Raw genomic sequence first — 57,303 nt, 5'->3', positions numbered from 1 at the left:
AGGTCCAGAACATGCGCTTCTCGGTCGATGTCCTCGATGCGTTGCGAGCGAAGTTGGCGTTCAAGCAATGGCCTGACTATCTGGCGCTGATCGCGCGGCTCGAGGTGTTGGATCTGTACGAGAAGGAACGGGAGCTGCGCACCTGCAAGGAGCAATGGATTGGCTCTTCGCTTGCCGTAGTCGACGAGCTGAAGGCCTGCGCACCGGTCATCGCACGGGTGAATGCAGGCGAGTACATTTCCTTCGATTACCTGTCGGACTCACACGTCCGCGCCCTTGAGGACATCTGCGGTCTGGCGCGCCGTGACGTACTTATGCTCCTCATCCGCGAGTTCACCCGTCCCAAGATGACGGTACCGGCCTCAGTGTGGCTCAACTTCGCTGCGGAGTTCAACGAAAAGGCTTCGCCCGGCGTGGGCGAGGCGGCGCTGACGCGCCTGCTGCAGAGCGGGCCGGCGAAGCTCGCGTCCAACACGGAGGACGGGGCGTGGCAGGACGCGATGACCTTTGCCGGAGATGCGGTCGAGGCCATCTCCGCAATCACCTGGTTCCAGCTCGGTTCGCCTGTGACCCGGCAGCGGTGGTTCGCTGCCCATAGCCTGCGCACGGCAGTCCGGCTCGGACGTGCCGAGGTGCTGGATGGCGTCGTTGCAAAGTATCAGCGCCGCGACGCCGTCCCTTTCCAGGCGCCGGAGTTGCCGTTCTTCTACCAGCACGCCCAGCTCTGGTTGCTCATCGCATTGGCACGCATCGCATTAGAGTCGCCCGCGGTCGTTGCTCGGCATGCCGATTTCCTCGAAGCGATCGCATCGGACGCTGTCGAACGCCACGTGCTTCGGCGGCATTTCGCGTCTCAGGCACTGCTGGCCTGTGTGACCGCAGGTGAGTTGTGCATGCCAAAGACACGGGTTCAGAAGCTTCAGCGCGTAAATCGATCAAGCTTCGCGGCCCGGAAGAAGAAGGACTTTTACGGGAGCGATTTCTACGCCCCGCGTCCGAAGGACATGGCCACGCCCCAGCCTGAACTGCATCTGGACTACGACTTCAGCAAGGACGAGGTTGCCCGGCTGTCGAGCCTATTCCGACGGTCGCACTGGGAAACGGTGGATGCTCTCGTCGCCAAGGTGCGTGAACATGACGCCTTTATCGAGTTTATGAGCGATCGCAAAGGGCGGACGCGACCTGGTCGCGACCACCACACGCGCGGCATAGACGCCGAGTACCAAAGCCACGGCGAGCAGCTGGCCTGGCACGCCTTATTCTCGGTGGCAGGCAATCTACTAGCCGCGTACCCGGTGGTTTGGTGCGGCTACGATGAGGTAGACCCGTGGGAAGACTGGCTTTCGCGCGAGGTCGTGACGCATCCGGCGGGCCTGTGGCTCGCGGACGGGATGGACCGTCAACCCCTGGACAGCTGGGTCTCCTTGATGGTCATGGGCGAAACCGCGATGGACCTCACTGCGGATCCGGCCGCATTGAAGTCGTTGCTTGGGATCGGCGACTCGGTGGGAGACTGGCTCACCGTCGATGGCAGTTGGCACTCCAACGAGAACGTCGAGATCCGGGTGATGTCGGCGCTGGCGCCGCGGGATCAGAGCGCCTCACTTGCCGAGGAGCTGGCCGCACAGGGGCCCTTCCAAGCCTACTTGCCGCAGCTAGAGATGTACGAAGACGACGGGATGGCCTCGAATCGTGATGCGCCCTACTTACCGTGGATCGTGCGCAAGGAAGCCTATGCGCATCTGGACGAGACCGACTCCCTGGGCGCCGCTGGCGCGGTGCAGCGCTCGCGTTTGAGCCCGGACGTCACCGCGTTCGCCAAGCTGCGATCTGTCTACCCGTTCGACAAGACCTGGGAAAACGCCGCCGGCGAGACCGTGGTGCGGGCCGACGCGTGGATTGAATCCGGTCGACATGAGGGAGTTGCGGGCGACGGCTCACGCCTGCGGTGCCGCATTGACGTCGTGCGTGCCTACCTGGAGGCCCGCGACGCCGACCTGATGTGGCTATTGCGCCTGCGCCGCCACGACGGAGGCCGCGGCAGAGAGCGCAGTCGTTACTGGCATACCACCGCTGTCATCCGGATGAATGCCTCTCTTGAGGTGAGTTACACGACGGGCCGGTCAAATGAAATGGAAGAATTGAAGTTCTAGCCTGTTTCCGGCGCGGTAGCGCGCGTCAGCGGATGGGACGGCCGCGTTCGTGCCACAGCTGCCAGACGCTGGCCCCCGCGAGGGAGCGCGAGCAAGGTCAGCTCTTCGAGTCGGACGGCCGCTGGGTGCTGCTCAGTGTGAGTAGGACCGTGACGACCACCAGGTCGAAAGCGCTGCTTTGCGGACTCCAGACCTCAGTTTGAACTTCGGCTTTGCGCACATTGCTGCCGCTTAGTAAGCGTCCGGCCAAGTCACCTTGAACGGCGAGCCCGTGCCGGCCAGGATGGTGTCCACCAAACGAGCTAGGTGGACACCATGTCAGACGCCAAGCCGGCCAGTCGCCGGCGACACGATGCAGACCTGAACTTCAGCGCCTCAATTGACCGGCTGGAGGCCTGGCCGATGCCGGTTGTGACCTAGCACCCGGCTCGGTGGCCCTATTTCGGGGCCGTGCACACATCCTTGCCGGCCGCTGCCGAATACTGGCACTCCCCCTTCGGCGGCCCTTTCTTTGGCGGTGGCTTGGGGCAGGCGCTGCAATGAAGGTCTCCGCCGCAGTTCTCAATGATGGCGCGCGACTGGCACTGCTTCAGGTCCAGCTCGCGCCGTTCACGTTTGGGCGGGCAAGCGCTACAGACGATGACGTCGCCATCGGTGATAGCGCAGTCCTTGCAGCTTTTCAAGTACGCGCCACCCGGGGGATCCTTTATCTCGGCAAAGCTGATGCGCAGCGGTGCGTTCTGGCAAAGCCCGACCGTAGTGTTCGACCTGCCGCTCAGGCACGCGGCACGGGCTTTCTGCAGTGCGATGTCCTGGGAGGTGCCCTTACCCTCGTATTCCCTGGAGTTGACGCCCTCATCAACCCACCAGCTCGCCTTGACCACCCACCAGGCGTGCGCTGGTCCGCATAGGGCGCACAGGGCGACAAACAGTCCAATCACTCGCTTCATAGCTTCTCCCGTGTCCGGAGCTTTACTGTGGCAGCCGTCCGTCGCTGTTCGGAACGCCGTCGCGCCTTCCTGGCGGTCCTGACGATGGATGTGTCCCCAGGATTGATGACGGCCGTGTGTTGTGGCTGGATTCCAGACGGCAGTCGCGGCTGCAAGCCCTGACCCCAGCGGCGTGCGCCGTGACCCCCTGAAGTGGGGTCCAGGCGGACGGGTGGTGCCAATGGGCATCCGCACTCAACAAGACGACCGCCATGCGTACCAACAAGATACTCTTGACCCGGTGCGCTGCTGCTGGCTTCAAGGGCGAGAGCAACCCGCACATCTATTCCTCGGAGTGCTGGTATGCCCATGTCTCGCAGCCGCCAGCCCATCCCCGACGTCGCCGCGTTCACGTGGTTCCTCAATGGCCTGACCCGTCCCGCGCGCATCCGCGGCATGGAGGGCGAGGCGGTGCCCGACCCCGTCGCCCAGGACCTGTTGGCCACTGCTGACCTGGCCGGCCTGTTGTCGCAGCTGCATGCGCTCGACGTGCGCAACCTTCGGCCCATCGGCTACGGCGCGTCATCGGTTGCGTTCGACGCTCGCCATGGCCTGGCGCTGCGCCTGGGCATCGGCGAACCGGTCGAAGTGCCGCGCATCGCAGGCGTCATCCATCCCTTGGCGCGCGGGCGTGCCGGGCGCGGCCCGCTTCGAGCTCATGCCCCTGGCGGACACGGCCGGCATCATCGAGGCCGACGTCCAGGCCCTGGCCGAGCTGCTTTCCGTATGCGTCCAGGCAAGTCATCTTGACTGGCTGATCTAGCTTCAGGCTATGTCGGCTGCGCCCAGCGATGCGGCAGTAACGCCGCGATACGGCTGGCGGGCTGTGTCGGCAGCCTGGTCAGCACGTCCTTCAGGTAAGCCCATGGCTCCAGCCCATTGAGCTTGGTCGACTGGATCAAGCTCATGACGGCCGCGGCTCGCTTGCCCGCGCGCAGGCTTCCAGCGAAGAGCCAGTTCGAGCGACCCAGCGCGACTGGCCGAATGCGGTTTTCGACCCAGTTGTTGTCGATGGGCAGCATGGGGTCATCGAGGTAGCGCGTGAGCGCCGCCCAACGTTTGAGGCTGTAGTCGATGGTTTTGGCTGTGGCGGAGCCGTCGGGCACCTTCTGTCGATGCAGCGTGAACCAGAGATGCAAGGCATCGGCCACAGGCCTGGCCTGGCTCTGCCGGGCCTGCAGACGCTGATCTGGTGCCGATGTCTGCACCTCGCGCTCGACCTCGTACAGCGTGCCGAAGTGGCTCAGTGCCTGCTCTGCAATCTGGCTGCGATGGTTGGCCCAGAGCTCGTAGAACTTTCGCCTGGCGTGCGCCATGCAGCCGACCTCCAGCAAGCCTTTGGCCAGAAGCGCCTTGTAGCCAGAGTAATCGTCGCAGACCAGCGCGCCGCGCCAGTCGCCCAAGAACTCCATGGCGTGCTTCCCGGCGCGGCTCTCCGCAAAGTCGTATACAACGATGCGACTGTCCTCGAACTGGCCGGTGCAGTAGCTCCACAGATAGGCCCGATGCGTCTTGCCGGCGCCGGGGTCAAGCATCGCCACCGGCGTCTCATCAGCGTGCAGCACGCGGTGGCTGAACATCTCGGCCTTGAGGGCATCCACCAGCGGCTGCAACTGCACGCCACACGCGCCGACCCAGGCGGCGAGTGTCGAGCGCGGCAAGGCCACGCCCGAGCGGGCGTAAATGCTTTCTTGCCTGTACAGCGGTTGATGGTCGGCGTACTTGGCGACCATCACCTGCGCGAGCAGGCCAGCGGTCGGGATGCCCTTGTCGATGACGTGAGCCTCTACCGGCGCTTGCACGAGGCGTTCGCACTTGGCACAGGCCCACATGCCTCTGATGTGGCGCTCGACCGTGAACACGCCGGGCTCGTAGTCCAGCTTCTCGGCCACGTCCTCGCCGATGCGCTTCATCTGGCAGCCGCAGGCGCACAGGGTGTTGTCGGGCTCGTGGCGGAACTCGCGGCGCGGCAGCTCGGCCGGCAAGGCTTGGCGCTTGGGTATCTGGCACTCAGGAGCAGCGGGCTTGGTGGCGAGTTGCTGCAACTCGCTTTGCACCGCCTCCAGGTCTTCATCGACCGAGTCTTCGAGCAGGCTGCGCTGATCGCCTTGGAAGACTTCGCTGGTGGCGGCGAACTTCATCCGCTTGAGCACCGCGTTTTCGTGCGTGAGCTTGTCGATGGTCGCCTGCTTGTGGCGCACCTCGGTGAGCAGTCGCTCGGTCAACTCGCGCAACTGCGCGGGTGTCAGGTTGTCGAGTTGGGCTTCGTGGATCACGAGAATGCATCTTGCCCGCTTCGATGCCAGCAGGCATCGGCACTTCCGGCAATTGCACTACAGCACGCGAATGATCCCGGCCTCGCCCATCATCTGCCAGGGCAGGCCCAGGACGAGCGCGTCGAGTTGCACGCGGCTCAAACTCACGGTGCCTGCGACGTGATGGGGCCAGATGAATTTGCCGCGATGCAGCCGCCGGGCGGCCAGCCAGACGCCGACGCCGTCGTGCACCAAGACCTTCATGCGGTTGGCCCGGCGATTGGCGAAGAGGTAGGCGGTATGCGGATGAGCAGCGCCGAAGACCTTAACCACGCGGGCCAGAGCCGATTCGGTGCCCGCGCGCATGTCCAGCGGCTCGACTGCCATCCACACCGAGTCGATGCGGATCAACGCAGCAACTCGCGGGTCCAGGCGGCAAACTCGGCCGCTGCCGATGTCGGCCAGTTGATCGTCATGGCGATGGCGCCACGTCGCAGGTCGACCTGGATGTCGGCGCCTGAGACAGGATCAGGCGCAGGTGTCGATGCAAGCGACACCGGGACGAAGCCGCTTGAGATCGCGGGCACTGATGGCTTGCCTTCGCGCGCCAGTTGCCGCCAGCGGTGCACAACGTTGGCATTGATGCCGTGGCCCAGGGCTACCTTCGCCACCGAGGTGCCTGGCGCTGCGCATTCGGCCAGCACCTGTACCTTCAACGCCTCACTGTACGTCTGTCGCCTCGTGGGTTTGTCGCTTGCCATCGTGTCCACCTGTGATTACGTGGACACGATCCTTGCAGTCGCGATGCCTCAATTCAAGACGGGATGCCCGGACGCATACTCCGCTTAGTCTTGGGGGGCTTTGTGACCGAATCTGACCTAAAGTGGTCGCCCAGTTGATCTGAGTGAATGGCAACAACGTTGTGGTGCCGACCTCCACCAATAGCCTCATATGCCTGTTGTGGGCGCCGAGCCTTCGATTCGATGCGAGGGGGGATTGCAGTGCGCGCGAGCAATCGTCAGGGAGTATTCGACGAGCAATCCGCATGGCGCTAGACTTGGCACATCGGCCAACAGCCGGTCGCGGGCTTTAAGCACTACTTGGCGCCGCGTCAACAACGCCTAAAGGTCGCCTACCGAGCTGCTCCCCGCCTCGCTGCCGACTTCATATCGGCACGCGGGGGTGGAGAAAATGAGATGCAGGCCATCATCCAAGCAACATCTGCTTTTGAACTGAGGGCGGAACTCACCAAGACGCCATTCGGGCATAGCCTTCGATTGATCAGCTATGTGCCGACAGCGCGGCGTCCTGAGCAGCAGGTGAAGTTTCAGGGCCTGTTTACAGGCGCGCAGTTGCGCGACTTGCGGGACCTGATCGACAAGGAGCTTGCCACATGAGCTGTGAACAAGATCTGATGTCGACAACGTGCATCCCTCCGGACCTGATCCTCGCCTACCGGCAGACCGACTTTCACGTCTATGGTGATCAACCGACCGTACTTAGGGTCGACATGGTCAACGACGTTTTGGTCGCTGTCCATCGTTCAAATGGGGTGAGCGGCAGTGCCTTCATCACCGCCTGCAACCCTCATAGCCGGGCGCTGAGCGAGCAAGAGAATGTGCAACGCCAGTCCGCACTGGCGCAGGAACTGCAAGAGAGGGGCGTTCATTTCGTCGAGGGCTGCGGGCAGCATGCGTCGAACAAATGGCCTGGCGAACCCAGCTACCTTGTCATGGGGCTTTCTCTGGCGGATGCCAAGGCGCTCGGCCACCGCCTGGAGCAGAACGCGATCCTCTGGAGCGGTGCCGATGCAGTGCCGAAACTGGTCCTCTTGCGTTGATTGCCGCATGAACGCCAAGACTTTTCGTTGCGGGCCAGTTCATTCGCTGGGTGATCAGATTTTGGATTTCTATGTAGGCCAGGATCCGGGCGCCTTGCTGGCCTGCGCCGACGCGCTAGCTTCGCAGTTCGTCGCGCCCGGTGGCGGGCCAGCGGCGACAGGCATCTGCGGCCAAGTGCTTGAGATTCTCAGTGACCACCCGTGGGTAGGTCAGCTTTCTGAATTGTGTGAGCTGCCCTCGGGCCGTAGCATCACGCATCGTTTTCCCCAGGCCACCGGCTGGGGTTGCCAGGCTCAGTTGCAGCACTATCGTTCCCGGTTTGGTGAGCCTCCGATCTGGGTTGCATGGCTGCACCCCACACACCGTAGGGCGCTGTGTCACCTAGCGTTGCAAACTGGCTTCAAACTGCGCGCGCGGGTCTCTGAGAGTCGCAGAAGTTGATGCGCCGTCATGTGAAATCAATTGAGCTATTCGATCTCCAGCACCTGCCTTTTCGCATGCCTCGGAGGGCAGATTGATTGAACATGCTTGCCGCTGAAGGGCATGAGGTCCTCCTCAAGCCGCTAGTCGCGCTGGACCTTGCGATGTTCATGACGGTGAGCGCAAGTTCGGCCGAACTGGCTGATGGTTTGGCATTCGTTCCTTACTGTTTGATTCCCCGAATCAGGGTGGCTCGTCGATGTACGCGGTGCCAGGGTGTTGTCGGCTGCGGTTCTAGCCTGCAAGTAGTTCAGCAATAAAACTCAACTGAGCCCGGAAATTTCGGGCGAACTTTGATTCGAACATGGCGATCCCAAAGAGCACTACCTCACCGCGTCCGGCTGAGGCTTCGACTATTTCACAGAGTCCGAAGCCCGCCACCCAGCCCGCTGCAAACCGCCTGAGTCCGTCCGAGATCGAATCGCTGAGGCAGCACTTCAAGGAAGTGGATCGCCAGGTTCAGGAGATCCTGGCGTCTCGGAAGAAGTAGCCGGCATTGACACTAGCCTTGCCATGCACCCACGCACTTGGACAGCGCCCTGAGCCTTTACCGAGGCTCTGGCCAGCTGTTCCCAGCCAAGCACGTCACTGCTGGCGGGCGATGTCGGCCAGCCCTGAAGCGACGGACAAAACTTCCTGCCGTGCCATAACTGGCAGCACATGCACCGCACAGAGAATTTCTGCGACCAAATCGTCCGATGTGTAAAAGTAGGCCGCCGGCATGTTGAGTGTGGAGGCCACGCGCTCGATGAGTTCGAGCGCGGGCACCCTCGCGCCAGTCTCGTATCGATTCATCCGAGCGCTGGCTGACTCCGCTTCGAGGCCGATTTCAAGGCCGAGCCTTTCCTGAGACAGCCCGGCGCGTAGCCGCGCAGCCTTCAGCCGCCTCCCAATGACCGACATGCAAATACCTCGCCCAAAGGCGAGGATCGTTCCTATAAGACTGTCTCGGTGTACTACCGTTTTGGTAGCATGACTTCATATCTGCACACACGACACATCACGTCGAGACATCCGAGCATATGAGCAACATCAATCTGGGCCGCGTTACGGCCTACATGCCGCCGCAGCAAGCAGCCATCGTCCATGCCTTGGTACGCATTTGCAGGCGGTCCGTCGGAGACATTGCTCGCACGCTGCTCCAGCGTGAAGCCGGCGCTGGTCAGGAGGCGTCACTGAACGAAATCAAGGCGGCCATGGCCAAGCTCGACGATTGCGTGGTCAATGAGATCACTGGGACGCTTCCTTTGACTGGGGGCCGCGCACGCATTTCGACCCGCATTTCACCGGAGGATTTCGAGTGGTTGGAGGCAGCTGCGGCGGCCGACAGGAGGTCGCTGTCCGAGATGGCGGGGACCTTGATAGTTGAACGACTGGAATTCCTGCGTCGCGCCGCGTTCAATGGAACCGCCAACACTGCGCAAAAGAGCGCCAAGGGTGCGCCCAAGTCTCGGATCCGCACAGCTCCGCGCGTCGCGGGGAAGATGGGGCAAGAGTCAGGATTGAGCAGCGAGGCCCAGCGCATCGGCGCAGCCATCGACTCGGTCGCCAACGACAAGTACCGAGCCGCGATGATCATTGCCATTGATCACATGGTCGTCTGCGGCAGGCTGGTGGGCGAATAACCGCTAGGGAGCTGGTTGCAGGATGCCTTGCCGGGTGCACCTTTTTGCAACCTTGCCTGCAACCGAGCGCGCCGGCTGTAGCGAGGACTTCTTGGGGGATCTGGCCGGAGGCCGATAGCGGCGCGGCTGGTCTTGGCTTCTGTCATCGCCCTTCTTCTTTGCGGCGGGTACGGAAGCGCCGGAGTGCGCGATCTTCGGCGGCGGCTGGCCAGCCACTTCGTCCATGTCGATGTCGTGCGCGAAGGGGGCAGGGTCCCTGTGGATCGCATCGCGGATCGAGGGCCAGGTCTCGTCGCGCAAAAGTGGACTGTGCCGTTCGTGCAGCCGCCGGATGACGGCAGCCGCGAGGTGTTCCTTCTCCTTGGTGGACAAGCGACCTGCCAGCATGGTCAGGCCGTACTTGGCGGCCACCTCGTCTCCGAACTGCTGGTGCAGGCGGAACAGGTCTGCCAGGCCACCGAGGGCCTTACTTCCGCTCAACTTGCCATTGATGAGCGGCATGACGAGGACATGCAGGTGTCGCTTCGCCTCGTCGTAGTGGATGTCGGCGCTCAGTATGTTGCCCTCGCCTCCATAGCGACGGCCAAGCCATGCGGTAGCGTCAGCGAAGAACTGGCGCAGCTCGGTGTGGTGTCGAGTGGGCAGGCTGATGACGAACTCGATGCACAGAATCGCGTTCTTCCGGGGCACGATGCCGGCGGCCTCAAGCCGAGCCCGCGAGTATGCCGATACTTCGCTAGCAGCGGCCGTGCCCGTCAGGTGCGCGTTCAGATGCGCAAGGTCCGGATCGATACGACGTCGCCGGCCATCCTTCTCCGGGATCTGGCGGCGGTTGTGCTTGATCGCGTACAGCAGCCTTGCGGTGCCGCTGATGGTCTTGGCTTTGAGGAAAACGCTACTCACGTGCAGGTCACTCCGGCGATCAGGCTGCGGATCAAGTCGACGGACCAGACCAGGCGGCCGTTGATCCTGGATGGCCGGAGTGGGCCGTTGTCCTTGCATGCCCAAAGGCGTAGCGTCTGCGGCGACCTGTTGAGGTGGTACGCGGCCTCGTCCGTCGGCAGCGCGGAGCGGGCTTCTTGGTCGAGCGGGGTGATGAGCGGTCTTGTCTTTTGCGCCATTGATTTGTTTGACACGGGGCATTGGGCCCGTGTTGAACAGTAATGTGCCGGGTTCCATTTTTTGTGGGGACTCCTGCGAATCGCATCAAAGCGAGATGCCGGCCGCAAGAGTCCCGGCAATTGCAGAATCAGCGATGTGCTTCTGTGCGCGGGAAGTTCAGCTGCAATGCCTCGTTGGGCGGCGCATCGTTCAGTGCGCCGCTGGGCCTGCTTCGCAACCTCGATACAGAGCATAGGGAATTGCGCGGAAAGCCATCGATGGTCGCGCCGGAAAGCGGCGCGTCGAGCGCTGGCAGCGTCAATCCAACCGAGCTACGCGCAAAGTGCGCGTTGGCGAAAATGCGCGCGTTGCTTCGTTCTTGGCGGCCTGACCGTGGTTGCCGAAGCCCTGGCTCGGGATTCGCCAAATGGTCTTACATCCGCCCTTACATCGTGCGACGAAGCCAGAAAGCAAAAAGCCACCGCTAGGGTGGCTTTTTCGTCTAAGTACTTGATGTACATAGACTTTATTTGGTGGCGCTTCAGGGATTCGAACCCCGGACCTGCGGATTATGATTCCGTCGCTCTAACCGGCTGAGCTAAAGCGCCTCAAGCCCTCTACTATAGCACCGGTTTTTTGAGCTGCGCAAGAGTTCTTTGAAAAAATCTCAGGAAATTTGAATTCGCCAGGGCGATGGGTCCGTGGACTCGGGTCGCCGCGCGAGGCTGCGACAGGTCCGGCGCCCCTGTTACGGTTGGGCTCACGGGTTGGGCTGCAGCGCGACCCGCACCGCCGCCAGGTCCCAGGCCGCGTGGCCGACGGTCTTGAAGAGCAGGGGCGCGCGAATCAGGTCGGGATGACGCAGCGCTTCGGCCAGGCTGTGCACGCGGGTCCAGTCGATGCCGGCTTGCAGCAGGTCGCCGGCTTCGTGGCGGGCGCCGTCGAGGTCGTCGACCCAGACCTGGCGGCGGCGCACCTCGCTGGCCGGCAGCTCCGCCATCTGCGGTGTGAAGCTGCCGATGCCGACGATCAAGGTGCTGTCAGCTACGTGATCGGGCAGCACGGCGCTGAGGCTGGTGGTGGCCGCCACGGTGACCTCGCTGTCTTCCAGCGCTTGTTCCAGGGGCAGGGCGCGCAGGCCAGGCAGGCCTTCCTTGCTCAGCTGCGCGGCGAAGGCCTCGCCTTGGCCGCGATTGCGGCCCACACATCGCAGCTGCACCCCGGGCCAGCGCTGGCTCATGGCCCAGGCGTGGCTGCGTGCCTGTTCGCCGGTGCCGACCAGGGTCAGCACTTGAGGCGGGCGCTGCAGCAGGGTTTCGATACCCAGCAGAGTGACGGCGGCCGTGCGGCGTGCGGTGACCACCGAGCCGTCCATCACCAGCAGCGGTTCGCCATGGCTGGCGCTGCTGACCAGCAGGCGACCTTGGATGGTGGGCTGGCCCAGGGCGCGGTTGGCGGGGGTGACGGCGACCAGCTTGGTGATGGCGTACTGCGCATCGGTGCAGGGCATGGCCAGATAGCTGCCGCCTTCGGGCAGGGGCAGGACGGAGCGGGTGGCCGCATGGATGGTGCCGGCGCGCAAATCTCGCATGGCCTGGGCCACGGCTGGAATCAGGCGGTCGAAGGGCAGCAGGGCGGCCGTGGCCTGGGCGTCAAGAATGTCCATCGTTGCGTGGGCCGGACGGGATCGCCGACGGCCGGAAGCGAAGCGAGCTTTGAGTATCCACCGCAGAGGCGGCCCTGGGTGTCGCCGGGCTGCACAGGGGGCGCCGTTTATGATTCGGGTGCGAACGCAGGCGTGGGTGTCGAGCTGAACCCGGCGCCGCGATCCGGAACCCCGATGACAAGGTTGAGCGACGCGCCGGCACCGCCGGCCCGCTTGCCCGCCGACGCTGCCCCGGCTTCGCGATGACGAAGTTGCCGCAGTGCCGCAGCCAAGAGTGCCCATGTTCAGCTTCTTCAAGAAAAAGTTCTCCAGCAGCCCGGCGCCCGAGCCCGTACCGGCGCCCGCGGTGGCCAGCGTCGATCTGCCCCAGGCGCCGCCTGAGGCTGTTGTTGTCGCAGCCCCGGTGGCTCCGGCTTCTGTGGCCGCGCCTACGCCGGCCGTGGTGCTGAGCGTCGAGCCTGTGCCGCTCATCGCGCCAGCGCCCGCCATGCCTGTGGCACCGATCGCGCCGGTGCCTGCCCCGGCACCCGAGCCGCGCCGCAGCTGGATCGACAAGTTGCGCCAAGGCCTGCGCAAGACCGGCTCCAGCATCGCCCAGGTCTTCACCGGCACCCAGATTGACGACGCTCTGTACGAAGAGCTGGAAGAGGCGCTGTTGATGGCTGACACCGGCGTCAAGGCGACCGAGTATTTGTTGACGGACCTGAAGCGCCGCGTCAAGGAAGCCAAGGCGACCGACCCTCAGGCGGTGCGTGGCCTGCTGGTCGAAGCTTTGGCCGAACTGCTCAAGCCCCTGGAGAAGAGCCTGGCCGTGGGCCAGCACAGCCCGACGGTGATGATGGTGGTGGGCGTCAATGGCGCTGGCAAGACCACCAGCATCGGCAAGCTGACCCGCCATCTGGCCGAGGCCGACCAGAAGGTGCTGCTGGCTGCGGCCGACACTTTCCGCGCGGCGGCGCGCGAGCAGCTGTCCGTTTGGGCCGACCGCACCCAGGTGCAGATCATCAGCCAGGAGGGCGGTGACCCGGCCTCGGTCACATTTGATGCGGTCAGCGCCGGCCGCGCGCGCGGCTGCGACGTGGTGCTGGCCGACACGGCCGGCCGCCTGCCGACGCAGTTGCATCTGATGGAAGAGCTGAAGAAGATCAAGCGCGTGATCACCAAGGCGCAGGCCGACGCGCCGCACGAGGTGCTGTTGGTGGTGGACGGCAACACCGGCCAGAACGCGCTCAGCCAGGTCAAGTCCTTCGATGATGCGCTGGGCCTGACCGGTTTGATCGTCACCAAGCTCGACGGCACGGCCAAGGGCGGTGTGCTGGCGGCCATCGCCCGCGAGCGGGCCATACCGGTCTACTTCATCGGCGTGGGCGAGAAGCTGGAAGACTTGCAGACTTTCAATGCGAGGGAGTTTGCGCAGGCTTTGTTGGAGTGAATCGTGAATCGGTGAATCGTGAATCGGTGAATCGGTGAACGGGTGAACGGGTGAACGGCTCGGCCTGGGCGCTATGAAAAAAAGCCACCGGATTGCGGTGGCTTTTTTGTGGGCGAGCGGGGAGCGCTCGGGTGTGCGGCTTCAGCCGCCCAGGCCACCCATGCCGCCGCCGCCCATCATGCCCTTCATGGCTTTCATGCCGCCCATCTTCTTCATCATCTTCATCAGGCCGCCGCCGCTCATCTTTTTCATCATGCCCTGCATCTGGTCGAACTGGGTCAGCAGGCGGTTGACTTCCTGGATCTGCACGCCAGCGCCGGCGGCAATGCGGCGCTTGCGGCTGGCCTTGCTCTTGCCGTCCATCAGCAAGGCGGGCTGACGGCGTTCCTTGGCCGTCATGGCGTTGAGGATGCCTTCCATGCGCTTCATGTCGCGCTCGGCGCGGTCCATGTCGGCGGCGCCGGCCTTGGCCGTCATCTGGGTGGGCAGCTTGTCCATCAGGCCGGCCAGGCCGCCCATCTTCTTCATCTGCGAGATCTGGGCCAGGAAGTCGTTGAGGTCAAAGCCGCTGCCGGTCTTGAGCTTGTCGGCCAGCTTCTGCGCGGCGGCCACGTCCACGCCCTTGGTCACTTCCTCGACCAGGGCCACGATGTCACCCATGCCCAGCACGCGGCCGGCATGACGCTCGGCGTCGAAGACTTCCAGGCCGTCGAGCTTCTCGGAGGTACCCGCGAACTTGATCGGCGCGCCGGTGATCTGGCGCACCGACAGGGCGGCACCACCACGCGAGTCGCCGTCCAGCTTGGTCAAGATCACGCCGGTCAGGGGCAGGGCTTCCTTGAAGGCCTTGGCCGTGTTGATCGCGTCCTGGCCCTGCATGGCGTCGACCACGAACAGGGTTTCGACCGGGTTCAGCACCGCATGCAGATCGCGAATCTCGGCCATCAGCGCTTCGTCGATGGCCAGGCGGCCGGCGGTGTCGACCAGCAGCACATCGAAGTAATGCTTCTTGGCGTAGTCAATAGCCGCCAGGGCGATGTCGTGCGGCTTTTGATCGGGGCTGGAGGCGAACCATTCAGCGCCGGCCTGGCCGGTGACCGTTTTGAGCTGCTCGATGGCGGCCGGGCGGTAGACGTCGGCGGAGACGGTCAACACCTTCTTCTTGCGCCTCTCGATCAGGTGCTTGGCCAGCTTGCCGGTGGTGGTGGTCTTGCCGGCGCCTTGCAAGCCGGCCATCAGGATGACGGCGGGCGGCTGGGCGGCCAGATTGATGTCGGAAATGCCCTCGCCCATGGTGGCGGCGAGTTCCTTGTGGACGATGGACACCAGCACCTGGCCGGGGTTGAGCGAGCCCACCACCTCGGCGCCCAGGGCTTTTTCCTTGACCCGGGCAATGAAGTCGCGCACGACGGGCAGGGCCACGTCGGCTTCCAGCAGGGCCATGCGCACTTCGCGCAGCATCTCCTGAACATTGCTTTCGGTGATGCGGGCTTGGCCACGCATCGTTTTCACGAGCTGGCTCAGGCGGTCGGTCAGATTGGAGGCCATCGGGGGTGGCGCCGGACCGGAGGGGCGGCGCGCAAAAGTACACTGTGGCGATGATTTTATCGTTCGTCTCTGCCGAGGCCGCCCAAGCCCTGCTGACCGGCTTCAGCGTACTGGCCGTGGCCGCCTATGCCTGGGCCGCCTGGCGCAGCGAAACTCGCCCCGCTGAGGGAGGTGGCCCGGCTGCAGAGCGGCCCGCCTGGCCCGTGCATCTGGGCCTCTTGTTGCCCTTCGCGGCCCACTTCTTGGCCTTGTTGGTGGACATCTCGGGCCTGGGCCTGGCGCAGGCCGGCGCGCGTTTCGGCTTTGCGCCGGCGCTGTCGATGACGGCCTGGCTGGTGCTGGCGGTCTACCTGGTGGAAAGCCGCCTGCTGCCGCTGCCGGGCGCGCGCCGGGTGCTGGCGCTGATGGCCCTGGTGACCGTGCTGCTGGCACTCGTGTTTCCGGGCGAGAGCCGGCCGCAAGCCGCCTCGCCTTGGGCGCCCTTGCATTGGGTGCTGGGCCTGGCTTCTTATGGCTTGTTCGGTGTGGCGGTGCTGCACGCGGTCCTCTTGAACCGGGCCGAGCGCCAGATGCGCCAGGTCGGTTCGGGCACGGTCGGCCGTGCGCGGTCAGCCAGCCCCGGTCTGCCGCTGCTGCGCCTGGAGCGGCTCACCTTTCAGTTTGTTGGCGCGGGTGTGACCATGCTGTCCCTCGCTTTGCTGCTGGGCTGGTGGTTCACGCCGCAGTGGCGCTGGGATCACAAGAATCTTTTCGCCGTGCTGGGTTGGGTGGTTTTGACCGGCTTGCTGACTGGGCGCCGCATTTTTGGCTGGCGCGGCCGCCGCGCCACCCGCTGGCTCTACTTCGGCGCGCTGCTCTTGTTGCTGTCCTATGCGGGTTCGCGCTTTGTGCTGGAAGTTGTTTTGCAGCGTCCGCCGCTGTGATGGGATGCTGAAGCTGCCATGAAATACCTGATCTTGATCGGCCTGCTGGCCTTGTTGTTCTTTGTGCTGGGTTTCAAGCGCGCGCGGCCGCCGCAGCCGCCTGCCGCCAGCAAAGCGCGTGATTCAGCGCCCCAGGACATGCTCAGCTGTGCGCATTGCGGCCTGCATCTGCCACGTGATGAGGCGCTGCCGGGCCAGGGCGGGGTGTTCTGCAGCGCCGCGCATCGCGCCAGCTATGAGGCGGAGCATGGCGGCGGGCGATGAACAAGGCTGAGCCGGCCCAGTCCTGGTTCGGGCCGGGCAGTGAGGCCACGGCCGCTGCAGCCGAAGGCGATGCCGACACGGAGTCGCGCTTCGGTGGCCTGGGCAGCGCCAGCGGCTTCAGCGCTTCAGGCTTCGACGAACTGCAGGCCGAGGCTGCGAGCGCGCCAGCCGGTGATTCGCCGGACTTCTTTTTTCAGCAGGGGCGCCGTCTGGCACAGGCCGGTGGCAATGCCTTCGGGCGTCTGTACCGGGCCTTTCTCGCCGCTCGCGCGGCCCTGGGCCTGGTCCTGGTGGCCACGCAGGTGATCGCCGGTTTCCTGGGCTCGCCGCCGCCGCGCTGGACCTTGGGCCTGTGCTTGCTCTATGCCGCCGAGGCGCTGGCGCTCTGGCTCTTGCCGCGCCTGCAGCGCGGGGCCACGGCGCGCAGCCTCGCGCGCGTGTCCAGCCCGCAGTGGTGGGCCAGCATCGGCCTCGACCTCGGCTTGTTCGGCTTGCTGCATGCCTTCGACCGCCTGGCCGGCGTCAATTACGGGGCGCTCTTTGTGCTGCCGGTGCTGATGGCCGGTGTCTTGACGCCGCGCCTGCTCGCTCTGGCCACGGCCGCGGTGGCGGCCTTGCTGATGCTGGCCGTGTCGGGTTGGGCGGTGCTGGAGGGCGCCGATGTCGGCCTGCGCATGACGCAGGCGGGCCTGGTTGGCAGCGGCTTTTTTGTCGTCAGCCTGCTGGCCAGCGAGTTGGCCAGCCGCTTGGCGCGCGAAGAACGGGCAGCGCGCGGCAGCATGGAGTTGGCGCGCCAGCAGGCGCAGCTGAACCGCCTGGTGATCGACGAAATGCAAGAGGGTGTGCTGGTGGTGGACCGGCGCGGCCGGGTGCGCGCGGCCAATCCGGCGGCCCGCATTCTCTTGGCCGATGCGGCGCCGCTGGCGTCGCAGGGGGTGCCAGGCGCGCCGGCCATGGTGCGCAAGGCGCCTTTCCAGCTGCGCGGCGTGCCAGCCTGGCAGCCGCTTGAGGCTGCCGTGGAGCAGGCCTTCACGGCCGGCAATTGGCCCGAGCTCGGGCGCGATATCAGCCTGAGCTTTGCCAGTGGCTGGCAACGCAGCCTGCGCCTGCGCATGCGTTTCACGCGCCGGCGCGAACCCAACACCACAGAAGATTTGTGCGTGCTGCTGATTGAGGACAACCGCCAGGTCCAGGCGCGCAGCCAACAGGAAAAACTGGCCGCCATGGGCCGGGTCTCGGCCGGCATTGCGCATGAGATTCGCAACCCGCTGGCCGCCATCGACCAGGCCAATGCCTTGCTGGCCGAGGACCTGGCCGAGCCGCGCGCCCAGCAGCTCACGCGCATGGTGGCGTCCAATGTGCAGCGCCTCAAGCGCATCGTCGAGGACGTGCTCGAAGTGGCGCCGGGCGCGGTGCCCACGCCGGTGCCGGTGGATGCCAGCACCCTGGTCAACGAAACCTGTCTCGATTGGGCGCGTACCAATCAGCTCGCGCCTGGGCCGCTGGATCCGCTCAGCTGCATCGTGCCCTTGCAGCCGCTGATCGTCAGTTTCGACCCCGAGCATCTGCGCCGCGTGCTGGTCAATCTGCTGGACAACGCCTTGCGTCATGCCGACCCGGGGCCCGCCTCGGTCCAGGTGCATCTGGACAGCGAAGCGTCCGCGGCCGGCCCGGGCTGGGCACGGTTGGTCATCTTCAATGCCGGTCGCCCGATCGCGCCCGAGGTCGAACGCCACTTGTTCGAACCCTTCTTTTCGACCCGCAGCCGGGGCTCTGGCCTGGGCTTGTACATTTGCCGGGAGCTGTGCGAGCGCTACGGTGCCCGCATCGATTACCAGCGCCGCCATGACGAAGCGCTGCCCGGCAACGAGTTCGTGCTGCGCCTGCGCTTGATGCCAGCCAGCAGCCCCGCCAACCTGATCTGAGACACCCATGAGCAGCAGCAGTCAACCTGCCGCCATCGGCCCCACGCACCGGCTGCTGGTGGTCGATGACGAACCCGATTTGCGCACGCTCTATGAGCTGACGCTTTTGCGCGAAGGCTATGAGCTGGAGACCGCCGGCACCGTGGCCGATGCACTGGCGCGCCTGCAAGCCCAGAGCTACAGCGCCGTCATCACCGACATGCGCCTGCCCGATGGCAGCGGCCTGGACCTGCTGCATTGGCTGGAGCAGCAGAGGCGGAGCGAAAAGACGCTGGTGATCACGGCCTATGGCTCGGCCGAGAACGCCGTCGAGGCGCTCAAGGCCGGGGCTTATGACTACCTGACCAAACCGGTGGACCTGCGCCAGTTCCGCCTGGTGGTGGCTTCCGCTCTGGGGCGTGTGGCCGCGGTGAGCGCGGTCCAGGCTGCGCCAGCGGCAGCGGCGCCGTCTCCCGTGCTGCCATCGGCGCCGGTCGCCGTCGCGTCGGCTGCACCCGCACTGTTGCCGACCAAGGCTGCCGCCGCACCGCGCCGCGCGGCCCCGGCCGGCTCGGCTCTGGACCGACTGGCCGGCCAGTCAGCGGCCATGCAAGAGGTGCGGGCCTTGATCGACAAGGTCTCCCGCAGCATGGCGCCGGTGCTCTTGCAGGGCGAGTCCGGCACCGGCAAGGAGCTGGTGGCCCGCGCCATCCATGACAGCGGCGTACGCGCGCGCCAGCGCTTTGTGGCGGTCAACTGCGGCGCCATTCCCGAGCAGCTGCTGGAGGCCGAGTTCTTCGGTTACCGCAAGGGCGCCTTCACCGGCGCGCATGAAGACCGCGAGGGCTTTTTCCAAGCGGCCGATGGCGGCACCCTGTTTCTTGACGAAATCGGCGACCTGCCCCTGGCCATGCAGAGCAAGCTTTTGCGCTCCATCCAGGAGCGCTCGGTGCGTCCTGTGGGGGCCGTGGTGGAGGCGCCGGTCAATGTGCGCATCCTCAGTGCCACTCACAAGGATTTGGGTGCCGAGGTGGCGGCCGGGCGTTTCCGCCAGGACTTGTTCTACCGCCTCAATGTGATCCAGCTGCGCGTGCCGCCACTGCGCGAACGCATCGAGGACGTGGCCCAGATCGGCGAGCAGGTGTTGGCGCGCATTGCCCACGATGCCGGCGTCTCGCCGGTGCCGCGCCTGACTGCGGATGCACTGGAGCTGCTCGCGCGCTATGCCTTTCCAGGCAATGTGCGCGAACTCGAGAACCTCCTGCACCGGGCGCTGGCTCTGTCGGGTGGGGAGTGGATCTCGGCCAGCGATCTGGGTTTGCCCGATGCGGTGCTCGATGATTCCCAGTTGGCAGCTTTTGATGCCCTGGATGACAGCTTGGGCGCAGAGCCGGCTGCACTCGGTGCGGTCGAGTCCGCCCCAGACTTGGCGGCTGCGGAACTGCCCGCCGACCTGGCCCTCTACCTCGACGACGTGGAGCGCGACATCCTCTTGCGCGCGCTGGCCCGCCACCGCTTCAACCGCACAGCGGCAGGCGCCTCCCTGGGCTTGAGCCTGCGCCAGATCCGCTATCGCATGGCGCGCCTGGGCATCACGGCGGGCGAGTGATCCGGAGAGTCAGGGTCTGAGGCCGGACGGCCGCAGCCAAGCAAGGTAAAAAAACGTAAGCGTGGCAGCCTGCTTGGCGTGGCGCTGAGGGCTGCGGACCCAAGCGCTACGTCGAGCTGAGCACCAGCCAGCGCCCTTGCGCGCGAATTGATTGCTGAAACTGCCTCTGGCACCGCCAGGATTGGCGCGGCCTGGCGCTCGATTCGGGCTGCCAAGCCAAGCGCCATGCGGGTCTGCGCGCCCATGGCCCCTGGGCATCGGGGTCGGCGCGCGACAGGGCCTCGCGGGGGGCGAGTACGGCCCTTGATTGCACGCCGGCAAAGACACCATCGCATAGCCACTTCGTACCGGCCCGTCAACGGGATAGATACGCTATTGGTAGTGCTTGAGGGGCTTCTCGCCCCCAGATATAGTGTCCGTCATGGTATCCTTCACGCTTGGCTGCGGTGCTCTGAATCGCCTGCTTGCTGCCCTCGGGCAGCTCGGGTGGGCGCAGAAACCCCGGTTCGCCGTCGAGGCTTCGGTGGCTGCTCAAGGTCTGGTTCAGGCCTTGCGGCAGCCAAGCAGGAGCAGGCGCCACCCGCTATGGATCGCGGGCTTCGGCGTCATCCTCGTAGCGTTCGGCCGACGGGCATCCTTGCTTTGCAAGGCAGCTGCCTCGGCCCTCAGCCAACAACAACCATTGCCAGACCCGATGCGGTCCGGCGTGTCTGAACGGAGCTTCACGGCTCCCGCTGCACGCCGCCGCATCGCCATGTATTTTTGAATCAAACGTGACACCCCAAGGAAGATCCATGCAGACACAAGCCGCTCCCGCTGTGAACCCGGCCCCCGAAGGCGCCAGCCGCCTGGCCTCGTCGACACTGAGTCTGGCCGCCCAGTCGGCCTTCCAGGCTTACCAGATCCTGCGCCGCAACGGCGCGGTGGTGGCCTTCGAGCCGAGCAAGATCGCCGTGGCCCTGATGAAGGCCTTCCTGGCCGTGCATGGCACGACCGGCGCGGCCTCGGCCAGCGTGCGTGAGACGGTGGACGGCCTGACCGAAGCGGTGGTGCGTGCCCTGCTGCGCTCGCGTCCGAGCGGCGGCACCTTCCACATCGAAGACATCCAGGACCAGGTGGAACTGGGCCTGATGCGCGGCGGCCACCATGAAGTGGCGCGTGCCTATGTGCTGTACCGCGAGCGTCGCTTCCAGGAGCGCCAGCGCCAGGGCGTGGTCGACACACCGCCGGCCGAGAACACCTTGACCGTGATTGACAACGGCCAGCGCGTGCCGCTGGACCTGCCGCATCTGCAAAGCTTGATCGTGTCCGCCTGCGCCAATCTGGGCGCTGACGTGAAGCCCGAGCCCATCCTGGCCGAGACCAAGCGCAATCTGTACGACGGCGTGCCGATCGACGAGGTGTACAAGGCCTCCATCTTGGCTGCTCGTACCCTGATCGAAAAAGACCCGGGCTACAGCCGCGCCACCGCGCGCCTGCTGCTGCACACCATCCGCCGCGAAGTGGTGGGCGGAGAGATCAGCCAAGAACAGATGCAAGAGCGTTACGCCGAATACTTCCCCAAGTACATCAAGAAGGGCGTGGCCGCTGAGTTGCTGGACGAGCGCCTGGGTCAGTACGACCTGGCCCGCCTGGGCGCCGCGCTCAAGGCCGAGCGCGATCTGCAGTTCGACTACCTGGGCCTGCAGACCCTGTATGACCGCTACTTCCAGCACATCGAAGACAAGCGCATCGAAATGCCGCAGGCTTTCTTCATGCGCGTGGCCATGGGCCTGGCACTCAACGAGATCGACCGCGAAGCCCGCGCCATCGAGTTCTACGAAGTGCTGTCGAGCTTCGACTTCATGTCCAGCACCCCGACCCTTTTCAACTCGGGCACGCGCCGCTCGCAGCTGTCGAGCTGCTACCTGACCACGGTGGCCGACGATCTGGACGGCATCTACGAGGCGCTAAAAGAGAACGCGCTGCTGAGCAAGTTCGCCGGTGGCCTGGGCAATGACTGGACCCCGGTGCGCGCCCTGGGCTCGCACATCAAGGGCACCAACGGCAAGTCGCAAGGCGTTGTGCCTTTCCTGAAGGTCGTCAACGACACGGCCGTGGCCGTGAACCAAGGCGGCAAGCGCAAGGGCGCCGTCTGCGCCTACCTGGAAAGCTGGCACCTGGACATCGAAGAATTCCTGGAGCTGCGCAAGAACACCGGCGATGACCGCCGCCGCACCCACGACATGAACACCGCGAACTGGATCCCCGATCTGTTCATGCGCCGTGTCATGGACGGTGGTGACTGGACCCTGTTCAGCCCCTCGACCTGCCCGGACCTGCACGACCTGTTCGGCAAGGCCTTCGAGACTGCCTACGTGGCTTACGAGGCCAAGGCCGACCGTGGCGAGATCAAGCTCTTCAAGCGTCTGCCGGCCAAGGACCTGTGGCGCCGCATGTTGTCCATGCTGTTCGAGACCGGCCATCCCTGGATCACCTTCAAGGACGCCTGCAATGTGCGCTCGCCCCAGCAGCATGTCGGCGTGGTGCACTCGAGCAACCTCTGCACCGAGATCACACTGAACACCAATGACAGCGAAATCGCCGTCTGCAATCTGGGCTCGGTCAACCTGGTCCAGCACTTGAAGGATGGCGGCGTGGATCACGCCAAGCTGAAGAAGACGATCTCGACGGCCATGCGCATGCTCGACAACGTCATCGACATCAACTACTACGCGGTCAAGAAGGCGCGTGACTCCAACCTGCGCCACCGTCCGGTGGGCCTGGGCTTGATGGGCTTCCAGGACGCGCTCTATGCGCTGCGCACACCTTACGCGTCCGACGCAGCGGTGGAGTTTGCCGACCGTTCGATGGAAGCGATCTGCTACTACGCCTACCAGGCCTCGACCGAGCTGGCCGAAGAGCGCGGCCGCTACTCCTCCTACCGCGGCTCGCTGTGGGATCGTGGCATCCTGCCGATCGACTCGCTGGAGCTGCTGGCTGAAGCGCGTGGCGGCTATGTGGAAGTCGACCGCTCGACCAGCATGGACTGGGACGCGCTGCGTGCCCGCATCGCCACCCACGGCATGCGCAACAGCAACTGCGTGGCCATCGCCCCGACCGCGACCATCTCCAACATCATCGGCGTGGACGCGTCGATCGAGCCTTGCTTCGGCAACCTCTCGGTCAAGTCCAATCTGTCGGGTGAGTTCACCGTCATCAACGAAGCGCTGGTGCGTGACCTCAAGGCCCTGGGTCTGTGGGACGACGTGATGGTCATGGACCTGAAGCACTTCGACGGTTCGCTGCGTCGCATCGACCGTGTGCCTGAAGAGCTGAAGAACCTCTATGCCACCGCCTTCGAAGTGGAAACGCAGTGGTTGGTGGAAGCCGCCGCGCGCCGTCAGAAGTGGATCGACCAGGCGCAGAGCCTGAACATCTATATGGCCGGTGCCTCTGGCAAGAAGCTCGACGAGACCTACAAGCTGGCCTGGCTGCGCGGCTTGAAGACCACCTACTACCTCCGCACCATGGGCGCGACCCACGCCGAGAAGAGCACGGTGACCAAGTCCGGTCAGCTCAATGCGGTGTCCTCCGGTGCCGCCGGCGGCATGGTGTCGGCACCGGTTGCTGCCGCTCCGGTGGCCGCCGAGCCCGAGCTTCCTGCCACCGACATGAAGTTCTGCTCGATCGACAACCCCGATTGCGAAGCTTGCCAGTAAGCGAATGAAAAAGAGGCGATCGCAAATCGCCTCTTTTTGTCTGTGGCCCGCGATGTCAATGTTCATCGATATCGCCGGCCGTTTGTATGCATAGATTTGAAGTTATGTGTTGAAGCGCCCGGTGTGCATTTGTTCCAGAAATCGATGCAGGCCAGCAACGCGCAAGGCGTCTTGATGTCAAGAAGTCCTTGGTGTTTGAACACAACACTCTGATAATTCGACACGATAGGAAGTCCACCATGTTGGTTTGGGAAGAAGACCTGAAGCCTGCTGATTCAGCCACTGCAAATGCCGCATCCAGCCCCGCTGCGAATGCGCGTGTTGATGCCTCCGTCGGCGCTGCAAACAGCGCCGCCCCGGCAGCTGGCCTAACCCCCTCCTCACCGGCCAGCGCCGCGGCCGTGCTGGCTGCGTCGCCGGCCCAGGCTGCCGAGCGTCGCGTCAAGGCCGCCGACAAACGCATCATCAACGGCCAGACCGACGTCAACCAGCTGGTGCCATTCAAGTACAAGTGGGCCTGGGAGAAGTACCTGGCCACCTGCGCCAACCACTGGATGCCGCAGGAAGTGAACATGTCGCGCGACATCGCGCTGTGGAAGAGCCCGAACGGCTTGTCTGAAGACGAGCGCCGCATCATCAAGCGCAATCTCGGCTTCTTCGTCACCGCCGATTCGCTGGCTGCCAACAACATCGTGCTGGGCACCTACCGCCACATCACGGCGCCCGAGTGCCGCCAGTTCCTGCTGCGCCAGGCCTTTGAAGAGGCCATCCACACTCACGCTTATCAGTACATCGTCGAGTCGTTGGGCCTGGATGAGGCCGAGATCTTCAATGCCTACAACGAAGTCAAGTCGATCCGCGACAAGGACGAGTTCCTGATCCCCTTCATCGGCGCGATCATGGACCCCAACTTCCACACCGGCACGCTGCAAACCGACCAGACCCTGCTGAAGAGCCTGATCGTGTTCGCCTGCTTGATGGAAGGTCTGTTCTTCTACGTCGGCTTCACCCAGATCCTGGCCATGGGCCGCCAGAACAAGATGACCGGTGCGGCAGAGCAGTACCAGTACATCCTGCGCGACGAGTCCATGCACTGCAACTTCGGCATCGACCTGATCAACCAGATCAAGCTCGAGAACCCGCAGCTCTGGACCGCCGAGTTCAAGGCCGAGATCAAGGCCTTGTTCATGAAGGCCGTCGAGCTCGAGTACGCCTACGCCGAAGACACCATGCCGCGTGGCGTGCTGGGCCTGAACGCATCGATGTTCAAGGGCTATCTGCGCTATATCGCCAACCGTCGTGCCACCCAGATCGGTCTGGAGGAGCTCTTCCCGAATGAAGAGAACCCATTCCCCTGGATGAGCGAAATGATTGACCTGAAGAAGGAACGCAACTTTTTCGAAACCCGCGTCATCGAATATCAAACCGGTGGTGCGCTGAGCTGGGACTGAAGCCGCGCGGGCCCTGGCCTTCGCACTCCATAGCAGTTCATCGAGAGAGATCAGAGACATTCGTAACCGCCATTTGCAGCGCCACCGGCCCGAGGCCGGTGCGCTCAAGCGGCATCCCGATTTACCGTACCGGAGCACTCCTCCTGGGTGACATCTGGACGGTGAATAACTGCGCTGCAGCGGCCTCGCTGACTGTAGGCAGTGCTCTTTTCACTTGATCAAGGAGAACTGAAATGGCAACTGCAAAGAAGGCTACGGCCAAGAAGGCCGCCGCTCCGGCGAAGAAGGCTGCTGCTGCACCGAAGGCTGCTGCACCGGCAAAGAAGGCTGCTGCTGCGCCTAAGGCCGCCGCACCGGCGAAGAAGGCTGCAGCTCCGGCCAAGAAGGCTGCTGCACCGGCGAAGAAGGCTGCGGCTCCTGCCAAGAAGGCTGCTGCACCGGCGAAGAAGGCCGCGGCTCCTGCCAAGAAGGCTGCTGCACCGGCGAAGAAGGCTGCCGCTCCTGCCAAGAAGGCAGCTGCACCGGCGAAGAAGGCTGCTGCTCCTGCCAAGAAGGCAGCTGCACCGGCGAAGAAGGCCGCTGCACCCGCCAAGAAGGCGGCAGCTCCTGCCAAGAAGGCCGCTGCACCCGCCAAGAAGGCCGCTGCGCCGATCAAGCCGCCCGTGAAGAAGGCTGCTGCGCCGATCAAGCCGCCGGTGAAGAAGGCCGCCGCGCCGATCAAGCCGCCGGTCAAGAAGGCTGCCGCTGCCCCCAAGGCCGCCGCTCCGAAGGCTGCTGCACCGAAGGCTGCTGCCGCCAAGCCGGCTGCCAAGAAGGCTGCTGCCAAGCCCGCTGCTGCTGCTCCCGCAGCCAAGACGGCGCTGAGCCCGCAAGCCGCATGGCCCTTCCCCACAGGCAACAAGCCCTGAGGAACAGGGTGACCGCAGCCGGCTTACGCCGGCTTGTGGTTTCCCGCTTCGAACCCGGCCTCGGCCGGGTTTTTTTACGCCGCTTGTTTTTGTTGTGGCCCAGCAGGTCGCAGCCGGTCAGCACCGACCGTGCCGCTCAAGGGTAGAAGAGTTCTACGCTGTATCCGCTCACGGCACGCTCGCCGGTAGTCAGGAGGGTGTTCACCGGCAGTTCACTGCTGGCCGCCAAGGCGTCCTTGCTCAAACCGAAATCCTGGGGCGACAGGGCCCGGCGTGCGATCAATTGGCCGCTGGCGTCGGTCAGGCTCAGTTCGACCCAGGGCAGGGCCAGTTCGAACTCGCTCTTGTTGCGCAGGCTCAAGGCCAGCTTGTAATGATGGCCTGAGCCGGCTTGGCTCAGCGCGCTGCTGTCGACGCTGAAACTTTCCAGTCTTTGCCAGGGCTTGAGTTCGCAGCGAGCCAGCTCACAGAAGGCTTGAAGGTCGGGGCGCAGCTGCGGATAGCGGGCCACCAAGGCATCGCGGAACTGCCAGGTCGCTTGCGCACCCAGGGCCACCAGGGCCAGGCCGCAAAGCAGTCCCAGGCTCAGCCGTACCCAGAGTCGCCCCCAAAGCGCGTGACTGCGAGTGGGTCTGAGGAATTCGGGCAGCTCGGCTGAGCCGGTCGTTTGAGTTCCAGTGGCGGCTGCAGCTGCGGAAGCTGACGCTGAATTCGCTTGCGCGGCTGCTTCGGCTTCGGCCAGCAACTCGCCGCCGGCGCCCAACGTGGTCGCCTGAAAGCCGTGATCGTCTTCCTCGACGGTATTCGATGCTTTCGGCTCATGGGCTGCTGCAGCGCCCCGGTTCAGCTGGGCTTGGCGCTCGCTTTCCGCCAACATCGCCGATTCGATCTCGGCCGCGATCTCGGCGCGCTGCTTGGCCTGCGCTTGCTCAGCGAGCAGCCGCGCCATTTCCTCCTGAACTTCCTGCTCGATCTGCTGTTCGATCTCAGGCTCGGTCCAAGGCGGTGCTGCATCCTGCGGTGACGCGGCCGGAGGGGCGCCAGGCGCTGGCTCATCGATCCAGCGCGGCTCATGGCGCGAGTCCATGGCGGCGGCGACGATGGAGTCGTGCGCGCCGAAATCCATGCGCGGGCTGCCAGGGTCGCTCAGCTCAAGGCGCGGGTGTTCGGTTTCGGCGGCGAAGTCGACTTCGCTCGGAGCGGGCGGTGCCCGGCGGATGTTCAAGTCGGGTTCGGGAGCAGGTTTGACCACGGCCTTGGCGGGCGCTGGCGCGTGCTGGCGCTCGTCGCGCATGGCCAGGTCCATGGCCGGGGTGGCCAGGGCGGCCGGCGCGGGAACGGGTGGCCAGGGCGGCGGCGCTTCCAGGTCGATGTCGAACAACTGCTCGCGGGCGTCGAAAACTTCGGCGCAGCGGCCGCAGCGCACCCAGCCTTCCGAGACCCGGAGCTGGTCTTCCACGACGCGGAAAATGGTTCCGCAGGCGGTGCAACGGGTGGCAAGACTCATGGCGTGATCATGCCATGAGTCCGCCGAGGCTCAGGGCTAGGCAAGCCCGAACTCGATCGCGAATTCGGGCTCCGCACCATGCCCGAATCAAGCCGCAGGGCGCTGTGCCGTCATCAGAATCCAGCCCTCTTCCTCGTCGCTGACGTCCAGCTTCAGCCAGGGGGCGTAGGCTTCCTTCAGTTCTTCGGCCTGGCGGGCCAGGATGCCGGCCAGAATCAGGTGGGCACCTGGCGCCAGATGAGCGGCCAGCAGCGGTGCCAGCAGCTTCAGCGGCGTGGCCAGGATATTGGCCATGACCAGCGGGTACTCGCCTTGCGCGGCGTCCGGCAGAGCGGCGGTCAAGTTGACCTGATTGGCCTTGGCATTGTCCCGGCTGGCGGTGATGGCCGCCGGGTCGATGTCGACCGCGTCGATGTTCTGCGCGCCATGCAGAGCCGCGCCGATGGCCAGAATGCCGGAGCCGCAGCCGTAGTCCAGCACGCGGGTCCAGCCGGGGCTGAGCTCGCTGTGGGTGGCGATCCAGCGCAGGCACATGCGGGTGGTCGGGTGGGTGCCGGTGCCAAAGGCCAGGCCCGGGTCCAGGCGCATGATGCGCTGGGCCTGGGCCGGGGCCTCATGCCAGGATGGCACGATCCAGAACTCGGGCGTGATCTCGACCGGCGCGAACTGCGACTGCGTCAAGCGCACCCAGTCCTGCTCGGCCACCGCCTGGATCGCCTGCACATGGACATCGGCCGCCCAATCCTGGCTCAGGATCAGGGTGGCGCATTCGGTGGCTTCGTTCTCGTCCGGGAACAAGGCCTTGACCACCGAGCGCTGCCAGCCGCCGCGCGGCGCCGGCATGCCGGGTTCGCCGAACAGGGCTTTCTCGGCATCGGTGTCGGCATCGGCGTCTTCCACCGACACCGCCAGCGCGTCCAGCTCCATCAGCGCATCGCTGACGGTCTCGACATCATCCTCGCCGCAGATCAGCAGCAGCTCGTGCAGCGTGGCCGGGTTCGGCTCGTCGGCCGAGTCTTGTGCAGTGGTGTCGCTCATCGCTTGTGTTGGCTCATCCAGCCTTCGAGGTAATGGATGTTGGTGCCGCCTTCGACAAACTTGGCGTCCACCATCAGCTCGCGGTGCAGCGGGATGTTGGTCAGGATGCCTTCGACCACGGTCTCGCTCAGGGCGATGCGCATGCGGGCCAGGGCCTGTTCGCGGGTGTCGCCGTGAACGATGATCTTGCCGATCATCGAGTCGTAGTGCGGCGGCACGACGTAGTTGGTGTAGACATGCGAGTCGACGCGCACACCCGGGCCGCCCGGTGCGTGCCACATCGTGATGCGGCCCGGCGAGGGCGTGAACTTGAACGGGTCTTCGGCATTGATGCGGCACTCGATGGCGTGGCCGCGCATCGTGATATTGCGCTGGGTGAAGGGCAGCTTCTCGCCGGCCGCCACCTTGATCTGCATCTGCACGATGTCGATGCCGGTCACCAATTCCGTCACCGGATGCTCCACCTGCACGCGGGTGTTCATCTCGATGAAATAGAACTCGCCGTTTTCGTACAGGAACTCGAAGGTACCGGCACCGCGGTAGTTCATCTTGCGGCAGGCGGCGGCGCAGCGGTCACCGATCTTTTCGATGATGCGGCGCGGGATGCCCGGTGCCGGTGCTTCTTCCAGGATCTTCTGATGGCGGCGCTGCATGGAACAGTCGCGCTCGCCCAGCCAGACCGCGCTCTTGTGCTCGTCGGCCAGCACCTGAATCTCGATATGGCGAGGGTTCTCGAGGAACTTCTCCATATAGACCTGGGGGTTGCCGAAGGCGGCACCGGCTTCGGTGCGCGTCATCTGCACGGCATTGACCAGCGCAGCTTCGGTGTGCACGACACGCATGCCGCGGCCACCGCCGCCACCAGCGGCCTTGATGATGACCGGGTAGCCGATCGAGCGGGCGATCTTGATGATCTCCTTCGGGTCCTCGGGCAGGGCGCCTTCGGAGCCCGGCACGCAGGGCACGCCGGCGCGGATCATGGCCTGCTTGGCCGAGACCTTGTCGCCCATCATGCGGATGGATTCAGGCGTCGGGCCGATGAAGGTGAATCCGCTGCGCTCGACACGCTCGGCAAAGTCGGCGTTCTCACTCAGGAAACCGTAGCCGGGGTGGATGGCCTCGGCGTCGGTGACCTCGGCCGTGGCGATGATGGCCGGCATGCTGAGGTAGCTTTGCGCGGACGCGGCCGGGCCGATGCAGACGGCCTCGTCGGCCAGCTTCACATACTTGGCGTCGCGGTCAGCTTCCGAGTAGACGACCACCGACTTGACGCCCAGCTCGCGGCAGGCGCGCTGAATCCGCAAGGCGATCTCGCCTCGGTTGGCAATCAGAATCTTCTTGAACATCGCAGGTCCTTATTCGATGACGAACAAGGGTTGACCGAATTCGACGGGCTGGCCGTTTTCGCACAGCACCTTGGTGATGGTGCCGCTGAAATCTGCATCGATCTCGTTCATGATCTTCATCGCTTCGATGATGCAGATCGCCTCGCCTTCCTTGATCTGCTGGCCGACTTCAGCGAAGGGCTTGGCGTTCGGGCCGGAGGCGCGATAGAAGGTGCCGACCATGGGCGACTTGACGATGTGGCCGGTTTCGGCCGGAGCTGCGACAGGCGCTGCGACCACCGGTGCTGCGGCGGCCACGGGTGCGGCGGCTGCGACCGGTGCGGCGGCGGGTGCTGCCATCATCATGGGCACGGCCACCGAGCCATCCGACTTGACGATGCGGACCTTGCCGTCGGCTTCGGTGATCTCGAGTTCCGAGATGTTCGACTCGGACACCAAATCGATCAGGGTCTTGAGCTTGCGCAGATCCATAGAATTTCTCCAGCGAATTGATATTTATTGTTGGTGAAACAGGGCGGCCGGATGGGCCGCCACCCTCGACTACTGCTTGTGTTGCGCTTGTGTCTGCAACTGCGTCAGTGCGTAATTCAGTGCCAGCCGGTAACCTTGGGCGCCCAGGCCGCAGATCACGCCCACCGCGAGCTCGGAAAAATAGCTGTGCTGGCGGAAGGCTTCGCGCTTGTGGACGTTGGACAGATGGACTTCGATGAAAGGCAGGGCCACGGCGGCCAAAGCGTCCCGGATGGCCACGCTGGTGTGCGTGTAGGCCGCCGGGTTGATGATGATGAAGCGGCAGCCGTCTTGCGCGGCGGCCTGAATCCGGTCCACCAGCGCACCTTCGTGGTTGCTCTGGAAGGATTTTAGTTCAGCTCCGGCATTGGTTGCCATCTCAGCCAAATCAGCGTCAATTTGCGCCAAAGTCTGTGATCCATACACCCCTGGCTCCCGGGTTCCGAGGAGGTTGAGGTTGGGGCCATGAATGACGAGAATTTGCATCGGCAAGGTCTTGGGCGGCCGCACTCAAATTTAGAGCCCGGACACTAGAAGCGAAGAAGGCCGGACTTTACGCGTTTTAGGGGGCGATCGAGACGGCTCGCCGTAAATAAATCGCTTGACCCTTTTGCGCAAATACGCTTGCCCAAGTCCTGGCTTCCGCCCGCCAGAAGTGCGCCGCAAGCGCCGGTGGCTTCTTCAATCAGACCGTTTTTGCGGCCAGCTCGCGCAGTTCACTGAGGCTGGTGGCACCAGTTTTGCGCCAGATGATGCGGCCATCGCGGCCCAGGGCGATGCTGAAGGGCAGGCCGCCGTTGCTGTTGCCCAGTGTGCGGGCCAGCTGGGCGCCGGTCAATCCGGCCATGCCCTGGGGGAAGTCCAGGGGCAGCTTCTTGAGGAACTCGCGCACCGGCGTGGGTGCGTCGACGGCGAGGCCCAGCACCTGCCAGCCCTTGGGCTTGAACTCGTGCTGGAACTCGGCCAGCTCGGGCAGTTCCTTGACGCAGGGCGGGCACCAGGTGGCCCAGAAGTTCAGGAGCACAAGCTGGCCCCGGTAGTCGGCCAGGCGCAGATCACCGCCCTCCGGTCGCTCAAAACTGGCGGCCCAGAGCTCGGTCTCGGCCGGCGGCAGGGCGGCGGCAGGCACGGCCGCAGCGGGGGCAGGCGCCTGAGGTGCTGTGCGCACGCCGAGGTAGAGGCCGCCCAGACCGGCGGCGCCGGCCAGAGCGCGCAAGGCCCAGCGGCGCCCGCTGGAGACGGGCGGCGTGTCGTGCTCGGGCGAAGGAGTCTGGCTGCTCATGGGAGGCGGTCGCTTTCAGGTTCGGTGGGTTCGTTCAGCAGGCGCTGCAGGGCGGCCAGGTCGCCGCGCTCGCTGCGGCCCCGGCTGTCCAGCTTGAGGGCGCCACGCAAATCGTCGAAGTCCAGGATGCTCAGGTGCACCGTGACCTGCTCCTGCAGCGCCCGGCAGGGCGCGGCGAGCGAGAGCACATCGATCTGGCGGCCGCGGGCATCGTGGGTGGCGCCGACTTCGTAGTCCACGCCCAGATTGATCAGGCCGATTTCGGCAGCCTTGCTGTCGTCGCAATAGAGCTGGAGGTGGATGTTGTTCAGGCGCGTGGCCGTGCCGCGCCAGACGGCGCCGCAGAGATGCGGGCGGAACTCGGCCAGGCGCGCCATCCACTGCGCGGCCAGCTCGCGCAAGGCGCGCAGCTCGGCCGGCTGGGTGTCGGCACAGAAGATGGCCAGGTACTCGCGGACCTCGTCTTCCAACTCTTCGTTGCTGGGCAAGGCCGCACGGCCATGGCGGCTCAGGCCCAGCACCTTCAGCGCTCGCTGCTTGGCCGGCCCGTATTCCATGCCTTCCTCTACCACCAGGCGGGCGGCCGTGGCGGCGATTTCTTGGCTGAGGGTGGATTCGCTGTTCATCGCCGCTCAGGGTAGCTCAACCGCCGGCATGCGCGCTTCGATGGTCGCGGCGCGCGACAGCACATAAGGCGAAGCCGGGCGCTTCTCGAAGCGCTTGGGTGCCGGCAGCATCACGGCCAAGCGAGCGGCCTGGTTGGCACTGAGCCGGCTGGCATCGAGTCGGAAATAGTTTCGGGCAGCGGCTTGAGCGCCGAACAGGCCTTCACCCCATTCGACATTGTTCAGATAGATGTCCAGGATGCGCTGCTTGCTCAGCAGCCCCTCCAACATATAAGTGATGACGATTTCCTGGGCCTTGCGCACGAAGTTGCGCTCGCCGCTGAGAAACAGGTTCTTGGCCAGCTGCTGGGTGATGGTGGAGCCGCCGACCACCTTGGCCGGCTTCACGGTCTTGGCGGCCGGGCCGACCTGGGCCAGCTTCTTTTCCAGCTTGGCCTGGGCGCGCTGGTTGCGTTCCCAGGCTTTCTCCAGCGCTTCCCAGTCCACGCCGCCATGCTCGGCAAAGCTGGCGTCTTCGCTGGCGATCACGGCGCGACGCAGCTGAGGCGAGAGTGCCTCGCCATCCACCCATTGCTGGCTCCAGGGCAGGCGCCCTTGCTCGCTGAGGATGCGCCAGGCCTCGGCGCGCTGGAAGGTGGTGGACTGCGGCGCCAGCACATTCATCAGCGCGATGCGCCCGGCAAAGTAGAGCTGCAAGGCCAGGGCGCCCAGCAGCAGCAGGGCGGCCAGCCGGGTCAAGAAGCGCAAAGGCTTCATGGCTTTGAAGCCAGTTCCTGGCGCAGCGCTTGCAGCACCGGGCCGGTGTCCGGCCGCTTGCCGCGCCAGAGGGCAAAGGCTTCGGCCGCCTGCTCGACCAGCATGCCCAGGCCGTCGCGACCCTCGGCGCCTTGGGCGGCGGCCCAGGCCAGGAAGGGCGCGGCCGCTGGGCCATACATCATGTCCAGGGCCAAGGCGCCGGGGGCCAGCACGCCGTCCGCCACCGGCACGGCGGCGCCGGCCAGGCTGGCACTGGTGCCATTGATCAAGATCTGGAAGCCCTGGCCACAGTCTTGCAAGCTGCGGGCCTGCAGGGCCACGCCATGCTGTTCGGCCCAGTCGGCATGCTGGGCGACCAGGGCGGCGGCTTTGTCTACGCTGCGGTTGGCCACGGTGATGGCGGCCGGTCGGGCGCTGATCAGGCTGCCCAGCACGCCGGCCGAGGCGCCACCGGCGCCCAGCAGCAAGACCGTTTGTCCGGCCAGGCTGCGAGCGGCGTTGTGCTCGATGTCGCGCACCAGACCGGCGCCGTCGGTGTTGTCGCCCAACCAGGCGGGCCGGCCGTCCGCGTCGCTGTCGAATCGCAAGGTGTTGACCGCGCCGGCCAGGCGGGCGCGTTCGCTGAGCCGCGCGGCCAGGGCGTGAGCCTCGAACTTGAAGGGCACGGTGATGTTGCAGCCGCGGGCGCCGCTGGCGGCGAAGGCCTGAACGGTGGCGGCAAAGTCGTCCAAGGGGCAGAGCAGGCGCTCGTAGCTCAGGGCTTCGCCGGTCTGGGCGGCGAACTGGGCGTGGATGACCGGCGAGCGGCTGTGGGCCACCGGGTTGCCGGCCACGGCATACAGATCCATAGCAGGCGCACTCATGGTTGCGGGCTCAAGGTGGTTTCCAGCCCGTCTTCGCGGGTGAAGCGGAAGCGCGAGCTGATCACCAGCACTTCCGCACCCTTGCGCATGGCCTGGGTGAAGTTGCCGAAGGGGCTGGCCGCGCGCACGATGGCCACGGCGCGGCGGTCCAGTGTCTTGTTGCCCGAGGAGGCAACGATGTCGGTCTCGATCACGCGGCCGAGGTGGTCCACATGGATGTTCATGGTCAGCTCTCCGTACAGCTTGCGGCCTTTGGAGGTGGGGAAGTCGCGCGTGCCGCGGGCCTCGACCTTGCGGCGCAAGAGGTCGTAGTACTGGGCGTAGACGACTTCGCGCGTGGCCGGGCTGACATAGCGTTTGCGCGGCCGGGCGTTCTCTTCGTTGACCCGCCGTTCGATCTCGGCCAGCAGCTGCACCAGCTGGCGGCGGCGTTCGGCCTGCTCGCGCGCCTCGGTCGTGCCGCGGTCGCGTTCGGGGTCGGGCGGGGGCAGCATGGACAGCTCGCGGCGCACCCGGCTCAGCAGCTGCTGTTGCTGCTGCTGCAGCTCGGCGATCTGAGCATGCTGCACCTCATTGGCCTCGCCCACTTCCAGCAGTTTGGACGGTGGCAAGGGCGAAGTGGCGCGGCCGGACTCGGCCTGGCCGCCACCGGCCAGATTCGCCTGGGCCAGGGCCTGCGCCTTGGTCGGCGGCTCGGTGCTGCGGCTGTTGACCAGCACGACCTCGAGCGGCGTTTCCTCAAACAGGCGATTGAAGCGCTCCGGGTCCACCCAGCGGAACGCCAGCAGACCGGCATGCACAGCGGCCGAAACGAGCAGCGCGATCTGCAGGGTGGAGAACGGGCCGCGCCGCATCGTCAGTTCGCAGCCGCCTCGGTTGGCGTGGCGCCAGCGGCGGCGGCATCGTCGCCCTCGGCGCTCATGTCCAGCGCCAGGGTCAGGGGCCCACCGCCTTCCAGCACCTCGTCGTCTTCGCTCTCGGCGGCGTCCTCGCTGCCGGTGGCGCCAGCGTCCTCGGCCTCCAGGCGTTCGATCAGGCTGGCGTGCACATCCAGCGTCATCTCATCGGTGCCGGTGATGCGCACCCGCACATGGGCGCCGCGCGGCAGCGGCTCGCAGCCCAGGGCCTTGAAGACCAGAGGCAGCTCGTCGGCGCGCACCAGGCCGTCCTTCATGACGGTGGCGGTCAGCTCGGTGATCTCGTTCTGCACCAGATAGCGCAAGGTCCAGAAGCGTTCGATGCCGTTCTGGAAGCCGTTGTAGGCGCTGTAGGCGGCGTCGAAGCCCGAGATGATGGAGAAGAGCTGTGCGTCCTTGGGCTTGAACGGTGCCACCAGGGCGGCCGTGCGGCCGTTCTTGGCGCAGGCAATGATCTGCCACTGGTTGACCAAGTCGACGTAGCGGCGCAGCGGCGAGGTCGCCCAGGTGTACTGGGCCACACCCATGCCCGCGTGGGGCAGGGCGCGCGTGCCCATGCGCACCTTGACGCCGGGCGCCATGCTGGCCTGGCTGCGGTAGATGCCGGGCAGGCCCATGTCGTTGAGCCAGCCGCCCCAGGTCGAGTTGGCCAGGATCATGGCCTCGGCCACGATCAGGTCCAGCGGCGAGCCGCGCAAGCGGGTGCTGATGCTGACGGTCTCGCTGCCATTGGGCTCGCGCTCGCCATTCGAATCGAGGCGGAAGTTGTAGTCCGGCCGGTTGAAGTTCTCGGGCTTGCCGCGCACGACTTCCCGCTGTGCCTTCAGATGGTTGGCCAGGCGGAAGGTGAAGGCCAACTCGGGCGCGAAGGCGTAGTCGGCCGGGGCGGCGCCGGTCAAGGTGTCGGCGGTGATGATGCCGTCCAACTTGTCGTGGCGCAGATTGGCCTTGATGGGCACGCGCTCCAGCTTGGTCTCGCTGCCGGTCACGGCCAGCGTGGCCTCGTCCATGGTGACGTAAAGCGACACCGCCGGGCAGTCGCGCCCTTCGATCAAGGTGTAGGCCTGCACCACCTCGTCCGGCAGCATGGTCAGCTTCCAGCCGGGCATGTAGACGGTGGACAGGCGCTCGCGCGCCACCTTGTCCACGGCCGAGTCGGGCTGGAAGGCCAGGCCCGGCGCGGCAATGTGCACGCCGAAGACGATGGTGCCCGTGCCCAGACCCTGGACCGACAGCGCATCGTCGATTTCGGTGGTGGCCGAGTCGTCGATCGAGAAGGCCTGCACCGGCGACAGCGGCAGCTCGTCCTTGATCTCGGGCGCCTGCAGGGTCGGGAAACCCGTGCCCTTGGGGAAGGTTTCGAACAGGAAACGCTTCCAGTGGAACTGATAAGGGCTGGCGATGGCACCGGCGCTCTTGAGCAGGTCCAGCGGTGCCTTGTGCGAGCGCCGGGTCGCTTCGACCACGGCCTTGTACTCGGGGCCGTTCTTGTCGGGCTTGAAGAGGATCTTGTAAATCTGGTCGCGGATCGCGTCGGGGCAGCGGCCGGCGGCCAGCTCCTCGGCCCAGGCTTCGATCTGCAGCGCCTGCTGGCGCTTGCGCTCGATGCCCAGAAGCGCGGCCTTGACCACCTCTTCGGCCGCCTTCTTGAACTGGCCCTTGCCGGCGCGGCGGAAGTAATGCGGCGCTTCGAAGAGGCGGAAGAGGGCGGCGGCCTGGTGGGTCACGCCGGCTTTGGCGTCGAAGTAATCGCGCGCCAGGTCGGCAAAACCGAACTCGCTGTCGGGCGCGAACTCCCAGGCCAGGTCCAGGTCGATCTCCTGGGCCAGGCGCTGGCCTTCCGCGATCAACTCCGCCGGGGCGGGCTTGTCGAACTTGAGCAGCACATTGGCTGATTTCACTTTGACGCGCTTACCCGACTCCAGTTCGATTTGCATCGAACTGTCGGCTTCGGACATCACGCGGCCGGCGAGGAATTTTCCGGCGTCATCGAACAGGGCAAACATATGGGCGGCATTGTCGCTGATCAAAGCGACCGCCTCGTCGACCCGGGTGTGGCGCCTTGCCGATCATTATTAAGATGGGCCGCCGTCTTGATGCAGTTCAGGGTTCAAGCCGCCACCCTTCGCAGCGCCGGCCCATCGGCTGGCAGGTCTTTCTACTCGGGGCACCACCGCGCCGCCGATGTCATTCACCACTGGAGCATGCCGCACATGAAACTGAACCCGTCTCGCCTGGCACTGGCCTTGAGCGTTAGCCTGCTGTCCGCTCCGCTGTTCGCACAGACCGGCCCCAATTCACCCTACCCCGCCACCCCGCTCAAGCCCGTCACCGATGTCTATCACGGCACCGCCGTGGTCGACCCCTACCGCTGGATGGAGGACCAGAAGTCCGCCGAGTTCCAGACCTGGCTGCGCGCGCAGGCCGATTACGCCAAGGCCAGCCTGGCCCAGCTGCCCGGCCGCGCCGCCTTGCGCGAGCGCCTGGGCCAGCTCTCCGACGCGGGCGAAAGCACCGGCGGCTACAAGCTCGTGGCCGGCCAGCTCTTCTATATGAAGCGCGCGCCGGGCCAGAACCAGTCGCGGCTCTGGCTGCGTGCGGGCGTAGATGGTGCCGAGCGCGAGCTGCTGGACCCGAACAACATCCCCGGCGAGCCGGGCAAGCATGCGATCGACTGGTACACGCCCTCGCCGGACGGCAAGCGCCTGGCCATCGGCCTGTCCAGTGGCGGCTCGGAGAACAGCGTGCTGCGCGTGTTCGATGTGGCCAGCGGCAAGTTCTTGAGCGAGGCCATCGCCCACACCGGCCTCAACCAGTTCGGCGTGGCCTGGTTCAAGGACGGCAGCGGCTTCGCCTACAACCGCCACCCGGCGGAAGAGCGCTACAACAAGAGCGCCGTCTTCCTGCACAAGCTCGGCGCCGATCCGGCGCAAGACGCGCCCCTGTTCGGCTGGGAGGTGAATGCCCAGGAGAAGCATGCCCTGGCCGACTTGCCCTATGTGTACCTGAGCAAGGATTCGCGCTGGGCCCTGGCCGAGGTGCTGCATGGCGATGCGGTCGAGCGCTCCTACTGGGTGGCGCCGGCCGAGGATCTGCTCAAGAAGGGCGCGGCCACCGCCTGGCGCCGCATCATCCGCCCGGAAGACAAGGTCACGGAGGCCACCATCTCGGGCGACCAGATCTATGCCCTGAGCCAGAAAAAAGCCTCGCGCCGCGAGCTGCTGCAGCTGGACCTGCGCCTGCGCACCACGCTCTTCCGCCCCCTGCTGCCGGCGGGCGAGAGCGTGCTGCAGGACATCAAGCTGGCTGGCGATGCCGTCTACGTCAAGGCCCTGGATGCCGGCGTGAGCAAGCTCTGGCGGGTGGAGAAAAAGCCCAGCAAGGGTAAGCCCGCCATCTCGACCGTGGCCCTGCCGTTTGAAGGCACGCTGCGCGAGATCAGCCCCTTGCCCGGCGGTGAGCTGCTGGTGCTGCACGAGGGCTGGACCCAGCCGCCGCAAAGTCTGGTCTTGATGAAGCCTGGCGCAGCTGACGCATCGGCGCGTCGCGTGGACCTGCAAAAGCCGGTGGCCGTGGACACCTCGGGCGTGCAGGCCGAGCGCGTCATGGTCAAGAGCCATGACGGCGTGATGGTGCCGCTGTCGATTCTGTCGTCCAAGAGCGCGCCGCGCGACGGCAAGCGCCCCACCATCCTCAGCGGCTACGGCGCTTATGGCATCACCCAGGAGCCCCGCTTCGGCGCCACTCGCCTGGCCTGGCTGGAGCGCGGCGGCGTCTCGGCCATCTGCCATGTGCGCGGCGGCGGTGAGCTGGGCGAAGACTGGCACCGCGGCGGCTACATCCTGACCAAGCAGAACACGGTCTCTGACTTCATCGCCTGCGCCGAGTACCTGATCGCGCAGAAGTACGCCTCGCCCGCCACCCTGGCCGGCACCGGCGGCAGCGCCGGCGGCATCACCATCGGCGGCGCCATCACCCAGCGGCCCGAGCTGTTTGCCGCGGCGCAGAGCGCGGTCAGCCTGTCCGACATGTTGCGCATGGAAACCACGCTCAACGGCGCGCCCAATATCGCCGAGTTCGGCACGGTGACCAACCCGGCGCATTTCAAGAGCATGTATGCGCTCAGCCCCGTGCACCGCGTGCGCGACGGCGTGAACTACCCGGCCGTCATCGTCACCACCGGCGCCAACGACCCCCGCGTCGAAGCCTGGATCCCCGCCAAATTCGCCGCTCGCCTGCAAGCCGCCCAACCCGAGCGTTACGCCAGCAAGCCCGCGCTGCTGCGCGTGGACTTTGAAGGCGGCCACGGCATGGGCTCGAGCGTGTCGCAGCGCCTGGACGAAACGGCGGATGTGTGGAGCTTCTTCCTCTGGCAGTTTGGGGATGCGGGGTTTGCGCCGAAGCGGTGAGCGTCGGGCCTGACAGCCTTGGTGCTGTCAGTCTCTGCCACGCAGGCCGCCATACTTGTCTGCTCTGAAGCGCAAGGCTTGTCGCAGCAGACATGACCAGGGCGAATGAGACCTGGCTCGCGGGTGAGGGGGGCTGCGCTCCTCGCGCCTCGCCGTGATGGCGGTCGACCCCAATTGTGGGCTTGCTCTCTCTCTGCCTAGGGCCGGCTTGCCTTCTTGAATGCCCCCAGCGCCCCCAGCCTCCTCAACGGTCTGTGGAGGCTGGTCCCCTCATTTTCTTTATGCGACTTTGCCAACGATGCATCACTTCAAACGGCCGTTCATGTTCTGTTTCTCTCGACATATGGGCTCGCTGTTCTTGGCTGCTTGCTTCATGCTGTTTCATCAAGCGGCCTCTTCACAATCGCTTGCCTTGACGATTGATGATGGTCCGAACATAGAAGCCACGCCCTTGTTGAGTGCGGAGCAGCGCAATCAAGCCATGTTGGCGGCCATGGCCAAACATGGCGTCAAAGGCGCCTTGTTTGTGACGGCAAACAACGGAGCGAACACACCACAGGGTTATGCCATGGCCAAAGCCTGGGGCGATGCGGGCCATGCGATTGGCAATCACACCATGAGCCACCCGGATCTCAACAGCGAGAAGGTTAGCTTGCTGAGTTACCAGCAAGAAATCATCGACTGCGACAAGATCATCGCCACGCTGCCGGGCTACCAAAAATGGTATCGCTACACCTATTTGCGTGAAGGCAAGACCCCGGACAAGCGAGACGGCATGCGCGAGTTTTTGCAAAAGCAGCAGTACCGCAATGCTTACGTGAGCCTGGATACCAGCGACTGGCGTTTCAATGAAAAACTGCTTGAGGTCTTGAAGCGCATGAACCCGGATGGCCAACCCAATCTGGTCCATCAAGCCAATCTGGCAGACCTTGGCGAAATCAAGGCGGCCTATCTGGCTCACATCAAGCAGCGCGCCCTGGCGTATCGCGAGCTCTCTCGCAAACTGCAAGGTCGTGACATCGCGCAAGTCTTGTTGCTGCACCACAATTTGGTGAACGCGCTGTGGCTGGACGATGTCATCCAGCAATTCAAAGACATGGGCTGGAGTTTCACGACACCCGTGCAGGCCTATACAGACCCGGTGTACCAGCTCTACCCCGACCGAGTGGCAGCGGGCCAGAGTCTGCTCTTGTCGCTTGCAAAAACACTGGGCTTGGGCAAGTTCGACGGCTGGCTGCGCCTGCATGACGACGGTGATTTCGAAATGGAATCACTGAAAGCCAAAGGTTTGTGATGGGGTGAATGTGCTGGTGAGTAATGAGTCGGCACAGAGCAAGTCAATTCACGACCTGCACCGGGATTGATCTGTCGCCATGTCGAACTCGGGTGTCTGGGCAGCCTGGCGCATGGCAAGAGCATGCCGGTCCTCAGTGGTCAGCGGCGGCACAGTGCTCAAGGGCGAAGTGTGGAACTGTATGGGGGAAATCTGCAGCGCATTGCTTGCTGGCGGTCGCCAAGAGAAGGTGGGCGTCCGCTCACAGCGGATCCGCTCATTCAGACGCCCAGAGGGGCTGGCTGCAATGTGCCTGGAGCAGCCGTTCGCTGGCCAGCCTGAACGTCGTCGCGGAGTAGATGTGGCCTGGAGATTTGAGGCCTGACCCCCGCGCTGACCCCAGCGCCCGACCCTGCATGGTGCACAACATCGAGAAGCTCTCGAAAGCGGGATTGGGGCAAACCGGGGTTCAGTAGCGCAGTCCAGAGGCGGCACAATCGTGCTTATGCGCCGCGATTGCGGCTTACAGCCCGAGTTCGCCGATGAACCCAGAAACTCGCCATCGCCGAAGTTCACACGCCCTGAATGGTGCGAGTGGTTGTGGATTTCGGGGTATTGGATAACCTCTTTGGTCTTTGAAATGCATCGCGCGTTGTTGAACCTTGCTTGCCTGCTGGGGTCGATGCTCCTCACCGTTGCAGCACTCTTCTTGCTCATCGGCCCGACCATTGGACAGCTATTGCCCTTACTCGGGATTGAGATTGAATCTCCCGCCTCGGAGCTGTTTGTGCCTATAGCCCTGGGATCGGCAGTCTTTGTCGGAGCCTTCTCACTCGGCCTCATCTTGCGGGCAAGACATCCGATGGCTTGGATATTTGCCTATGGAGCCTTCTGGGCTGTGGCGTCCCTGTTCCTTGGCCTTACATTCGTCAGCGGCCATGATGAACTGATTCTGCGCTACAGCACTATGACTCTTTTGAGCCCGGCTTCGGCAATGCTTGCTGCTTTGTCTGCCGCGCGAGTGGCAGCCCGGTTCAATCGGGCTCGCACTCAGAACGCAAGTAGCTAAGGCTCAATCTCCAAGTTCGAGGCATACCCAGTCACTCAAGCGGATCTCCTAGGGCATGAGGGGCATGAGGGTCAGACCTTAAATCTCAAGGCAAGACCTGACTCCCAAGCTCTTTCGCTGAATCGTCCCGCAGCGACAGACACGCCGGTACCGGGGCCTGAAAACAGCGTTCCGCCTTCCAGTCCCCACTCGTTCTGGCACTACGATGTACTGCCGTCGAAGGCCGACTGACTCAAACTCGAAGCACCGTCGATGCGAATCCACCCAACTCATGACGAAGAAGGCCGGCTTCTCGGCTTTGAGATCAGTTCGCTTCTGGGCCGGAGATTCGCGCGTCGAATTGCAGCCTCTGTGCCCGGCGCTCGGGTTCTCGCTTCGAATCTGCGCAGCGATGTTTTCTGCGAATTTCAAGTCGCCGGCGAGACCTTCGTCATTGAAGAACCGTTCGGGGACAACAGCCGGTACTGGATCGGGCCGGCAGGCGCCGGAAGGTTGGCTGGAATTCAAACCGTTCACTCTCATTTCGAGAAGTCGCGGCTTGGATTCACAGCTGTCGCAATGGGCGCGGTGATTTGTGCGGCTCTCGTGATCTGGCCTGTGGCCTTGTATGGCTTCAGGTTCGTGGCACAGGACAAGTGCCTGGATGCAGGTGGTGCCTGGGTGAAGGGCGCGTGCCGCGGAGGGCAGAGCGGTGGCTAGGCTGTCGTGAGGGGGCTGTTGTCCACCGCGGCAATCCGATTGCGCAAAAGCTCCATCACTTGCGTGCAGCAAAACGCATCATGGGCATGTGTGTCGCGACCTGTTTTTGTGCTTTCTACCCCCGCCCCGCCCTCTGCAAATGCCTGAAGTGCTCAAACAACCAGGACCGCATGCCCATCACCAGGGTGTACTGGCGCTTCTCGGCCTCGGGCAGTTTCTGGTCCAGCAGGTGCTGGCGGGCGAAATCGTGGGCCAGGCGTTGCAGGCGCTCGACCAGCTCGCGGGCCTTGGCCTGGCTGAGGCGGCCGTGTACCAGGCTTAGCAGCTCGGCCTCGCCGTCGAAGCCGCCTGAGAAGAAATCGCCCGCCACTTCTTCGCGGAAGAAGTTCATCACCGGCCCATGCGGGCGCCAGCGGAAGGTCTTGGCCACGCGCAGCTTGTAGCGGTTCAGGGGCTTGAGCTCGATGATGTCCAGCCGGTCCAGCTCGGCCAGGTGCAGGGTCACCTCGGCCTCGCTGAGGCGGTAGTGCTGGTGCATCTGCTCGGCCGTCCACTGGCTCAGGCAGCAGATCGCCACCAGCAGCAGCTTGGGGTCGGCCACCACGGCTTTCTCTTGCGCCAGGCTCAGCTCCATGCGCAGGGGCTGGCGTTCGCTGAGTGAGCGGCTCAGCTCGCCGAAATCGGTGTTCAGCACCCGGCAGATTTCATCGACCCGCGACAGCGGCATCTCGCCGCCGGGCGCAAACATGCGCTTGACGCTGGATTCCGACAGCTCCAGCTCGCGGGCCACATCGGCATAGCTCAGGCCCTGGCTCTTCAGCTCGGCCTTGATCACTTCGATCAGGGTTTGGGTGGTGGACATGCGGGCTTCGGTGCGAAGAAGAAGTAAGAAAAAAACGGTGTGGGGCGGGCGCAGCAGTAGCGCATGGTGCCACCGTCGGGGCCAGGTCTTGCCACCGAACGGCATTTTTCGCACGCCAGCGCCGCGCCGCCGCGAGCATCGCTTTCATTCCCAGCCCGCGCCCAGCCGGGCTCAGTTCAATCAAGACGGAGTGAGACACGCGATGCACCACGATGCTGACTTTCAAACCACGCGGCGCCGCCACCTGCAATGCTGCGGCGCTGCGGCGGTGGCCGGCCTGTTCTCCAGCCTGGTGCGCCCGGCCCAGGCGGGCTATCTGCGCAAGCCCTGCCGTGGCGCCTTGCCCGAGGCCCAGCGCCAGCATCCGGCCCTGCAGCAGCTCTGGCAGGACATCGACGCCCGCCAGCTCTGGGACGTGCACTGCCATCTCCTCGGCACCGGCGATGCCGGCAGCGGCTGCCGCATCCACCCTGCCATGCACCAGTGGTGGCACCCGGGCGAGAGCTTGCGCCGGCGCGTCATCATGGACGGCGCCTGCGTGCCGGCCGATGCGCCCAGCGTGGACCGCGCCTATCTGCAGCGCCTGCGTGCGCTGACCGAAGATTTCCCCGAGGGCGCGCGCTGGATGCTCTATGCCTTTGACGAGGCCCACGACGAGCAGGGCCGGGCCCAAGCCGACTGGACCACCTTCCATGTGCCCGATGCCTACGCCCGCAGCGTGGCGCAGGCCGGCCCGCAGCGCTTTGCCTGGGTGGCCTCCATCCACCCTTACCGCGAGGATGGGCTGACCCGCCTGGATGCGGCCATCGCCGGCGGCGCCGTGGCGCTGAAATGGCTGCCCAGCAGCATGAACATCGATCTGCGCGACCGCCGCCTGCGCCCCTTTTACGAACGCCTGGCCGCCGCCCGCCTGCCGCTGATCGTGCACTGCGGCGAAGAGAAAGCCGTGCCCGGCGCCGGCCGCGAGGAACTGGGCAACCCGCTGCTGCTGCGCCAGCCCTTGTCGCAAGGCGTGCGCGTGATCGCGGCCCATTGCGCCTCACTCGGCGACGCGCTGGATCTGGACCAGCCCCGGCCGCGCCTGCGCCCGGCTTTTGATCTCTTCGCCCGCCTGTTGGACGAGCCGGCCTGGAGCGGCCTGCTGCTCGGCGATGTCTCGGCCCTGTTCCAGTTCAACCGTCGGCCCGAGGTCTGGCGCAGCGTGCTGAGCCGGCCAGACTGGCACGGCCGCTTGCTCCACGGCTCGGACTACCCGCTGCCCGGCGTCGGCCCGCTCTACCGCCTGGGCAGCCTGGTGCGGGCGGGGCTGCTGGATGCTGCGCAGCAGCCTTTTCTGGAGCAGCTGCGCGAACACAACCCCTTGCTCTTTGACCTCTTGCTCAAGCGCACCCTTCGCTGGCAGGGGCGGGGTCTGGGCCTCGAGGTGTTCGCAACACGCCGGCATTTCGCTTGAATGAGCCCGCTCCGGCTCGGCTAGAGTGCAGCGCACAGGACTGAAGCGGGCCAGGCCGAAGCTGGCGAGGCATCGCAGTAACGGCAAAAACAAGCATCACCCTCAGGAGAGGACGGACCCCATGACACAACACGAATCCGGCGGACAGTTCGCCCTTTTGGCGCAGCGCCGCTTCGCCCCGTTTTTCTGGACCCAGTTCCTGGGCGCGGCGAATGACAACCTGTTCAAGTTCGCCTTCACCGTGCTACTGACCTACCAACTGCAGCTGAGCTGGTTGAAGCCGGCCCAGGCCGGGCTGGTGATCGGCGCCTTGTTCATCTTGCCCTTTGTGCTGTTCTCGGCCACCAGCGGGCAGTTGGCCGACAAGCATGACAAGACGCGGCTGATCCAGTTCATCAAGAGCCTGGAGATCGCCATCATGGCGTTGGCGGCCTGGGGCTTTTACGCGACGAATGTGCCGGCCCTTTTGGTCTGCGTCTTTCTGTTGGGCCTGCATTCGACCCTGTTCGGCCCGGTCAAGTACGCCTATCTGCCGCAGCAGCTGAACGAGCGCGAGCTGACCGGCGGCAATGGCATGGTGGAGATGGGCACCTTTGTGGCCATCCTGCTGGGCAATGTGGCCGGTGGCGTGTTGATCGCTCGGCCAGAGGTCGGCGCGCATCAGGTGGCCCTGGCCTGCCTGGGCCTGGCGGTGCTGGGCCGGCTGACGGCGCAAGCCATTCCAGCTTGCCCGGCGACCGACCCCGGCCTGGTGATCAACTGGAACCCGGTCAGCGAGACCTGGCGCAACCTCAAGTTGGCTGGTGAGCAGCTGGCGGTGTTCCGCTCGCTGCTGGGCATTTCCTGGATGTGGTTCTTCGGCGCCGTCTTCCTGGCCAACTTCCCGGCGTTTGCGAAAGAAGTGCTGCACGGCAATGAGCAGGTGGCTTCGCTGCTGCTGGTGGTGTTCTCGGTGGGCATCGGTGTGGGCTCGCTGCTGTGCGAGCTGTTCTCGCGCCGCCATGTCGAGATCGGCCTGGTGCCGGTGGGCGCCATCGGCATGAGCGTGTTTGCCATCGACCTGTACTTCGCCTCGCGCGGCCTGCCGGCGCCTGCGGCGGCTTTGAGCCTGGGCGACTTTCTGGCCCAGGCCGCGCATTGGCGCGTGCTGGCCGACCTGTGCCTGCTGGCGTTGTTCGCCGGCCTGTACAGCGTGCCCATGTACGCGCTGATCCAGCTGCGCGCTAAAGCAACACACCGCGCCCGCATCATCGCGGCCAACAACATCCTCAACGCGCTGTTCATGATCGCCAGCTCGCTGCTGGCCGGTGCCTTGCTCGGCGCGGGCTTCAGCATCCCCGAGCTTTTCCTGGCGGTGGGCCTGGCCAATGCGGTGGTGGCGTTTTACATCTTCATGCTGGTGCCCGAGTACCTGCTGCGCTTTGTCGCCTTCGTGGCCTCGCGCCTGGTCTATCGCTTCCGCGTGCGCGGCGACGAGCACATTCCGGCGCGCGGCCCGGCCCTGCTGGTCTGCAACCATGTCTCCTTCATCGACGCCGTGCTGCTGATGGCGGCCAGCCCGCGGCCGATCCGCTTTCTGATGGACCACCGCATCTTCCGCATTCCGGTGCTGGGCTGGTTGTTCCGCCTGGCCAAGGCGATCCCGGTGGCGCCGCAGAAGGAAGACCCCGCCACCTACGAGCGTGCTTTCGAGCTGGCGCGCGAGGTGCTGGACGAGGGCGAATTGCTCTGCATCTTCCCCGAGGGCGGCATCACCCGCGACGGCACGCTGCAGCCCTTCAAGGGCGGGCTGATGAAGATCCTGGAAGGGCGCGAGCAGGTGCCCGTGGTGCCGCTGGCGCTGCAGAACCTCTGGGGCTCTTTCTTCTCACGCGTGGAGCAGGGCCAGGCCATGGTGCGGCCCTTCCGGCGGGGGCTGTTCAGCCGGGTCGGCCTGCTGGCCGGGGCGCCGCTGGCGGCCCAGACAGTCAGCCCGGAGCTCTTGCGGGAGCGGGTCAGCGGCCTGCTGGCTTCGTGAGCGCTTCGGGCCGCAGGGTGTGCCAGGGCTTGAGCCAGTTGGGCTCGCGGTAGCCCGGCTCGCTGGCCCAGCCGCGCCGCTCCACCGACCAGCCGCCATCGGCATTGGGTTTGAAGAGCCAGAACAGGCCTTGGCCCTGGACCTTGAGCACGCTGACGCCGCTGGGCTGTTCGATGCCGTCCAGCATCAGCTCGGCACGCAGCACCTGATTCCCGATTCGCAGCTGGCCATTCGGCTCGAAGCACCAGCGCTGGCCTTGCGCGTTGGCAAAGCAGCCTTGGAAGATTGCCTTGAAGTAGGCCCGCTGAGGGCTTTGGCCCGGGCCGGCAAGGTATTGATACCAAGCCTGGCGACCGCTCTGAGGATCGCGCAGCTCCAGCAGGCGCGCGGCCGCTGGCCCTTGGCCTGGCTCGCGGGTGTCGCCAAAGCAGGGCAGGGCCACCATGCCGCTGGGGTCGGCTTCGGGATGCTCGTCGCGCGCCTCGGCGCCCTCATGCCAGTTCCACCCCAAGCGGACTTTGCGGCCATCCGCGCTGATGCTCAGCTCGGTGTAGGGCGCAGTCGATTCCAGCGCGCCCTCGTGGAACCACTGCCGGCTTTGCACGGCCTTGGTGAAAAAGCCTTGCTCCACCCAGGTGCCGGCCCAGGTGCGCAGTTGTTCGCTGCTGGCATGGCAGTTGAAGGCAGAGGCTTCAGTGGCCCACGCCGCAGGCCATGGGCTGCTCAGGGCCAGCGCCAAGAGCGCACCGGCCGCTGAGCCCAGGGCGCGGCCGCTCATACCGTCATGCCCCCCGAGACCTCGATCACCGCGCCATTGATATAGCTGGCATCCTCGCTGGCCAGGAAGGCGTAGACGCTGGCAATCTCCTCGGGCTTGCCCAGGCGCTTGAGCGGCACATGGGCTTGCATCTCGGTGATCACCTTCTCGGGGATGGTGGCCAGGATGGGCGTTTCGATGAAGCCCGGCGCCACTGCGTTGACGCGCACGCCTTTGGGGCCCAGCTCGCGCGACCAGGTCTTGGTGAAGCCGATCACGCCAAACTTGGCCGCCGCGTAATTGGTCTGGCCGAAGTTGCCATAGATGCCGACCACCGAGCTGGCGTTCAGGATCACGCCGGCGCCCTGCGCCACCATGGTGTCGGCCACGGCCTGGGCACAGTGGAAGACGCCGCGCAGATTGACGTCGATGACGGCGTCGAACTGCTCCAGGCTCATCTTCTGCAGCCGCGCATCGCGGGTGATGCCGGCGTTGTTGACCAGCACATCGATGCGGCCGTAGCGCGCCAGCACCTCGGCCACCAGCGCGTCCACCTGGGCGCGGTCGGTGACATTGAGCACCAGGCCCAAGGCTTCGGCGCCGAGCGCGCGACATTGGTCGGCGGCGGCGTTCACGGCTTCGGGCTTGATGTCGCCGCAGATGACGATGGCGCCTTCCTGGGCAAAGCGCAGGGCGGTGGCCAGGCCAATGCCTTGGGCGGCGCCGGTGATGATGCAAACCTTGTTCTTCAGCTTCATGAGTGTTGGATGAAAGAGGGGCGAAGAGTGCGCAGTCTAGGCCCGGCTTGCCCTCGGGCAGCCGCTAACATCGCGCATCCTTGCTTTGAACCGGATGGAGCCCTCATGAACACCCATTCCTTGCGTCTTTCGGCCCGGGCCGCGGCTGCTTTGTTGGCGCTGGGCTCCGGGGCCCTGACGGCGCCCGCCTTGGCCGCAGGCCTGTCGGCGTCCTCGGCCTCCGAGAGCATCGGCACCTCGATCGGCAGCTTGTCCACCTCGGTGCAGAAATCCAGCGAAAGCTCGAGCGGCGACAAAAAGGTGGCGGCCGGCGACTACAAGATCATCGAGGTGGCCGAGGCCCCGGGTCGCCCGGGCCAGATGCGCCTGAGCTTGCAGGCCAAGGACGCGACCGCCGATGGGCAGAGCGCCGAGCAGTTCTTCCTGTTCTTGCCGCAGACGACCCTGGCAGCCGCCGGCCTGGAGACCGGCCAATGGGTCAGCGCCCGGCCGACGTCCTATGGCCTGGAGTTTTCGCGCCAGGCCACGCAGCAGGCTTTCTTCCTGGTGCTGGACGACGCCTTCTATCGCGAGCTGCCCTCGCGCGCTGTGACGCTTTGAAATGGGCGTGAAGGTGTCGGCCGGGCTGCCTTTGCTGGCGGCTGTGGCCGCGGTTCTCGCTCTGGCCTCAGCACCCTGCCACGCCGACATCCTCCGCTATTGCGCGCAGACCACCGAGGCCATGAGCGTGGCGCAGCAGGACCGCTTGCTGCGCTTCAGCGCCGTGGTCAAGCAGCAGCTGGAAGCCTCGGGCCAGGAGCTGGCCATCGTCGCCCGTGCCGGGCTGGATCTGCAGCGTTTTGGCCTGCGCTATTCCCATGCAGGCATCAGCCTGAAGGCCAGTCCCAACACGCCCTGGTCGGTGCGCCAGCTCTATTTCGCCTGCGACGAGAACCGACCTCGCCTGTTCGACCAGGGCCTGGCCGGCTTTCTGCTGGGCACGCTGACCCCGGATTTGAGCGTCATCTCCCTGCTCTTGCTGCCGCCCGAGGCCGCGGCGCCGGTGCAGGCTTTGGCGGCCGATGATGGCCGCGCCTTGCAGCTGCTGGCACCGCGCTACAGCGCCAACGCCTACGCCTTCGGTCTGAGTTACCAGAACTGCAACCAGTGGCTTCTCGAGCTGCTGGCCGCCGGCTGGGCCGGCTTGCAGCCCTCGGCTGAGGCCCAAGCGGGCGTGTACCAAGCGGGTCTGCGCGCCCAGGCCCAGGTCTGGCTGCAAGCCCAGGGCTACCAGCCCACGGCTGTGGAGCTGGGCTGGCGGCCGCTGATGTGGGCCGGCGCCTTGATTCCCTGGGTCCACAGCGATGACCACCCGGCTGAAGACCTGGCGCAGCTGCGCTACCGGGTCAGCATGCCCGAATCCATCGAACACTTTGTGCGCCAGCGCTGGCCCGAAGCTCGCCGTATCGAGCTCTGCCTGCGTGGCCAGCAGGTGGTTTTGCGCCGTGGCTGGCTGCCCTTGTCCGCTGATTGCAGCGCGGCCGATGACGACCAGCTGATCGATCTGGGCGCCTGAGTCCGCGGCCTGCCTTTGCGGCAGGCGGCGAAGCGCGGCACGGCAGCCGCTGATGATGCGCAGATGCAGGATCGGGAGGTCTTGCTAACGGTGAGATTCCGTGTCTTTCTGTATCCAAGACCGCGTCCGATTTCGGCTGTACTGCGCCCGATCCGGGCTCGCGGCCGTCCGCAGCAAGTGGGCTTGATAGGCGCCGTGGGCAAGGCTCCGCCGCTCCGTATCGCTAAGCGATCTGGACTGCGTTTGGTATTGCTGTTTACACGATGTTTCGCGCTAACTAGGTGTTTTCATCTATGTTTTGCGATCAACTGGTATCTAAAGTAAATACCACTGAAGGGCCAAAGACTTGTTCTGGTCTTGAAGCGGTTGCCTCGATTGCCATGGGCTTTGGGGCTTGAATCACACCGGCGCTGCAGCCTTTTGGCGCGTGAGAGATGGGAGTTGTTCATGAACCGAAGTCCTGAAATCGCAACCCACCTGGCATGCGGCCAAGAGCGCCTCACCGGAGCGCGCGAGGTTTCCACGAATCGGCCGTTCGGCCTACTGTCAGGCCTTACAGGTCGTCATCTGCGCGCCCGGCACTGGGCGGCTTTGACCCTGCTGCTGACTGCGGCCCCGGCTTGGGCCGTCAACTGCAGTGCCTTGCCGGTCTGGGCCTCGGCCACGGCCTACACGGCGGGCAAGCAGGTGCAGGACGCTGGCCAGGCGTACTCGGCCAACTGGTGGACGCAAGGCCAGGCGCCTGCCAGCAACTCGGGCGCCTGGGCGGTCTGGAAGCCCTTGGGCGCCTGCGATGGCGGTGGCGGCGGAGGCACGGGTGGCAACAAGGCACCGCTGGCCAACTTCAGCTCGGCGGTGGACCGCCTGACCGTCAGCTTCGACGGCAGCAGCTCCAGCGACACCGATGGCACGGTGGCCAGCTGGCGCTGGGATTTCGGCGATGGCACGAGCGGCACGGGCGCCAAGATCAGCCATGCCTATGCCAAGACCGGCACCTACCCGGTCACCTTGACGGTCACCGACGACAAAGGCGCCACCGGCAGCAAGGCCCTGAGCCTGAGCCTGGCGGCCGTGATCAAGGATCCGGTCACCGGCAAATACCTCTTGCGCCAGGCCGATGTGCTGGCCAATGAGGCGCGGCTGACCGGCACGCCGCTGTTCGCCTCGGTCAAGGCCTCGGTGGCGACCCGTGATAACGCGGTCGTCACCGCCGTCAAGCCCGGCGCGGCCAGCAACCCCGAGAACGTCAAGCGGGTGGAGCGCCTGCTTCCGGCCAGCCAGTGGGAATTCCTGTTCCCGCTGCGCAATGCCAGCTACAGCTACACCGGCCTGCTGCAGGCCGTGGCCAAGTTCTCGGGCGTGTGCAGCAGCTACAGCGACGGCCGCGATGCCGATGCCATCTGCCGCAAGACCCTGGCCACCATGTTTGCCCACTTCACGCAGGAGACCGGCGCGCATGATCGCAACAACGCCATTCCCGAATGGCGCCAGGCCCTGTACTTTGTGCGCGAGTCCGGTTGCAGCGAGGACAGCTACGGCTGCCCCTACAACAACGAATGCCTGCCCAGCACCTGGCAGGGTCAGGTCTGGCCTTGCGGCAAGGATGCGCAGGGCCGCTACAAGCAGTATTTCGGCCGCGGTGCCAAGCAGCTGTCCTACAGCTTCAACTACGGGCCCTTCTCGGACGCCATGTTCGGTGATGTGAAGGTGCTGCTGAACAACCCTGAGCAGGTGGCCGACACCTGGTTGAACCTGGCCTCGGCGGTGTTCTTCTTCGTCTACCCGGCCTCGCCCAAGCCCAGCATGCTGCATGTGGTGGATGGCAGCTGGAAGCCCAACGCGACCGATGCCGCACAAGGCATCAAGCCCGGCTTCGGCGCCACCACCAATGTGATCAACGGTGGTATCGAATGCGGCCAGATCACCGAGAAGCCGCAGTCGGTCAATCGCATCGCTTATTACCGCCAGCATGCGGCCTCTCTCGGCGTGCCGATCGCGGCCAATGAAGAGTTGGGCTGCGCGACGCAGAAGCCGTTTGTGGTCGGCGGTGCCGGCGCCCTGGACATCTACTGGGACCAGGACTGGGCCTACTACCCCGACATGCCCGAAGGCAAGGCCTTCGCCTGCAAGCTGGTCGGCTACCAGACCGCCCACTTTGCACTCAAGGCCGGCGACTACCAGCGCTGTGTCGAGAAGTACTTTGACGTGGTGATCAAGCCATGAGCCGGCACTGAAAACCCCGGCGGGCAAGTCGCGTCGCTCCGCGCCCGCCGCTCTCCCGAAGACCGTTCCTGCAGCCCTCGTTCGAGCGAGGGGTGGGGCGGCTGCATTGCGCGACGCACTTTGACGCCCTGAGAACCAAGCCCCGAGACAAGCAAGGATTCATCCATGAAACACGCACTACCGAGCCTGACCGTGCTGATGGCCGCCATGGCCGCCACACCGGCCCTGGCCTACAACTGCACGGCCCTGACCGAATGGTCGGCCAGCGCCGTCTACACCTCTGGCGGTCTCGCCAAACAGAGCAACAAGGCCTTCCAAGCCAAGTGGTGGACCCAGGGCAACAGCCCGGCCACCAACTCGGGCCAGTGGGACGTCTGGAAGCCGCTCGGTGATTGCGACGGCGTGGTCAACCAGCCACCAGTCGCCGCCTTCACCAGCAGCGTCAGCGGCCAGGTCGTCAGCGTCAACGGCAGCGGCTCGACCGATGCCGATGGTCGCGTGGTCAGCTATGCCTGGACCTTTGGTGATGGCGGCACGGCCACAGGCGCCACCGCCAGCCGCAGCTATGCTGCAGCGGGTACCTACACCATCACCTTGACGGTGACCGATGACAAGGGCGCCACCAGCAGCAAGAGCAGCCAGGTGACTGTGGGTACCGTGGCCAACCAGCCGCCCGTGGCCGCCTTCACCAGCAGCGCCAGTGGCCTGACTCTGAGTGTCAACGGCAGCAGCTCCAGCGACCCGGACGGCACGATTGCCAGCTATGCCTGGAACTTCGGTGATGGTGGCAGCGCCGCCGGTGCCACCGCCAGCCGCACTTATTCGGCCGCCGGCAGCTACAACGTCAGCCTGACGGTGACCGACAACAAGGGCGCCACCAACACCAAGACCCAGTCCGTCACCGTGACGGCTGGCCCGGTCAACAAGCCGCCCACGGTGGCCTTGACCGCACCGACTGCCGGCGCCACGCCCGGCGCAGGTGACAGCGTCACCCTGAGCGCCAATGCCGCCGACAGCGACGGCACGGTCGCCAAGGTGGCCTTCTACGTCAACGGCGCCCTGGTGGCCGAAGACAGCACATCGCCCTTCAGCGTGGCCTGGACGGCGCGTGCCGGCGTGGCCGACGTCGTCGCGCGCGCCACCGATGACAAGGGCGCCAGCACCGACAGCCCGGCTGTGCGCATCACCGTCAGTGGCACCGCCACCGGCGACGAACGCTGCCGTCCCGAAGGCTTGCTGACCAGCCCAGGTACCTCGCCCGCCTACTGCAAGGTCTACGACGAGCAGGGCCGCGAAAAAATGGGTGCCGACAAGCCGCGCCGCATCATCGGCTACTTCACCAGCTGGCGCACCGGCAAGAACGGCCAGCCCGCCTACCTGGCCAGCAACATCCCCTGGGCGCAGCTGACCCACATCAACTACGCCTTCGCGCATGTGGACGGCGCTAACAAGCTCTCGGTCGGCAATGTCAACGACCCGAACAACCCGGCCACCGGCATCAGCTGGCCCGGAGTGGCCGGTGCTGAGATGGACCCGACGCTGAGCTACAAGGGCCACTTCAACCTGCTGAGCAAGTACAAGAAGCAGTTCCCGCAGGTCAAGACTCTGGTGTCCGTGGGTGGCTGGGCCGAGACCGGCGGCTACTTCGACGACAGCGGCAAGCGTGTGGCCAGCGGTGGCTTCTACACCATGACCACCAATGCCGACGGCAGCGCCAACACGGCCGGCATCAATGCCTTTGCCGACTCGGCCCTGGCCTTCCTGCGCCAGTACGGCTTTGACGGTGTGGACATTGACTACGAGTACGCCACCAGCATGAAGGACGCCGGCAACCCGGACGACTTCGCCATCTCCAATGCGCGCCGCGCCAGCCTGGTGAAGAACTATGTGTTGCTGATGCAAACCTTGCGCGCCAAGTTGGACGCCGGCGGCCAGGCCGACAAGCGCCACTACATGCTGACCGTGGCCGCCCCTGCCTCCGGTTACCTGCTGCGCGGCATGGAGAACTACCAGGTCACCCAATACCTGGACTACGTCAACATCATGAGTTATGACCTGCACGGAGCCTGGAACCAGTTCGTCGGCCCCAATGCAGCGCTCTATGACGACGGCAAGGACAAGGAGCTGGAGGCCTGGAGCTACTACACCGCGCCGCAGTACGGCCGCATCGGCTACCTGAACACCGATTGGGCGTATCACTACTTCCGCGGCGCCTTGCCGGCCGGCCGCATCAACATCGGTGTGCCTTACTACACCCGAGGCTGGAAGGACGTGACGGGCGGCACCAACGGCCTCTGGGGCACGGCCGCGCAGACCGACCAGACCAAGTGCCCGCCGGGAACGGGTGGCGGCACGGTGCAGAAGTGCGGTGCGGGTGCCATCGGCATCGACAACCTCTGGCATGACCTGGATGTTTCCAGCAAGGAAGTGCCGGCCGGTTCCAACCCCCTTTGGCACACCATGAACCTGGCCGCCGGCAAGCCCGGCAGCTATCTGGCCGCCTACGGCCTGAACCCGGCCACCAACCCGGCCGATCAGCTGACCGGCAGCTACACCCGTTACTACGACGGCACCCTGGTCGCGCCCTGGTTGTGGAATGCCCAGAAACGGGTCTTCCTTTCCACGGAGGACGAGCAGAGCATCGGCGTGAAGGCGCAGTACGTGGCCGACCGCGGCATCGGGGGTGTGATGTTCTGGGAACTGGCGGGTGACTACGCCTACGACAACGCCAAGGCCGAGTACTTCATGGGCAGCACGCTGACCCAGGCGCTGTACAACAAGTTCAAGACGGCCACGCCTTACGGCAACCGCCTGAGCGCTACGGCCCTGCCGACCGAGAGCCTGGACATCCGCTACAGCATCGCCGGCTTCGCTCTGGGTGACGCCAACTACCCGATCAACCCCAAGCTGACCCTGACCAACAACAGCACGCAGACCCTGCCGGGCGGCACCGACTTCAGCTTCGATGTCCCGACCGCCATTCCTGCGACGCTGGCTGACCAGAGCGGCTTTGGGCTGAAGATCGTGCAGAGCGGTGCCAACCCGGCCGGCCACAACATCGGCGGCCTGAAGAACGACATGCACCGCGCTGCCTTCAAGCTGCCGACCTGGCAGACCCTGGCCCCGGGTCAGAGCGTGACCATCGCCCTGAACTACTACCTGCCCATGCCCATGCCGAGCAACTGGGTGGTCAGCTTCGGTGGCAAGTCCTACAGCCTCAAGCAAGAGGCACGGCGCGCGGACCTGAGCGCCGCCGCCCTGGCCAAGGCCGCTGCCGCCAAGGCCGCAGGCAAGTGAACGCACTCAACCCCTCTCAACGGAGCAAGACAATATGAGACTGCAACAAACGATGATCCCGCCCGCCCTGGCCCTGGCCTTCGGGCTGGCCAGCCCCCTGGCCATGGCCTACAACTGCACCGGCGTGGCCGAGTGGAACGCCCAGACCGCCTACGTTGGCGGCAAGATCGTGCAACAAGCCAACAAGGCCTATTCGGCCAAGTGGTGGACGCAGAACCAGACCCCGGCGACCAACGCCGGCCAATGGGATGTCTGGAAGCCGCTCGGTGATTGCGACGGCGGCCCGGCCGATTCCACGCCGCCCACCGTGCCCTCAGGCCTGACGGCCAGCGGCCAGACCACCAGCAGCATCGTGCTGAACTGGAGCGCCTCGACCGACGCCGGCAGCGGCGTGGCCGGCTACGACGTCTATCGTGCGGGCACGCTGGTGGCTTCACCTGCAGCCACCACGCACACCGACACCGGCCTGGCCGCCGGCACCGCCTACAGCTACACAGTGCGGGCCCGTGACAAGGCCGGCAATGCCTCGGCCCAAAGCGCCGCTCTGCTGACCAGCACGGCCAGCGGCGCTTGCGCCGCGCCTCCGGCGGTGCCGTCCGGACTGGCTTCACCGAGCCAGACCAGCAACAGCGTCAACTTGACGTGGTCGGCCGTGGCCGCAGGCCCGAACTGCACGGTGCAATACCGTGTCTTGCAGGGCAGCGCGCAGGCCGCGCAAGTCGCCAACACCAATGCCAGCGTGACCGGCCTGGTGGCCGACACGGCCTACAACTTCAGCGTGGTGGCTTTCAACCAAGCCGGTGCCTCGGCTGCTTCGCCGGCCATCTCGGTGCGCACGGCCAAGCCCGACACCAACACCGGTGCCAAGAACGTGGTGGGCTATTTCGCCCAGTGGGGCATCTACGGCCGCAACTATCTGGTCAAAGACATCGACAAGGGCGGTGCTGCGGCGCGCCTGACGCACATCAACTACGCCTTCGGCAATGTGCGCAACAACGTCTGCGAGGTGGGCCTGACCGTGCCTGTGAACGAGAACACCGGCGTGGGCGGCGACGCCTTTGCCGACTACACCAAGTCCTTCCAGGGCAGCCAGAGCGTGGACGGTGTCGGTGACCTCTGGGACCAGAAGTTGCGCGGCAGCTGGAACCAGCTGAAGAAGCTCAAGGCCAAATACCCCAAGCTGAAGGTGCTGATCTCTCTGGGGGGATGGACTTACTCGCGCGGCTTCTCCAGCGCAGCGCGCCCGGAGAACCGTGTGGCCTTCGTCAAGTCCTGCATCGACGCCTACATCAAGGGTGACCTGCCGGTGACCGACTACGCGGGTGGCCCGGGCGCAGCGGCCGGCGTGTTTGACGGCATCGACATCGACTGGGAATACCCCGTGGCCTGCGGTCTTTCCTGCGGCAAGCCCGAAGACAAGGAGAACTTCAACGGCCTGGTGGCGGAATTCCGCAAGCAGCTCGATGCGGTGCGCCCTGGCTTGCTGCTGACCATGGCCGCGCCGGCCGGCATTGACAAGATCCGCGAGTACCAGCCCGAAGTGGCCCAGAACTCGCTGGACTTCATCAATGTGATGACCTACGACTTCCACGGCGGCTGGGAAACCACCACCAACTTCCACGCGCCGCTGTACGGCTCGCCCAAGGATCCGTCCACCGGCGATGCGCGGGTCTACAACACGGCGGATGCCATCCAGGCTTATCTGGACCGCGGTGTGCAGGCCAAGAAGTTGAATTTGGGCATCGGCTTCTACGGCCGCGGCTGGACCAATGTGCCCAACACCAACAACGGGCTCTACCAGACCGGCGCGATCCCGGCACCGGCCACCTACGAGAAGGGCAACGAGGACTACAAGGTGCTCAAGACCTTGAACTACCCCAGCTATGTCGACCCGGTGAGCCGCGCCCAGTGGATCTTCAACGGCACCACCTTCTGGAGCTTTGACACCCCGGTGCAGATCACCGAGAAGATGAACTACCTGAAGAGCAAGAACCTCGGCGGCGCTTTCTTCTGGGAGTTCAGCGGCGACGATGCCAACTCGACCCTGCTCAAGGCCATCAGTGACGGCGTGAAGTAAGGATCGCAATCAAGATCAGAAATCCGGAGGCGGAGGAAGGGCCGGGGGCAGTGGCTTCTCACTGCTCGGTCACTGCCCCCACAAAGCCCTCAGCTGCTTCTGGGTAGGTGTTCGATCCTGACCCGTCCTGAATTAGGTTGACACTAAGAACGGTTGAAC

The 57,303-nt window shown here is 65.2% G+C and carries 47 protein-coding genes and 1 tRNA gene (1 of these 48 only partly in view); 25 read left to right on the top strand and 23 right to left on the bottom strand.

Features of this window, described 5'->3' with window-relative positions:
• Positions 1–2,153, top strand: partial view of an NACHT domain-containing protein gene (locus LNV23_RS20580; RefSeq protein ID WP_263564708.1) — the final stretch only. 4,360 nt of this gene lie to the left of the window's left edge; 2,153 of the gene's 6,513 nt are visible here — the last part of the coding sequence; its start codon lies beyond the left edge, outside the window; its stop codon occupies positions 2,151–2,153.
• A gap of 437 nt (positions 2,154–2,590) precedes the next feature.
• On the opposite strand, the gene LNV23_RS20575 is transcribed toward LNV23_RS20580, so the two are convergent.
• Entirely contained in the window at positions 2,591–3,103 is a 513-nt protein-coding gene (locus LNV23_RS20575; protein WP_263564707.1) for a hypothetical protein, read from the bottom strand.
• 348 nt (positions 3,104–3,451) lie between these two features.
• Between LNV23_RS20575 and LNV23_RS20570 the strand changes: the two genes are divergently transcribed.
• A complete protein-coding gene (locus LNV23_RS20570; protein ID WP_263564706.1) occupies positions 3,452–3,892 on the top strand; it encodes a hypothetical protein in 441 nt (146 codons plus the stop codon).
• A 20-nt stretch (positions 3,893–3,912) separates the two neighbouring features.
• On the opposite strand, the gene tnpC is transcribed toward LNV23_RS20570, so the two are convergent.
• The 3 genes from tnpC to tnpA are packed head-to-tail and all read right to left on the bottom strand — an operon-like array spanning position 3,913 to position 6,158.
• Positions 3,913–5,418 (bottom strand): IS66 family transposase, encoded by a 1,506-nt coding sequence (gene tnpC / locus LNV23_RS20565; protein ID WP_411910607.1) that lies wholly within the window; start codon positions 5,416–5,418, stop codon positions 3,913–3,915.
• A gap of 57 nt (positions 5,419–5,475) precedes the next feature.
• Positions 5,476–5,808 carry an IS66 family insertion sequence element accessory protein TnpB gene (tnpB, locus tag LNV23_RS20560; RefSeq protein WP_263564705.1) on the bottom strand — a complete coding sequence of 111 codons (333 nt, stop codon included), beginning with the start codon at positions 5,806–5,808 and terminating at the stop codon, positions 5,476–5,478.
• A complete protein-coding gene (tnpA, locus tag LNV23_RS20555; RefSeq protein ID WP_263564704.1) occupies positions 5,805–6,158 on the bottom strand; it encodes an IS66-like element accessory protein TnpA in 354 nt (117 codons plus the stop codon). Before tnpA ends, tnpB begins: the two co-directional genes overlap by 4 nt.
• A 435-nt stretch (positions 6,159–6,593) precedes the next feature.
• On the opposite strand from tnpA, the gene LNV23_RS20550 reads away from it, so the two are divergent.
• The 3 genes from LNV23_RS20550 to LNV23_RS20540 are packed head-to-tail and all read left to right on the top strand — an operon-like array spanning position 6,594 to position 7,679.
• Positions 6,594–6,794: a hypothetical protein gene (locus LNV23_RS20550; RefSeq protein ID WP_263564703.1), complete on the top strand. Its 201-nt coding sequence runs from the start codon at positions 6,594–6,596 to the stop codon at positions 6,792–6,794.
• Positions 6,791–7,237 carry a DUF3293 domain-containing protein gene (locus LNV23_RS20545; protein WP_263564702.1) on the top strand — a complete coding sequence of 149 codons (447 nt, stop codon included), beginning with the start codon at positions 6,791–6,793 and terminating at the stop codon, positions 7,235–7,237. The genes LNV23_RS20550 and LNV23_RS20545 overlap by 4 nt, the downstream gene beginning before the upstream one ends.
• 7 nt (positions 7,238–7,244) lie before the next feature.
• Positions 7,245–7,679, top strand: a complete 435-nt coding sequence (locus LNV23_RS20540; protein ID WP_263564701.1) for a hypothetical protein — start codon at positions 7,245–7,247, stop codon at positions 7,677–7,679.
• Between the two features lie 624 nt (positions 7,680–8,303).
• Here the strand turns inward: LNV23_RS20540 and LNV23_RS20535 are convergent.
• Positions 8,304–8,621 (bottom strand): helix-turn-helix domain-containing protein, encoded by a 318-nt coding sequence (locus LNV23_RS20535; protein WP_263517000.1) that lies wholly within the window; start codon positions 8,619–8,621, stop codon positions 8,304–8,306.
• Between the two features lie 119 nt (positions 8,622–8,740).
• On the opposite strand from LNV23_RS20535, the gene LNV23_RS20530 reads away from it, so the two are divergent.
• Positions 8,741–9,343 carry a hypothetical protein gene (locus tag LNV23_RS20530; protein WP_263564700.1) on the top strand — a complete coding sequence of 201 codons (603 nt, stop codon included), beginning with the start codon at positions 8,741–8,743 and terminating at the stop codon, positions 9,341–9,343.
• 3 nt (positions 9,344–9,346) lie between these two features.
• Here LNV23_RS20530 and LNV23_RS20525 read toward each other — a convergent pair whose 3' ends face one another.
• The 3 genes from LNV23_RS20525 to LNV23_RS20510 form a co-directional block, all read right to left on the bottom strand.
• On the bottom strand, positions 9,347–10,246 hold the full coding sequence (locus LNV23_RS20525) for a plasmid recombination protein (protein ID WP_263564699.1): 900 nt from the start codon (positions 10,244–10,246) through the stop codon (positions 9,347–9,349).
• Positions 10,247–10,975: 729 nt separating this feature from the next.
• Positions 10,976–11,052: transfer RNA gene (locus LNV23_RS20515), tRNA-Met, on the bottom strand.
• 152 nt (positions 11,053–11,204) lie between these two features.
• Positions 11,205–12,110 (bottom strand): delta(1)-pyrroline-2-carboxylate reductase family protein, encoded by a 906-nt coding sequence (locus tag LNV23_RS20510; RefSeq protein ID WP_263564698.1) that lies wholly within the window; start codon positions 12,108–12,110, stop codon positions 11,205–11,207.
• Positions 12,111–12,390: 280 nt separating this feature from the next.
• Between LNV23_RS20510 and ftsY the strand changes: the two genes are divergently transcribed.
• Positions 12,391–13,542 carry a signal recognition particle-docking protein FtsY gene (gene ftsY, locus LNV23_RS20505; protein WP_263564697.1) on the top strand — a complete coding sequence of 384 codons (1,152 nt, stop codon included), beginning with the start codon at positions 12,391–12,393 and terminating at the stop codon, positions 13,540–13,542.
• 141 nt (positions 13,543–13,683) lie between these two features.
• Here ftsY and ffh read toward each other — a convergent pair whose 3' ends face one another.
• A complete protein-coding gene (gene ffh, locus LNV23_RS20500) occupies positions 13,684–15,090 on the bottom strand; it encodes a signal recognition particle protein (RefSeq protein ID WP_263564696.1) in 1,407 nt (468 codons plus the stop codon).
• Positions 15,091–15,140: 50 nt separating this feature from the next.
• On the opposite strand from ffh, the gene LNV23_RS20495 reads away from it, so the two are divergent.
• The 7 genes from LNV23_RS20495 (at position 15,141) to LNV23_RS20465 (ending at position 25,850) form a co-directional block, all read left to right on the top strand.
• Positions 15,141–16,013, top strand: a complete 873-nt coding sequence (locus tag LNV23_RS20495) for a cytochrome C assembly family protein (RefSeq protein WP_263517006.1) — start codon at positions 15,141–15,143, stop codon at positions 16,011–16,013.
• An 18-nt stretch (positions 16,014–16,031) separates the two neighbouring features.
• Positions 16,032–16,277 (top strand): PP0621 family protein, encoded by a 246-nt coding sequence (locus tag LNV23_RS20490; RefSeq protein ID WP_263564695.1) that lies wholly within the window; start codon positions 16,032–16,034, stop codon positions 16,275–16,277.
• The gene (locus LNV23_RS20485; protein ID WP_263564694.1) at positions 16,274–18,202 is read left to right on the top strand and encodes a sensor histidine kinase; all 1,929 of its coding nucleotides are present in this window, start codon (positions 16,274–16,276) and stop codon (positions 18,200–18,202) included. Before LNV23_RS20490 ends, LNV23_RS20485 begins: the two co-directional genes overlap by 4 nt.
• A 7-nt stretch (positions 18,203–18,209) precedes the next feature.
• Complete coding sequence (locus tag LNV23_RS20480) at positions 18,210–19,790, top strand: sigma-54-dependent transcriptional regulator (protein WP_263564693.1); 1,581 nt, start codon at positions 18,210–18,212, stop codon at positions 19,788–19,790.
• Positions 19,791–20,584: 794 nt separating this feature from the next.
• Entirely contained in the window at positions 20,585–23,491 is a 2,907-nt protein-coding gene (locus LNV23_RS20475) for a ribonucleoside-diphosphate reductase subunit alpha (RefSeq protein WP_263564692.1), read from the top strand.
• 239 nt (positions 23,492–23,730) lie between these two features.
• Positions 23,731–24,942 carry a ribonucleotide-diphosphate reductase subunit beta gene (locus tag LNV23_RS20470; RefSeq protein ID WP_263564691.1) on the top strand — a complete coding sequence of 404 codons (1,212 nt, stop codon included), beginning with the start codon at positions 23,731–23,733 and terminating at the stop codon, positions 24,940–24,942.
• 233 nt (positions 24,943–25,175) lie between these two features.
• Positions 25,176–25,850 (top strand): histone H1, encoded by a 675-nt coding sequence (locus tag LNV23_RS20465; RefSeq protein ID WP_263517012.1) that lies wholly within the window; start codon positions 25,176–25,178, stop codon positions 25,848–25,850.
• A 136-nt stretch (positions 25,851–25,986) separates the two neighbouring features.
• Here the strand turns inward: LNV23_RS20465 and LNV23_RS20460 are convergent, their stop codons facing one another.
• From LNV23_RS20460 to LNV23_RS20410, 11 genes are all read right to left on the bottom strand, one after another.
• On the bottom strand, positions 25,987–27,357 hold the full coding sequence (locus LNV23_RS20460; RefSeq protein ID WP_263564690.1) for a zinc-ribbon and DUF3426 domain-containing protein: 1,371 nt from the start codon (positions 27,355–27,357) through the stop codon (positions 25,987–25,989).
• 87 nt (positions 27,358–27,444) lie between these two features.
• Entirely contained in the window at positions 27,445–28,344 is a 900-nt protein-coding gene (gene prmA, locus LNV23_RS20455) for a 50S ribosomal protein L11 methyltransferase (protein ID WP_263564758.1), read from the bottom strand.
• A 47-nt stretch (positions 28,345–28,391) separates the two neighbouring features.
• Positions 28,392–29,741, bottom strand: coding sequence for an acetyl-CoA carboxylase biotin carboxylase subunit (gene accC, locus LNV23_RS20450; RefSeq protein ID WP_263564689.1), 1,350 nt, complete (start codon positions 29,739–29,741; stop codon positions 28,392–28,394).
• Positions 29,742–29,750: 9 nt separating this feature from the next.
• A complete protein-coding gene (accB, locus tag LNV23_RS20445; RefSeq protein WP_263517015.1) occupies positions 29,751–30,212 on the bottom strand; it encodes an acetyl-CoA carboxylase biotin carboxyl carrier protein in 462 nt (153 codons plus the stop codon).
• 69 nt (positions 30,213–30,281) lie between these two features.
• Entirely contained in the window at positions 30,282–30,737 is a 456-nt protein-coding gene (gene aroQ / locus LNV23_RS20440; RefSeq protein WP_263564757.1) for a type II 3-dehydroquinate dehydratase, read from the bottom strand.
• A gap of 199 nt (positions 30,738–30,936) precedes the next feature.
• Positions 30,937–31,533 (bottom strand): TlpA disulfide reductase family protein, encoded by a 597-nt coding sequence (locus tag LNV23_RS20435; RefSeq protein WP_263564688.1) that lies wholly within the window; start codon positions 31,531–31,533, stop codon positions 30,937–30,939.
• Positions 31,530–32,159 carry a hypothetical protein gene (locus LNV23_RS20430; RefSeq protein ID WP_263517018.1) on the bottom strand — a complete coding sequence of 210 codons (630 nt, stop codon included), beginning with the start codon at positions 32,157–32,159 and terminating at the stop codon, positions 31,530–31,532. The genes LNV23_RS20435 and LNV23_RS20430 overlap by 4 nt, the downstream gene beginning before the upstream one ends.
• 6 nt (positions 32,160–32,165) lie before the next feature.
• On the bottom strand, positions 32,166–32,915 hold the full coding sequence (mtgA, locus tag LNV23_RS20425) for a monofunctional biosynthetic peptidoglycan transglycosylase (RefSeq protein ID WP_263564687.1): 750 nt from the start codon (positions 32,913–32,915) through the stop codon (positions 32,166–32,168).
• Positions 32,912–33,778 (bottom strand): shikimate dehydrogenase, encoded by an 867-nt coding sequence (gene aroE / locus LNV23_RS20420; protein ID WP_263564686.1) that lies wholly within the window; start codon positions 33,776–33,778, stop codon positions 32,912–32,914. The genes mtgA and aroE overlap by 4 nt, the downstream gene beginning before the upstream one ends.
• On the bottom strand, positions 33,775–34,632 hold the full coding sequence (locus tag LNV23_RS20415; RefSeq protein WP_263517021.1) for a TonB family protein: 858 nt from the start codon (positions 34,630–34,632) through the stop codon (positions 33,775–33,777). The genes aroE and LNV23_RS20415 overlap by 4 nt, the downstream gene beginning before the upstream one ends.
• Before the next feature lie 2 nt (positions 34,633–34,634).
• Positions 34,635–36,701: a ribonuclease catalytic domain-containing protein gene (locus LNV23_RS20410; RefSeq protein ID WP_263564756.1), complete on the bottom strand. Its 2,067-nt coding sequence runs from the start codon at positions 36,699–36,701 to the stop codon at positions 34,635–34,637.
• A gap of 207 nt (positions 36,702–36,908) precedes the next feature.
• Here LNV23_RS20410 and LNV23_RS20405 point away from each other — a divergent pair, with 207 nt between their 5' ends.
• From LNV23_RS20405 to LNV23_RS20390, 4 genes are all read left to right on the top strand, one after another.
• Complete coding sequence (locus LNV23_RS20405) at positions 36,909–39,104, top strand: prolyl oligopeptidase family serine peptidase (protein ID WP_263564685.1); 2,196 nt, start codon at positions 36,909–36,911, stop codon at positions 39,102–39,104.
• A 220-nt stretch (positions 39,105–39,324) separates the two neighbouring features.
• Positions 39,325–40,398, top strand: coding sequence for a polysaccharide deacetylase family protein (locus LNV23_RS20400; RefSeq protein WP_263564684.1), 1,074 nt, complete (start codon positions 39,325–39,327; stop codon positions 40,396–40,398).
• Between the two features lie 478 nt (positions 40,399–40,876).
• Entirely contained in the window at positions 40,877–41,446 is a 570-nt protein-coding gene (locus tag LNV23_RS20395) for a hypothetical protein (protein ID WP_263564683.1), read from the top strand.
• Positions 41,447–41,698: 252 nt separating this feature from the next.
• A complete protein-coding gene (locus LNV23_RS20390; protein ID WP_263564682.1) occupies positions 41,699–42,145 on the top strand; it encodes a hypothetical protein in 447 nt (148 codons plus the stop codon).
• A 115-nt stretch (positions 42,146–42,260) separates the two neighbouring features.
• On the opposite strand, the gene LNV23_RS20385 is transcribed toward LNV23_RS20390, so the two are convergent.
• Positions 42,261–43,007: a helix-turn-helix domain-containing protein gene (locus LNV23_RS20385; protein ID WP_263564681.1), complete on the bottom strand. Its 747-nt coding sequence runs from the start codon at positions 43,005–43,007 to the stop codon at positions 42,261–42,263.
• 202 nt (positions 43,008–43,209) lie between these two features.
• Between LNV23_RS20385 and LNV23_RS20380 the strand changes: the two genes are divergently transcribed.
• Entirely contained in the window at positions 43,210–44,460 is a 1,251-nt protein-coding gene (locus LNV23_RS20380) for an amidohydrolase family protein (RefSeq protein WP_263564680.1), read from the top strand.
• 121 nt (positions 44,461–44,581) lie between these two features.
• A complete protein-coding gene (locus tag LNV23_RS20375) occupies positions 44,582–46,477 on the top strand; it encodes an MFS transporter (RefSeq protein ID WP_263564679.1) in 1,896 nt (631 codons plus the stop codon).
• Here LNV23_RS20375 and LNV23_RS20370 read toward each other — a convergent pair.
• Positions 46,455–47,255: a hypothetical protein gene (locus LNV23_RS20370; RefSeq protein ID WP_263564678.1), complete on the bottom strand. Its 801-nt coding sequence runs from the start codon at positions 47,253–47,255 to the stop codon at positions 46,455–46,457. The genes LNV23_RS20375 and LNV23_RS20370 overlap by 23 nt on opposite strands.
• On the bottom strand, positions 47,252–47,992 hold the full coding sequence (fabG, locus tag LNV23_RS20365) for a 3-oxoacyl-ACP reductase FabG (RefSeq protein WP_263564677.1): 741 nt from the start codon (positions 47,990–47,992) through the stop codon (positions 47,252–47,254). The genes LNV23_RS20370 and fabG overlap by 4 nt, the downstream gene beginning before the upstream one ends.
• 105 nt (positions 47,993–48,097) lie before the next feature.
• On the opposite strand from fabG, the gene LNV23_RS20360 reads away from it, so the two are divergent.
• The 5 genes from LNV23_RS20360 to LNV23_RS20340 all read left to right on the top strand — a co-directional run bounded on the left by LNV23_RS20360 (position 48,098) and on the right by LNV23_RS20340 (position 57,144).
• On the top strand, positions 48,098–48,592 hold the full coding sequence (locus LNV23_RS20360) for a hypothetical protein (protein ID WP_263564676.1): 495 nt from the start codon (positions 48,098–48,100) through the stop codon (positions 48,590–48,592).
• Between the two features lie 7 nt (positions 48,593–48,599).
• Positions 48,600–49,547 (top strand): DUF2145 domain-containing protein, encoded by a 948-nt coding sequence (locus LNV23_RS20355; RefSeq protein ID WP_263564675.1) that lies wholly within the window; start codon positions 48,600–48,602, stop codon positions 49,545–49,547.
• Positions 49,548–50,138: 591 nt separating this feature from the next.
• Positions 50,139–51,770, top strand: a complete 1,632-nt coding sequence (locus LNV23_RS20350; protein ID WP_263564674.1) for a glycoside hydrolase family 19 protein — start codon at positions 50,139–50,141, stop codon at positions 51,768–51,770.
• 165 nt (positions 51,771–51,935) lie between these two features.
• Entirely contained in the window at positions 51,936–55,067 is a 3,132-nt protein-coding gene (locus tag LNV23_RS20345) for a chitinase C-terminal domain-containing protein (protein ID WP_263564673.1), read from the top strand.
• Between the two features lie 34 nt (positions 55,068–55,101).
• A complete protein-coding gene (locus LNV23_RS20340) occupies positions 55,102–57,144 on the top strand; it encodes a glycosyl hydrolase family 18 protein (protein WP_263564672.1) in 2,043 nt (680 codons plus the stop codon).
• The last annotated feature ends 159 nt before the right edge of the window (positions 57,145–57,303 follow it).

Origin of the sequence: Kinneretia sp. DJ1R-11, assembly GCF_025717595.1 — a bacterium.
In the GTDB taxonomy this organism is placed as follows: Bacteria; Pseudomonadota; Gammaproteobacteria; order Burkholderiales; family Burkholderiaceae_C; genus Paucibacter_A.
This window is presented reverse-complemented; position numbering and strand designations above follow the sequence as displayed.

What these genes read in the sequence shown, in the direction of transcription:
- LNV23_RS20575 (WP_263564707.1), bottom strand. Translation starts at nt 3,103, where the DNA reads ATGAAGCGAGTGATTGGACTGTTTGTCGCCCTGTGCGCCCTATGCGGA.
- LNV23_RS20570 (WP_263564706.1), top strand. Translation starts at nt 3,452, where the DNA reads ATGTCTCGCAGCCGCCAGCCCATCCCCGACGTCGCCGCGTTCACGTGG.
- tnpA (WP_263564704.1), bottom strand. Translation starts at nt 6,158, where the DNA reads ATGGCAAGCGACAAACCCACGAGGCGACAGACGTACAGTGAGGCGTTG.
- LNV23_RS20550 (WP_263564703.1), top strand. Translation starts at nt 6,594, where the DNA reads ATGCAGGCCATCATCCAAGCAACATCTGCTTTTGAACTGAGGGCGGAA.
- LNV23_RS20545 (WP_263564702.1), top strand. Translation starts at nt 6,791, where the DNA reads ATGAGCTGTGAACAAGATCTGATGTCGACAACGTGCATCCCTCCGGAC.
- LNV23_RS20540 (WP_263564701.1), top strand. Translation starts at nt 7,245, where the DNA reads ATGAACGCCAAGACTTTTCGTTGCGGGCCAGTTCATTCGCTGGGTGAT.
- LNV23_RS20535 (WP_263517000.1), bottom strand. Translation starts at nt 8,621, where the DNA reads ATGTCGGTCATTGGGAGGCGGCTGAAGGCTGCGCGGCTACGCGCCGGG.
- LNV23_RS20530 (WP_263564700.1), top strand. Translation starts at nt 8,741, where the DNA reads ATGAGCAACATCAATCTGGGCCGCGTTACGGCCTACATGCCGCCGCAG.
- LNV23_RS20510 (WP_263564698.1), bottom strand. Translation starts at nt 12,110, where the DNA reads ATGGACATTCTTGACGCCCAGGCCACGGCCGCCCTGCTGCCCTTCGAC.
- ftsY (WP_263564697.1), top strand. Translation starts at nt 12,391, where the DNA reads ATGTTCAGCTTCTTCAAGAAAAAGTTCTCCAGCAGCCCGGCGCCCGAG.
- ffh (WP_263564696.1), bottom strand. Translation starts at nt 15,090, where the DNA reads ATGGCCTCCAATCTGACCGACCGCCTGAGCCAGCTCGTGAAAACGATG.
- LNV23_RS20495 (WP_263517006.1), top strand. Translation starts at nt 15,141, where the DNA reads ATGATTTTATCGTTCGTCTCTGCCGAGGCCGCCCAAGCCCTGCTGACC.
- LNV23_RS20490 (WP_263564695.1), top strand. Translation starts at nt 16,032, where the DNA reads ATGAAATACCTGATCTTGATCGGCCTGCTGGCCTTGTTGTTCTTTGTG.
- LNV23_RS20485 (WP_263564694.1), top strand. Translation starts at nt 16,274, where the DNA reads ATGAACAAGGCTGAGCCGGCCCAGTCCTGGTTCGGGCCGGGCAGTGAG.
- LNV23_RS20480 (WP_263564693.1), top strand. Translation starts at nt 18,210, where the DNA reads ATGAGCAGCAGCAGTCAACCTGCCGCCATCGGCCCCACGCACCGGCTG.
- LNV23_RS20475 (WP_263564692.1), top strand. Translation starts at nt 20,585, where the DNA reads ATGCAGACACAAGCCGCTCCCGCTGTGAACCCGGCCCCCGAAGGCGCC.
- LNV23_RS20470 (WP_263564691.1), top strand. Translation starts at nt 23,731, where the DNA reads ATGTTGGTTTGGGAAGAAGACCTGAAGCCTGCTGATTCAGCCACTGCA.
- LNV23_RS20465 (WP_263517012.1), top strand. Translation starts at nt 25,176, where the DNA reads ATGGCAACTGCAAAGAAGGCTACGGCCAAGAAGGCCGCCGCTCCGGCG.
- LNV23_RS20460 (WP_263564690.1), bottom strand. Translation starts at nt 27,357, where the DNA reads ATGAGTCTTGCCACCCGTTGCACCGCCTGCGGAACCATTTTCCGCGTC.
- accC (WP_263564689.1), bottom strand. Translation starts at nt 29,741, where the DNA reads ATGTTCAAGAAGATTCTGATTGCCAACCGAGGCGAGATCGCCTTGCGG.
- accB (WP_263517015.1), bottom strand. Translation starts at nt 30,212, where the DNA reads ATGGATCTGCGCAAGCTCAAGACCCTGATCGATTTGGTGTCCGAGTCG.
- aroQ (WP_263564757.1), bottom strand. Translation starts at nt 30,737, where the DNA reads ATGCAAATTCTCGTCATTCATGGCCCCAACCTCAACCTCCTCGGAACC.
- LNV23_RS20435 (WP_263564688.1), bottom strand. Translation starts at nt 31,533, where the DNA reads ATGAGCAGCCAGACTCCTTCGCCCGAGCACGACACGCCGCCCGTCTCC.
- LNV23_RS20430 (WP_263517018.1), bottom strand. Translation starts at nt 32,159, where the DNA reads ATGAACAGCGAATCCACCCTCAGCCAAGAAATCGCCGCCACGGCCGCC.
- mtgA (WP_263564687.1), bottom strand. Translation starts at nt 32,915, where the DNA reads ATGAAGCCTTTGCGCTTCTTGACCCGGCTGGCCGCCCTGCTGCTGCTG.
- aroE (WP_263564686.1), bottom strand. Translation starts at nt 33,778, where the DNA reads ATGAGTGCGCCTGCTATGGATCTGTATGCCGTGGCCGGCAACCCGGTG.
- LNV23_RS20415 (WP_263517021.1), bottom strand. Translation starts at nt 34,632, where the DNA reads ATGCGGCGCGGCCCGTTCTCCACCCTGCAGATCGCGCTGCTCGTTTCG.
- LNV23_RS20410 (WP_263564756.1), bottom strand. Translation starts at nt 36,701, where the DNA reads ATGTTTGCCCTGTTCGATGACGCCGGAAAATTCCTCGCCGGCCGCGTG.
- LNV23_RS20405 (WP_263564685.1), top strand. Translation starts at nt 36,909, where the DNA reads ATGAAACTGAACCCGTCTCGCCTGGCACTGGCCTTGAGCGTTAGCCTG.
- LNV23_RS20400 (WP_263564684.1), top strand. Translation starts at nt 39,325, where the DNA reads ATGCCCCCAGCGCCCCCAGCCTCCTCAACGGTCTGTGGAGGCTGGTCC.
- LNV23_RS20390 (WP_263564682.1), top strand. Translation starts at nt 41,699, where the DNA reads ATGCGAATCCACCCAACTCATGACGAAGAAGGCCGGCTTCTCGGCTTT.
- LNV23_RS20385 (WP_263564681.1), bottom strand. Translation starts at nt 43,007, where the DNA reads ATGTCCACCACCCAAACCCTGATCGAAGTGATCAAGGCCGAGCTGAAG.
- LNV23_RS20380 (WP_263564680.1), top strand. Translation starts at nt 43,210, where the DNA reads ATGCACCACGATGCTGACTTTCAAACCACGCGGCGCCGCCACCTGCAA.
- LNV23_RS20375 (WP_263564679.1), top strand. Translation starts at nt 44,582, where the DNA reads ATGACACAACACGAATCCGGCGGACAGTTCGCCCTTTTGGCGCAGCGC.
- LNV23_RS20370 (WP_263564678.1), bottom strand. Translation starts at nt 47,255, where the DNA reads ATGAGCGGCCGCGCCCTGGGCTCAGCGGCCGGTGCGCTCTTGGCGCTG.
- fabG (WP_263564677.1), bottom strand. Translation starts at nt 47,992, where the DNA reads ATGAAGCTGAAGAACAAGGTTTGCATCATCACCGGCGCCGCCCAAGGC.
- LNV23_RS20360 (WP_263564676.1), top strand. Translation starts at nt 48,098, where the DNA reads ATGAACACCCATTCCTTGCGTCTTTCGGCCCGGGCCGCGGCTGCTTTG.
- LNV23_RS20345 (WP_263564673.1), top strand. Translation starts at nt 51,936, where the DNA reads ATGAAACACGCACTACCGAGCCTGACCGTGCTGATGGCCGCCATGGCC.
- LNV23_RS20340 (WP_263564672.1), top strand. Translation starts at nt 55,102, where the DNA reads ATGAGACTGCAACAAACGATGATCCCGCCCGCCCTGGCCCTGGCCTTC.